The following is a 55,053-nucleotide window of genomic DNA, read 5'->3' on the forward strand; positions in this document are numbered from 1 at the left end:
CGCCGAGGGGAGTAATCCCCCCAACCAGGGCCCCGGTCGAAAGGCCGGGGCCTTTCATCTTGCCAGCGAGCAATGGCCCTCAGCACAACTCTTCTGTCACGAAGCTGCGCTCGGCCTTGCCGAACCAGGCCGTCTGCGTCTCGCCTGTGTTCCATTCATAAACCAGGCCAATGACCCTGCCATCGTCCTTGTGGCGAAGCCGGGCGATTGGCCGGGCCTCGATGCGGTTGGTGCGGCATGAGCCGCCGCGATGGTCACTGGTCTGCACGTTCATAATACTTGTCTCGACTGTCACAGAACTTCGCTGGCTGGCGATCGGAACCCTTTTCGCAAGGTCGCTTCACGGTTGATTTGCGCGCGCTTTCATCACAACCTGACACAACGGTGGGGGAGCGGCCATGCCGTTACCCTTTTTGGTATCGCTGTTTGAGGACTGCACATTTTCTCGTGCGGGAGGGGTAATGGTTTGGACTATTGTTCCGGAAATGGCCCATTTGGATGCCCGGCTGCGGGCAATTGCACCGATGGGCTATTCACTCGTCATCCATGTGCGCAGTTTGACGCCAGAGCATTATGTCTCCACCTATCCGGAGCGTTGGGTCGAGATTTACACTGAGCGGCAATATGCGATGTTTGATCCGGTCAATCTCTGGGCCAGGACGCATTCAGGTCGCATCAGATGGAGTGAAGTGCCGGTCGAAAAGCTCTCGCCTGCTGGAACTCTGATCATGGATCACGCGCGCGAGTATGGCCTCAACTATGGTTGCGGCGTTTCTCGCAGTCGCATTGAAGAATATGGCACGCTCAGCTGCCTGTTTTGCGCCCGCGAGGATCGGGAACTGACCGACGGTGAGCTGGACGAGGTTGAGGGCATATTCAAACAGCTGCTCGCCTCTATCGAGGCGGCAAGACCGCTTTCAGAGATGGAGCGTGCTATCCTTTCTGATCTGGCGAACGGTTTGCCCTATAAGGAAGTCGCGCATCGGCAGGGCGTCAGCACCGAGACCATAAAGAAGCGCCTGGAGCGGATAAGGGACCTGCTCGGGGCGCGGAACTCGGTACAGGCAGTGGCAATCGCCACCAAGCGCGGTCTGATCCTGAACCAGCCAGCGTCCGGGCCTGAATAGCCCGTGCCAGCGTGGGTCAGCGGACATCGTCGGAGTCGTCACTGAGCGATGCGAGGAGAGCATCGATTTCCGCCCAAACCAGCGGCTCCAGCTGACCCCGCACCAATGACCACCGGCTGTCGACCCCCAGAGGGTCCTGATCGGCAAGCAGCCGATCAAAGATGGCGGCGGGCACTGCGACGCTGGTCCTGACGGTCCAGCTTGCCTGACTTGCCCGCCTGTCACTGGAAGGGATGGCATATGTTGCTGAGAGCCCCCACTTCTTGACGGCCTTCCGCAGGGCGGCCCGGATCACTTGTCGGGGGGCAATGCCGCAGGCAACCAGCCCTTGTTCCTGGCGCTTCAACGCGTTCACGCGCACGTCGACTTGGATCGAAGCTTTGGAGTCATCTCTTGAGGCTTGATCCTCCGATGCGATGCTGGCGCTCGGCTGCGCCGGCGCACGGGCCTCGGCCGCGCTGGCTGGTTCGTCTCTGTCTCCCGTCTGTGCCGGGTTCGTCGTGTTTTGTTGGGACAGACTGAACGAATAGGCCTGATCCGGCCGTGTCACGAGGGGGATGCGTTTGCGGACCATGTCACTCTCAGCCGCTGATGATGGTGTTCAAGATGTCGGTGGCTTCTTCCAGCGCCTCGACGAGCGGGCGGGCATGGGGCTTCATCAGCGGGTTGGGATCATTCTGCCGCGCAAGAGCGATGGCATGAAGCAGACCAAGCCGATCCATCTCCTTGAAGGCGTTTCGGTGCATCATCACGGTCTCGATGACCGGGAAGCAGTTGACCGCCTGTGCGATCAGTTCCGCATCGGCCTTGGTCGGTTTCGCGGGGACCATGTTCAGAACCACATGATGCTGGGGTAGGGCGCTCGGGTCGTCCACACGGGTCCGCAGATGGGCGAACCAGTCTGCGGTCTGGATGCCGACCTTGAAGTCGGTCGTCGAGAGCATCACCGGGGTCACGATGTGATCAGCCAGCACCGCGACGCTGTCCGACCAGTCCGCGCCGACACCGGCGGTGTCGATGAAGATCAGATCCGCCAGATCCTCGGCATAGACCCGGTCGATCTCCTGCTCGATGGCGACAATGCTGAGCGCCCTGGTGCGAGACAGCAGGGGCGAACTGTACCCGGCACCCTCCGCCCGTTCATACCAGGCACCGAGTGCATCGGTCCCGTCGGTGTCCATGAGAGTGACCCGGCGACCGGCAGCGATCGCGGCGCTGATCAGGGCGCGGCTCAGCGTGGTTTTGCCCGACCCGCCTTTGCGGGCCATCGCGGCGATTACGCGCAAGGAGTCATTTGGCATGGCACACCTGCAATAATGGTTACTCGTAAACATAAGAGCTTTCTTGTCGTAGGGCGCTGACCGGGATGCGTCAAGCGGGACGCAAGGCGCAGATCGCAGGAAGCGGCACGCATTGTGCGGCTTCCAGAGGACGTGGCGCAGGCAACGTGATGCAGATCCCATTCCCCTTCCGGCACTTCCCACTCCGCAGGATGCAGGACGCAAAGAGCGCGATGCAGGTGCCAGAAGACATGCTCCAGAGCGCAGATAACGGGAGGCATTTCGCATGGGACGGGATGCAAATCGCAAGGCGCGTGATGCAATCCGCAGACAACAGGAAACCGCCCCTTTGGGCCGATTTTTCATAATGAGTACAAGCCCGTAGGCCCGACTCCGCTTGTGCTGGGAGTCGGCGGGCTTGTACGATCTTGGCAAGAAATAGGAGCGTTAACTTCAAAATGTCCCCGGCCCGCCGACTGACCGAAGTGGAGCGTCTGAGGATCGCCAAAGAGCGGTCTGAAGGCGTGCCCGCGGCCGATCTGGCACAACAGTTCGGGGTCAGCCTGAAGGCGGTCTACAACGCTGTGAACCATGCTCACGGACGGCGCGCCTCGAACGGCAGTCGGCCTCAGGTGGTCGGATTGAGGCTCAGCTCGGCCGAGCTGCGCCGGTTTGATGCGGCGCTCTCGGCACGTGGCATCGGGCATCGTTCTGATGCTCTGCGCTGCATGATACTGGCCGCCAGCGACCTGCTCGCGCCCGATGTGCACATGACGGAGGAACTGCGCGGTCTTGGCGCGGCGATGAACCGGGTCGGCAACAACATCAACCAGATCGCCCGCCGCCTGAACGAGGGGCGTGTCCGTGGCGAGCAGGCGGTCCTGACCGGGTCGGAGAAGGCCGAGATCCGGGCTCTGGCCGGGCTGGTCTTCACCATCGCGGATCAGGTCCAGGAGATGAGCCGCAACCGGCGGGCGTCCCTCAAGCTGGAGGTGGACAAGGCGCTCGCGCCCTTGATCCGGGAGGCACGCGATGGCGCGGGCTGATGCCGTGAGGGCGGTCAATCCGGCGCTTTTTGATCGCGGCTGGAGCAAGGTTTCTGGCTCTGCCTCCGGGGGCTTTGGCAAACGGGCACAGATGATCCGCGCGGCGCGCGGCCATTCCCCAGCGATCTTCAAGGCGATCCGGCAGGGCGGCTGCCATACCGGGGCGCAGCTGCGCGCCCAGCTGTCCTACCTCACCACCAAATCCAGCTTCATCCTCGATTCCCGTGGTACGCATGATGGCAAAAAGCTGCTCTCGCCGGGTGAGATCGAGCGCGTGGCGCGGCGCTTCGAGAACCAGTGGAACGAGCGGCATGCACCAAAGCTCGGCCATACCGCGCATCTCCTGATGGCTTTCCCCATCGGAACCCGCTCCTCTGAGGCACAGGAGATCACGCGCGAGATCTGCGAGCGCTTCTTCGAAGGGGACGGCGCGCAGTTCGATTACATCGCGGCGATCCACGAAGATCGCGCTCATCCGCATGCCCATATCGTGCTGAACCGCCGCAGCAAGGACGGCGAGATGTTCTTCCTCAGGCAAGATCATCACTTCAACTATGACGCTTTCCGCGAAGCCATGGTCGAGGCAGCAGAGCGCCACGGCTTGCGCCTCGAGGCCACGCGGCGGCTGGACCGGGGTGTGCTCACCCGCGCCGCCAGCGATGTCGAGATCCGCAAAGCCATGGAAGAGGGCAGGGCACCAGTTGAGCGCCTGCGCACCGGGGCTGACCTTGACCACGCCATTGCCGAGGTGGCGCGCAATGCCGCCATTTACCGCGGTCTCGCTGCAGAGGCCTCGCGTTCGAACTTCCACGATGTTGCGGAGGCCCTGTCCCGGGCCGGGGATGTGCTTGCCCGGGGTGATCGTATCCAGTCAGACGGAGTGTTGTATATGAGTGATGAAGTTCATGATTTTGACCAACTGATCGATCGGTTTTCGCAGAACATCCGCCAGATCGAAGGGCTGATCGAACGCGCCCCTGCGTCCGAGCGCCCGGTGATCGAGCGTAAACTGACCGATGTGTTGCGCGAGGTCTCGCATCTGCAGCCCTTGGGCGACCGCTCCGACACATTGCATGAGCCGACATCCCGGGACGGGATCTATGCCGCGCCGAACCTGGTGGAGGCCCACAGGGACCAGCTAGAGGATCCGGGTCTCAAGTCCCGTGTCACCGAAGCGGTGCGGGGAACGGGCATCGACAGCGATGCGGTTCTGGCCCGGATGCGCGAGGGGGCGGGCAATGCAGCCCTAGAGCAGCAATGGCTGGCGCAGGATTTGCGGGCCATAGCGAAGGAAGAGCAGCTTGATCTACGTGACACCGCGCAGCGCGACCAGGCGATGGACCGTCTTGAGGCCGTTCATGGCAAGCTCGGGGATGTGCTGACCGAGGCGCGCGTTCTCCGAGCCGTGGAGGATGTGGAGAGGGAAGGGCCGGAAAGGGAAGAAGGGCTGAGGCGGCCGGAAGTTTCCGGCCACCGCGTTTCTGCTGACAACGTGGCCGAGCGCAGCGAGCCGGACATCTTCAGCCCCACTGAGCGTCAGGAATTCCGGGCGCTGGTCAAACAGTTCCAGCGGACGGATTTCAGCTATCCCTATTCCGATGATCCGCGGGCGCGGCGTGATGGCGAAAAGCAGGTGGCCGAAGCGAAAGAGGCCTTCGATCGCTTTGCCGAGCGCTCGCCCCAACATGCCGAAATTGCGACCATGGCCTGGGAGAAGGCCACCGATGTCATTCAGCCTCCAGCCAACGGCATTCGGGCCGCACATCGTACCCTCCATGCCGGCGATATGGATCTCGCGCAGCGTGATCCGTCGATCCGCCTCGGTCCGATCACAGAGGAGGTGCGCGAGATGGCGCGCTTGCGGGCCGAGACCCCCCAGGAGCAGATCCGCGATGCCGTCAGCCGGGAGATCAACCAGCTCCATGCCGCAGGCGCCTCCCGCGAGCGGATCATCGAGAGGCTGGCCGAGGTTGAGGACGACACCCGTCAGGCCCACGCGGAACGCCGCAATCTGGATGCGACAGCGCCCCAACTGGCCTCCGCCTTGCGACAGGCCGCCGACGGCAAGGTCGATCTGGCCTCGGATGCGGCGCGACACCGCTTCGTCGAGCAGGTCAATGATCGCCTGACCCCAACCGAAATCGATGATCTGCACCGCGGCGATGCGAAGGTGCTGGACCGGATCACCCCCAATGCGCTCGAACAGCTGCAGCTGGCGCGGGCCTATCTCGAGGCCATGGAAGTTCATGCCAATGATCCGGCAATGGACCGGGTGCTCGAGCGGATCGTGGAAGAGCGCCACGGCGAGGATCTGCGGCATTCCCTCTCCCATGGTGAGAAGGGGATCACCCATGGATAAGGGTCGCATGCTTCTTGGCGCCGTAGTTCTGACCCTCCTCGGGCTTGCCATCGGCTATGTACTGGCGACGATCTATTTTGCCGTCCAATTTGGATACTCGACGAGCAACTTTGATCTCACCCTGCTGGCGCGGAACTGGCTGGGGCTGAGAACCTCGGCTCCGCAGGATTTCCTCTGGGTGAACGGCATCATCCTCGGGACGGGTCTCGCGGCCCTCCTCCTGACCGCCACCATGCTCGGCGATGCATTGACCCGCTTTGGCACCACCCATTGGCAAAGCCGGGCCGAGATGAAGCGCAACGGTTTCTTTGCCGGGCCGGGGGCCGGGTTCCTGCTCGGCAAGATGGGTTCACCGAAATCGAAGAAGCCCTTCATTGTCTCGCGCACCTTTCCGCATGCCCTGGTGGTGGCCCCGACAGGCCGAGGCAAAGGGGTGGGCTTTGTGATCCCAAACCTTCTGACCTATCGCGGCTCGGCCGTGGTCCTCGACGTCAAGGGCGAGAACTTCCGGGAGACCTCGCGTTTCAGGGCCTCCACCGGCGACAAGGTGTTTCGCTTTGCGCCGACCGACTGGGAGCGTCCGACCCATCGCTACAACCCGCTGGCGCGTATCGCGGCGCTGAAGAACCCCGATCGCCAGCAGATGGAGTTGAAGCTGACAGCCAAGCTGTTCCTGCAGACCGACAACGAAAAGCTCAGCGGTCTGCTTGCAGGCGGGATTGATCTCTTCGTTGCGGCCGGTCTTTTGGCCTTCGAGCGCGGCAACCCGACCATCGGCGAGATCTACCGCATCACGGCGTCGGGCGGGAACAAGCAGCTTGAGTTCCTGAAGCGGGCGGAGGAGGTGAAGAACCCTTCAGCCAAGCTGATTTTTGAGCGGATGGCCTCGACCAACAATGACACGCTGACCTCCTACCTCTCTCTTCTGATGACCTCCGGGCTCGATACCTGGGACAACCGGGCGATCGACGCGGCAACGGCGACCTCGGACTTTTCCTTCCGGGACATCCGTCGGCAGCCGTATGCGATCTACCTGGTTGTGGAATCCGAGATGGTCCGGCCACTGGCCCCCCTGATCCGGCTGTTCTTCTCGGATCTGATTGCCTCGCTGCAGGCCGCGGAGCCGGGGAAGGATGAGCCCTGGCCGGTGATGATCATGCTCGATGAATTCGACCGGCTCGGGAAGATGCCGATCGTGGCCGAGAGCATCAAGACGCTGCGCTCCTATGGCGGCAACCTCGCTATCGTCACCCAGACCATCCCGGCATTGGACGAGATCTATGGCGAGAACACGCGCCGCTCCCTTCAAGGCGGGGCGGGGGTAAAGCTATATTTGACCCCTTCCGACCAGAAGACCATCGAAGAGCTGAGCCAGGCCGTCGGCAAGACGACCAAGCGGGTGGTCACCCGGTCCCGTTCGGTGGGGCGTAACCCGTTCGAGGGGCGCAGCGTGACCGAGCGTACAGAGGAAACACCGCTCCTCAATGAGGATGAGGCGCGGCGGCTGGATCTGGACGAGGTGATCCTCGTCGTCGATGCCCAGATGCCGATCCGGGCGCGGCGCATCAAATACTATGAGGATCCGACCCTGAAAGTGATCCATGCCGCGCAAGCAGGCGATCTTCTATACCCGGATGCCGAGAAGCGGCAATACGATGCACGGTTGAATGAGGCCGAGGCGGCGGTTGCGAAACTTGCGCAGCAGCTGCAGGCCGTGCAGCAGGGGGCGGCGCGAGGGCAGGGACCCGCTACCCCACACGACCCGAAGCCGGTCTTGCGAGCGCCAGCCCGGCGTGGAACCCTAGCTCTCGCGCCAGAGCCGATCAGTTTGGACCTTTCCGCGCTTGGACAGACTGAGGAAAGCCGCCTTGCGGTTCAGAAAGCTATCGTCACGACCGCAGAGATCATCGCTGGACATGGAGGCTTGGGAGCCGGTGACTAAACCTGAGCGGGTTCAGAGCATACCATTACTGACGGGGCCGAAGCGTCAGCAGTTTCAGTCCATAGCCGCCTGTCGTCCCCGCCCGATGCTGCGTGGCCGCATTTCCTAAAGCAGACGGTCGACGCGTGGCGCAGAAAATCGCCAGTCGGAGCGTCGGCGTTGCGGGACAGAGCTGTCGTTTGCATCCGCTGGACCTCAAAAGCCTGCCGAACTGACCTCCCACCTTACCCCACCGTACAGCGCCCACCTCCAGTGTTGACATTGTCGACCCCGACACTATTATCTGTCATTGCCTTATGACCGGTGCTCCCTGACTTGGCCTTAGTCGCCTCGTTACAGCCCGGTCTTCTAATTTCTGGACATCACTGCATCAACATTGAAGTACCTTAAGCAGCACAAGTCGATCAGTGAATGCATCGACATCATGTTGATGCGAGGTATGGAAATACCCGACCGGGGCCATGCCGAGCGCTCCCTGCACCGCATCGGGTACTACCGGCTCAGCGCATTTGGGTATCCGTACCGTGACTTTTGCCCGATCCCGACGCCTGAAGGCGAGGTTGAGCAGAAGATTCGATGCGATAAGTTCAAAGAGGGTACGACGTTAGATCATGCGATCAGCTTTTACCTCTTCGATAAAGCACTCCGCATAGAGCTCCTCGATGCGATCGAACGCATCGAGATCGCAGTCAGAACCGCGATGATTGAGGTCCTTGGGGAGTTGGGCCCACATGCCCATCGCGACAGGCGCTCATATAAAGACCGTTTCAGCGAAGAAGATGCTGAAGGTAATACGCCGCTCGGCCTATTTATCAATGGCCTAGATCAGCACTTCAGGAGCTCAAAAGAAGACTTCGCGAAGCATTTCAGGTTGAAATACTTCGGCCCGCCGCCGATCTGGATCGAAGCAGGGACATGGACCTGGGGCAATCTAACCCACATCATCGCTCACCTATCCGACAAAAATAAAATGGCAATTGCGGCACACGTCCACCCGGACCTCCCCATGAAGACTTTTGCGTCATGGATCACAGCGCTCAACGACGTCCGGAACAGCTGCGCACATCACGCCCGGACGTGGAACAAGCCCTTGGTTAACAGCCCGGGTGTCCCACCAAAAACGATATTTGGACAGTTGGACCACCTCCGCCAGCCCAGGATGGGGGACGACGCGCCGACGAAAAAGGTCTACAGCGCGATGGTCATCATGATCTTCATGCTGCGACAGTATTACCCGCGCACTGAGTGGCACGTCCGTCTGCGCGACATGATCTTGACCCAGGACCTCCCTTACGAGATCCGCCCCCACACCGCGGGTTTCCCGCAGGGCTGGGAGCACGAGGCCATATGGAACTGATCCTCGGCCTTCACTCATTCGCAATCGCTGCTCGATGTTATGAAAGGCCGGTTCGGGCTCCGAAGAACACGCATGCTAAGACACAGTAGTCGGTCGGTTTGGCGCCCGCAGCCGCCCAAGTGCCCACTGCAGCCGAGCGCGGCCCTTACCAGCCGGTCGACCTCGACAAATGCTGCTCTGCCGCATGCTCCGAAGCTGCCCTTCGTCTTGCGCCGCAGCAATCACCTGGCCAAGATGGTAGCGATGCGGGACGAAGCCGACATTCGCATATGCATAACTTGACAAGCTATTTTAGGGGTGGACCGCCCGAACCTACCAAGCTGGTGGTCTGAATAGTTCGGCATCTTGATCCCATTCTTCTATGGTATTCAAGGTGGATTTCCAAGTTGAAAGCTGCAAGTTGGCAAATGTAAGCATATCAGCTATGGTTCTGAATGGCCGCTCCGAGCAGAGGTTTCGACCCAGTTCGGCCAAAACTTGATCAAGGTAGTCGTGAGCGTTATCTACCAATGCACCGCAATAGGTCGGACTTGACCCGGTATGGGTTATTATGTTTCTGGCTCGGTAAATTCGATGCATCTGCCAACGAACAAGCATTTCATGCCTGCCTAGGTCCTCTAGCAAGTGCTTTGGGGAGAAAAATCGCTTCCCGATACTATATCCGCGAAACAAAAGAACGGGATTTTTCTTCAGTATGCGACATGCCTCCTGGTGATCTGCAGAATTCATCCTTTTCAATATGAATGCAATTCTCCAATCGGGAATAGTGGCTTTCTCTTTGCAAAACTCAACGAAGTCTTTGGAGTTTACCTCCACCCTCCTTGCCCATGCATCAAGGATTCGGGCAGGATAGCCGAGAGAAATTAAAGGCAACAATGATTCCGCTACATCCTCAACAATTGAGGTTCTTTTCATATTCCTCCCAACTATCTCCATTGCAGTCCAAATATTGAGGATTTGCGCCTCTTCGCTGGGAGTCGATATCGCCTGACCGTGAAGTGTGATGGCTCTAAGAAATTTAGATAGCTCCCTTCGATCCGAATACTTCAAGTTGCCCAGAAAAGAATCCAAGTTTCCAAGGGTTCTTTTGGTCTGCCCCTCATCGATGAATGTCATTCTATTTCTTAAAGAGTGAACTCGGTAGCACTTGTTTGTTTGAGGATTTAAGGCCCTTGCGTTTGTTTCAAAAGATACGCTTGACTTGTGGTCAAATATCGCTACGAGATCGAAAAGATTCTGGATTTTCCGCATTGACCTATGAACTGCAGCATGGGGGTCAGCTGCATTAATCCCATCAATGACTACAAGCTTCTTTGTGCTGCTTTCTTCAAGAATTTCATCCGCTCTGCCCGGCCTAGGTATTACCTTGAATTCCTCAGGCATGTGTTCATGAAACTGAATATCGAAGGCGTTATAGTGATCAATATTGACGTTATCTGACTTGATATCCACCCCTAGAAGAACTTTATAAGTCGACGATCGCAACGCGGTTTCGCTAAGAAAATCGATAGCCTTATCTGCAGTAGTTTTGGGGTTTTTGGGATTAAAGTTTCTTTTGGATACAGCATGAATAAAACTACTGGAAATTCCAAGATTTATTTTAGTTGTAACGATATTGGAGATAAGATAATCTATTTTTTCTTTGGATGGGTTTGGTAGCCTTAATTGATGGTCCAAGGCGGATTCGAGCGCGATAGCGTATGAAATGGGATTGAGACGAGCGGCAACTGTTCCAACTCTTGACTCAAGGTCAGAAGCTTCTTCTATATTATTGGGGAGTATGATTTGAGTTGAAATTCCAATCAAATCCTTCGCCACTGAATCCGAGTTCAGCCGATGGCGCAACTCCTCCAATACGAGAGAAATCTCCCCCTTTCCCTTTCCTGTGTCGCGAACAGTCTTAATAAGTCCTAACAGCTCCCTAGCAATGAATGGAGAGTTCAACGCCGGAGCTTTGTAGCTATCCAATGAGTAGTGGAACGTAAGTTCAACGAGTCTAAATTTTACAAACCTATCCAGCTCCGCATCTGCCGATACGGGCGCGTCAACCACGGCGGGGACAGTGTTATTCATCTAATTTCCACTATTCTGGCACCGTTATGGCGGCTTTAAAGCCCTTTCATGTGATTATGATTTTTTCTTACTCAGAGGCAATTAGAAACATCAGGTGTGGGTTTGATTCTATGCCGCGCCCGCATTGGGCTTAGATACCATTCGCTTGCCCGAGCGTCTGCTATGGGCTCCGAGCAACATGCTGCGGCACAGAAACGGGCAGGCTCGCTGCTCTCAGCTGCATCGCTCCCCACGGAAAGCGATCGTGGCCCTTACCAGCCGGTCGAGCCACACCGTTGCTGCATGGCGGCGTTCTCCAGAGATGCCATTCGTAAACTTCACCGTGCCTCTAGCCCTCGGGTCATCGTGCCGCCCTTTGCCCGATAGCACTCTTCAAATTCAGGCATATGTTCGCAAGATTCCACGCCATCTAGATTACCCGTGGCATGGCGGGCTGCATCGTCTCATGCAACTCACGTCCACGGCGACCGATGATTGCGGCGACCGCGTCGGGGGCTAACCCGGCGATCGACTCGCCATTCAAATGACCCGCCCGGAAAAGCGCAAGAATCTCGCCTCGTGTCAGAGGGAAGCCAAGGGCACTCAGCGGCACCGCTTCGGCTGGAAGGCCGAGATCAAGCCGGGTGAGCAACAGCACTGCTGCTTCCTGATCCTCGGCCCGTTCAAGTACGATCGCGGCAATGCGCAGCGCAGACTCCAGCAGGAAACGAGAGCCGTCAGCGTAGCCGCGAATGTCGCCGTGCCCTACCCTGAGGAATGCATTAGACGAGTATCGGGCCTCGATATTGTTGGTCGGTTCACCAGCGATCCAGTCGCTCACGATGAGCGCTCGCTTGCACCGGGCATAGAATGCAACATCGCTTTCAGCGCGATGCTGCAACGCGCGGCCCACTCCATGTCCGAAGCGGCCAAGGGCGGCCTGCTGCCACTGCGGCTCACCCCTGCGGGTTTGCGGTGTGTAGTCCTCGTCGCGCTCCGGCAGGCATTCGACGAGTACAAGGAGGGCTTCCAGCGTGGCGTCGGCCGGGTCAACGCGACGCAACAGCTCAACGAGGCGCATCGCCGACTCGAGCGTGAGGGGCGACTCTCCGCAGGCTCTCCCAAGCATCGTCAATCGGAGATTGTCGCCGTCTACCTCGATCAGGCCATCGGCGATCATACGGTCCAACAGCCGCTCCAGTGTCGGGACCATACGATCACGCCACGCCGGATTCTGGAGGGCGGCGAGATAACCGCCATATGTATTTGCGATCAGGTCGACAACCGCTCCGCGCGGAACATCTCTGACCTGCGTTAGCAAACGGATCACCCAGGTGCCCGACTGGTTCGGGTTGAACGATGACCGGATAACCTCTGGTTGACCCTGCACATATTGCCGGACAAGTTGATTGCGCTCCATGGGAGTATCGGCGAGCAGGATAGCCTTCCCCTCAACTTCAAACCCCAAGCGACCAGCACGGCCTGCCATGTTCTTGTATTGAGCCACCGTGTACGGCTGCCGCTCGCGGCCAGGAAAATCGGTCTCGGCAATGATGACAGTAGATGCAGGCGTGTTCACTCCCGCTGCAACCGTGCTGGTTGCGACGAGCACTCTGATCTGGCCGTCTTGCCGGCGGAAGCCTCGCTCCACTGCGACACGCTCATCTCGAGTGAGATCGCCGTTGTGGAATGCGATGCCGCCCGCCAGAGCACGTCGAAGGCTCTCGGACATGTGGGAAAGGTCACCTTCGGGCAGCGCATCGATCACGTCTTGCGCTGCCGGAAGCCCAAGCTCGGCAGCGAGGTAGTTTGCGCAGCCGCTCGCCGGGCCACGCGCGTTGCGGAAGACGATGACTTTCTCACCTGCATCGATGAGATGGCGCACCAGCGGTACGATCAGGTCTTGCGACGATTGATTTTGGCCACGCTGGCGGACCGCAAAGCGATCGAGGAATTGGATAGTTTCAGGACCGTTCGGCCCCAAGCGAGTCAATGCACCAGTTCGATCAAGCACGCCTTCCACCAATGGGACCGGCCGATGATCAGTTTGCAGAAGGCCGCAGCCGAGCCAGCGGTCGAAATGGTTGGCCTGACCTATAACCGCACTCAATGTGATGAGCTGCGGAGCAACGCCGCGTTGGCGCGCGCTCACAAGGTTCGTGAGCAATAGTTCAACCACCATGCCGCGACCTGGCTCAGTGATGAACTGCGCCTCGTCGAGCACGACCAGGCCAATCTGATTGAGCATGTACGCGGAGGCGACCGACATGCTGAGGAACTTCTCGTAGGTGAAGAACGCGATGTCGTATTTGCCGCGCAGGACGGTACCGACCTGATCCTGCCAATCGCCGGAGCAACGAGCAATCCGGAGCCCCAGGCGATCCCCGTAGATGGCAGAGAAGTCTTCAAATTTCTCGTTCACGAGCGCCTTGTAGGGCAGCAGGAACACTGCTTTGCGGCCATCCGCGATGGCCTTGAGCGCAGCCAACTCACCGATGAAAGTCTTTCCTGCACTAGTCGGCGCGACGACCATGAGCGAGTTGCCGTCCAGCACCCCTTGTTCGTTGACCGCTTCAATCTGAAGTTCGTTGAGCCCTTGAGGAAAGCGCTCATGCCATGCGTCGACAGCTTCTTGCGGAATACCCGCTTCCGCCAGTTCGCGAATGTCGCCGGTGGTCTGAAAATTGACCCGTTCGGGAAAGGCTTCACGATAGCGGGCACCGATCTGGCCGGGAGGAAGAACGAGATCGCCTTCGGTCTGGCCGAACATGGTTGGCGACTGGATATAGCCAAATCGCCCAGCATTCGCCGTGACAAGGCGGGTAACGCGATCGACGAGCTCAAGCACCCCGAGAGGGGCGTCTGCAGCCACCAAAACGTCAATTACGGCCTTGGTGAAGAGGCCGTGCCGCGATTGGGGATCCTCTAGCGCCTCTTGGTCGGCTGCTGATGCGGCGAATAGGATACGTCCCTGACCTGCCACGTCGACAAGCGGGAAAGCCACTGCGTCACGGGGGACCAGGCCGGCATCGATCACGCGCGCCGGAGCACCGCCACTGAAGCAGCAATCCAGCAGCAGGATGACTGCACGCGCTCTGGTCTCTCGAAAACGCTGAGCGAGCTCGTCCATACCGAGCGTCGTGTTCGGCAGATCGGCTACGTTCGTATCATGCAGAACCAGACGATGGTCTTGCGTGCCGTGTCCGGCGAACCCGAGGATCACCACATCGTCTTCATCCGCGGCACCGAGCGTCGTGTCGAGAACATCGCGCAGCGCGGCCAGTGTCGCGGCATCGTCCGTTATCAGGGGCCCGTGGAGATCGGCAATGCTGTCCGACAGCACCGCCCACAAAGCGGTGGCATCGCGCGAGGCTCCCGTCAGATCACCGATGAAGGGATCCGAATGCCGATCGATGCCGATGAACGCCCCCCGGATCATTGATCAGCCTCGCATCACCTGAAACGACGCGAAACCAGGTTGCTCGGTTTTGTCCAGCGCAACAGCGGCGAATGTCTCCCGCGAGGCGACTTGCTTGTTGCCAACCTTCTCAAACCATACGCACCAAACCGCGGTGCCTTCGATCGACCAATACTCGCCGACCTGCTCAACCGTCATGATCGGTCCGCCCGATTTCAGCTGAACCGTATCGCCCGGCGCAAACACCATGTTTCCCCGCCTCTCGCTCGAATCTTGCATATCGACTCAAAGTTAGGCTGCATTGCTGCATTTTGCGAGATGGCCGGCCAAACGGGCCATGATTTTATACTCTTTTTACCAATCAACACTTTCAATCGTCCAAGTAAAGCCAAGTATCGAGTAGAGGATCTGCAGCAAGCTGGCCCGGTCAGCCGTTCCGGTGCGATGGAAGGACGACCCTCTTTTGCATAGAGCCGGTCGAATTCGGCATTAAGCAAGCGCAGCGCATCGTTGACGACGGCCCGGATCTTGCGCAGCGGATGTCCGCTTTCTCGGTCTTGCTGCGGTCGCGGTGCTGCACCACCCTCAGTCTGCTCTCCGCCCTCCCGCTCATACGCAGAAGACTGATCGCCAAGATCCACAGCCTTGACTTTCGTCGCGGGCTCCACATGTAGTAACGTAACCACAAGCGGAGGCCGCGATGACGATTCATACGATCAGCAGCCGTGAACTGAACCAGGATCTGGCACGGGCAAAACGTGCGGCGCTTGACGGTCCCGTGTTCATCACGGATAGAGGCCGGCCAGCCCATGTCCTGATGAGCTTTGCGCAGTATCAGCAGATGAGCGGCCAGCGCCGCAACATCCTCGATGCGCTTGCGGTGCCAGGACTGTCTGACATCGAGTTCGAGCCGACAAAGGCTGAGATCATGTCCCGACCGGCCGATCTGTCCTGATGTTCCTGCTCGATACCAATGTGATTTCCGAGTTGCGTAAGGCGGGGGATGGCAGATCCGATGCCAATGTCACCGCCTGGCTGGGTAGTCAGGATGCCGGGGCACTGTTCATTTCGGCAATTGCGGCGATGGAACTGGATATCGGCGTGCGCCGCATCGAGCTGCGCGACCCGACGCAGGGAGCCATGCTGCGGGCATGGTTCGCAGAACGGGTCCAGCCGGAGTTCCAAGACCGGATTTTGCCGGTAGATACAAGCGTGGCACTGCGATGCGCGGGTCTCCATGTTCCTGATCCGAGATCAGAACGGGACGCGCTGATAGCGGCGACGGGGCTAGTGCATGGTTTCACGGTCGTGACCCGCAACACCGGTGATTTCAAGGACACAGGGGTGGTCTTGCTTAATCCTTGGGTCAAAGCGTGACTGACAGCCGGAAGGCGCTGTTACAGGCCTTTGAGCCAGGCGAAAATTGCCATGGCACCTTTTGAGGGGACGTCTTCTCCCGGTTCTCGGGCGAAAAGCAACCGGTATAGGGGTTGGCAGGTCCGTAGCTTATCCCGTTCTCAACGAAGAAGCCCAATCGCCCGAGCAGCCACGCCCGGTGCCAGCACGAGCCCGCCAGCAGCAGACGCAGCCAGCGTGGCGGTTGGCGGCCCGAATAGCCAGCGAGATACATCTGGTTCAGAAGACCGCTGCGAAGGCGGGTTGCAGTGCAACCCTTACCCATCTTTCCCGACCGGCACGACTGCAAAGCGATCAGCCGTGAGTGAGGTCTCATAGACGGTCTGCCCGTCTTTGGCGTAATTGCTCTCGCCGATCCGCCCCCTCACATGGACGAGGTCGCCGGGTTTCAGGTTCTCCTTCAGCCAGGCGAAACCTGCGGTGCTGCGTTCGAAGAGGGTGACGGTGTTCCAATCCGTGCGCTCGCGCAACTCGCCGCTGTCCTTGTCCTTCCAGCTGTCGGTTGCGGCGATGCTGACCTTCAGGACCTTGCCGCCCCCAAGCTCGGTTCTGCGACCGACATAGCCCTGAATCTGGAATTCCGCGAAGGTGTACAACATATTATCTCTCCTCGTTACGATACTAAACTTGAACGGTAGGTTCCCTGCGGTCGACTACTTCCCGAGCCGCCGCGCTCTCTCCGCGACCCGAACGATCTGACCGCCGGCGGCCAGAGCTGCGGATTTCACGGCGGGGGCGTTCTGGGCGATCTGGCGGCCGACCATTTCGCCGGTGCTGAGATTTCCCATTCGCTCGCGCGCCTGCACGCCGCGCGTGTTCATCATCCCGCGGGTCATGGCCACAGTCCCGGCTGCAACCGCTGGCCCAGCCACCACCATGAAGTTCCCCGACAGCCCGCGCACGATCAGAGGCGTTGCAGCAACGAAGCCCTTCGCCAGGAAAATCATCACGAAGAAGGGTATGAGCGAGCCGATGTTGGTGGCGGATTCCGGGTCTCCGACCTGTGCAAGGAGGGCGTTCGCCATTCCGACCACGGTCGAGAACATCGCGGCTATCACCACCGGATAAAAGGCATAGCTGACGGTCGTGGAAACCCAGCGATGGAAGAAGTCCTTGGTCGCATCGAACAGCGACAGGGCGATCATCACCGGCGCCAGGCCCAGCATCAGCGAGAGCATCATCTTGGCAAAGATCAGCACGATCCCGGTCATGAAGCCGAGGATGCTGAGAAGGATGAGGCCGATGCCGCCCAGGATCGCGCCCGTCATCCAACCCAGATTGTTGCCGATCGCATTCAGATAGGCCGAGAACCGTTCGATCAGATTGTCGAACTCACCGGCAAAGTGCGTCGCGCCGGCCCCTCCACCCCCAACCGATGCGACCAGCGCCCCTGCGATATAGTCCAGACCGCCGATCACCGCATTCGCGACCGCATTGAAGCGGGTCCAGTTGAAGGCGAAGAACCCGATCAGGGTTAGCTTCAGCAAGTACCAGAAGAAGGTCGCACCATCCATGCTGCGGTACTGGAAGGTCATGTTGATGCAGAGGCCGATGAGGGAGAGCGTGACCATCAGCAGGGTGATCGTGCCGATATTGCTTGCTACCGCCCCAAACTGCGATTCCGCAGCCGAGGCGAGGAAGCTATCGGCTGAGCCAACCATCCAGCTGACGACGCTCATTACCAGTTGCCCTGCGCTTCGCAGACAGTTTGAACTGCACGGCGCAAGTCATTGGCCTGGCGACGCAATACCCGTTGGGTTTGCGTGTGCTCAGCCTGCGGAAGGTCCGCGAAGCGCTCGGTATATTCAGCGTCTGCAGCAGACCAATCCGGGAAACGTGTTTCGCAGGAACAATCGCCATTTGCCACGATGGTTTCCCACGAGCGCAATTCATAGAGGGCCATCACGGTCAGCGCCTTGTAGGCTTCGCGGGGAGGGACATTTTCAACCCATGCCGGGCGCTCGGGCCTGTCGTTGCAGATCCGGTACCGTTGCGGCTCAAGCGTAGGTGTCAGATCGTTGGTGACGGGCGTTTGGCCGATGGCCGGAAGGGCGGCGGCGCAAACAGCAGCGGCGAGAACAAGAACACGCAAGGGGTTTCCTTTCATCATTCGGCGGCAAGGCGTGAGGGGGCCTCTTCAGAAGCGATGCCGGGCAGGTAGAATTCGGTGATGCCTCTGGCCCCTTCATGGCGGCCGGCCTGTATGATGACGTCGATCGAGCCTTCGATGTAGGTGATCATGTCGGCATAGGTCATCGGAAGGTCCGTCTTCAGGGCGGCAATGGCAAGACGACGGACGGCGAGCTGCGGTGTCTCGGCGTGAAGCGTGGTCAGCGATCCGCCGTGGCCGGTGTTGATCGCCTCGAGGAAGGTCATGGCCTCCTTGCCGCGCACCTCGCCCAGAACGATCCGATCCGGACGCATGCGCAGGGTCGAGGTCAGGAGAGCATCGGCGCTGCGGGCGTCAGATTCCCTGTCCGAGATCAGCGTCACGACATTCGGCTGCTCGGGTCTGAGTTCGGCCGCCTCCTCGATGGTCAGGATGCGCTCTTCATCCGGGATGAGAGAGATGATCTTGCGGGCGGCGACGGTCTTGCCGGTGGAAGTGCCGCCGGAGACGATCATGTTCAGCTTGTTCTCGACGCAAAAGCGCAGCGCAGCTTCGATCTCGCCGGATGCCACAACCTTCCGCAGCGCGAGATTGCGTTCCTTTCGCAGCCCCTCAAGGCTGCGTTCGCGCCCGTAGAGGAAGCCAAGCCTGATCTGCTCGAGGGGAAGTGTCGAGAAGAAGCGCAGCGAGATCGAAAATCCACCCTCGACCGCCGGCGGCTGGATCACCTGCGCCCTGATCGGTCGATGCCCCCAAAGGATGCTGACCGACACTATGGGCTTTCGGTTACTGAGCGTGGTGTTCGCCGCCGAGGCAATCTGATTGCCCAGGTCGCGGATCTCGATCTGGGTGAGTGGCTGACCCAGATCCCGCATGAAGTGATCGCCCTGGAACTCGCCCCAGACACGGCCATCCGGGTTGATGCAAATCTCGATCACATCGGAACGGCGGATTGAATCCCCCAGCCGTGCCAGCGAGGCCTCGAGGTAACTTGCCGCCATCAGAGGATCTCCAGATCGCGGTCGACCATGACCGTGATGCGGGTGCCCTGCGGCACACGGACCACCGGGCGGATCGAGAGATAGTCCTGCATCACGCTGCGGCTGGCATCGCGCAGGTCCGTCGCCACATCGCTTGCCGCATCCGAGGTCCTGTCGTCATCGATGCTTGCCGCGGCGGCCGCGGGGATCGCGCCGATCAGGGAAATGAGTGCGGCAGAGCCAAACCGCGTGCCGAAGCGGCTGTCGACATCGCCGGTGACACCAGAGCGGCCGAGTTCATCACCGCCAAAGGCGCTGATCTGGACGGTCTGGTTGTCGGGAAGAATGATCCGATCCCAGCCGACCATCACCCGGGATTGCGCGAGCGAGACCTCAGAGCGGTAGCGCCCGATCAACTGGGCACCGCGCGGGATCAGTATGCGGGTGCCGTCAAAGGAATGTACATCTTCTGAGACGACCGCCCGGATCACGCCGGGCAGGGTGCTGTCCATGGCGGTTTCCAGCACAGCCTGGATCATCGTGCCCTGCACCACAGTGTGGCCCGGGTTCACGATGATCTCGGCTCGGGTCATGGGCGCAGCGGCTGCACCACCCCGTACGAAGGCCTCGTCGGCGCTCAGCCTCGCAGCTTCAACCTCGGATTCCCCGTCCGCTCCCCCACCCACACCGGACCAGGCAAGCATAGGGGAGGTAATGCGGGCCTCGCGCGCGGCTGCCTCGGCAGCCCGCCGGCGCTCGAGTTCGGCAAGCCTTGCATCTTCTTCGCCGGTACCGGGAGCTCCAAGCCGAGCGATCTCGAGATCCATGCGAATGCGCTCCAGCTCGCGGTCCCGTTCGACCAGCTGCCTCTCAAGAACGCTGCGGGCTTCCGCATTTGACGCGTCCAGAGCCGCCAGCTGTGCTGTCAGATCCGCGATTGCCGCCTGCGCCGCTGGATCGCCAGTGTCGACGGGACGCGCGCGCAATTCGGCCAGTTCGGCTTGCACTCTTGCAAGGGTTTCTCGCAGTTCGAGTTCTGCGGCACTTGGCCCTTCAGGAACCGGCGCGGGTGCCGGAGCAGGTTCTGAAACCGGCGTTACCGGGAATTCTCCGAAGCCCGACCCTGCGCTCTGGAACTCTTCAGCAGCAGCCGTTGGCAAGCTGGGCTCTGGCTTTGGCTGTAGGAGCAACCACCCCAGTCCACCGATCACCAGAATTGCGGCGCTGCTGAGCAGGGCCGCAAAGAGAGAGGGGCGTGCGGGCGCTTTGCGCTTTCCCGTCGAGGCCTCTATGGCTTTGAGGCGGGCAGAGAGATCGTCGGGATCGCCGCTCATGACGATGCCCCGCCCTCAGCGCCTGACATGTCCTGGATGCAGATGACCTCCTCGCCGAGGCGCAACACCCATTGGCGGTGAACCCCGGAGACCCGGATCACACTTTCTTCCTGCGTGACGGAATTCACAGTTCTCTCGCGGCCGCCGGTCCAGCGGAAGATCGCGGGGATCGGCGCGTTCCGTCGGAAGCGGAAATAGGTAAACGTGCCATCATCCCAGACCGCCGAGGGCGTAAACTCGCTCTGGCTGCTCACGGCGTAATTGCTGTTTGGGGTGCCCGCGGCAACGGCGTTGACCGCCGGCGTGGCGGCATCCGGATAACGGAACTGCACGACATAATGTGGCGTCTCGCGCGCCTCGACGACATGGAAATAGTAGGAGCGCCGGTTTGTATAAACGGTGATATTGGTGGCGACATTTGACGCCACGGGCTTGATGGCAAAGGCCCGGCCGCCGGGCACGCCGTCGAACTGGAAACCCGCCGTATCGCCCGCGATGATCGAGCGGATGGTTTCTCCTTCGCCGAACTCGATCGAGGTGACACGGGTCAGATTGGTGACCACACGGTAGACCTGTCCCTCGGTCCAGATGGCAACCCGCACCCGGCTGTCATGCGATCCGGGGCGCGGTGTGGTCTCGGCGAAGGCTGGCGTGGCGGCCGTAAGCAAAGCCAAAGCGAGAAGCCGGGCGGGGAGGAGATGGCGGGGCAGGGCAAGCTTCATTCCGACCGGTCCGATCTGATGGCATATTGAGTGACGGTGAAGCCGAAGGGGTTTTGCCAGACATCGTCGATACTGCGGGCGCGCTCCGGGCGGAACTCGAACATCAGCGTTGCGGTAAAGAGCCCGACCTGGCCGCCTTGCGGGCTGGTCAGACGCTTGCGCAGTCGGATCTGGGCGCGGTTCTCGCCGATCAGGGTGATGCTGGCGATCTCGACGGCCATCTGCGAGGTCGCCCCATAGCGCGTTGGCGGATAGTTTTCCTGGCCGCTGGTCCACATGGCCCGCATGCTGGCTTCGGCTGCGCTGGCTGATTGCGCCAGAACTCGGTTCACGCGCAGATCATTGTCGAGCTGGTTATAGGTCTCGCGGTCAAGGATGTAGCGATAGATCTGGGATTCGATCACCGCCGGACGCTCGGAGAGCCGCACCGCCTGGACGGACGCATTCGGCAGTGCAAGGCCGCTCTCCGGGTCATAGGGCACCACCACGGGCAGGGGAGGCTCGACAAGGATCGCGACGGCAGCCGCCGCGAGGCAGCCCAGAACCCCAAAACCGGCCCCGGACAGACCGATCACCCGCCATTGGCGCTCCCGGCGCAGCGCGCCGTAAACCAGCTCTTCCTCGACGACTTCCCGCACGGCCATATTCGAATCCGCCGTCATTCGAGGCTCGGCATAGTGAAGTCCATGTAGCGCCGCTCTTCGGCAATAGTCGCGGCATCGACCACGCCCGCGTTGCCCGCGCCGATGGTCTGGATCGCCTCCAACTCCCACATCCGGGTCATGGCGATGGCGAGTTCTGCCGTGACGCGGGTGTTATGGTCCATGGAGGCCTTGAGATCATCCATATCGGGGATCATCGCGACGAGGCGCTCGACCCGCGCCAGAGACTGCGCCGCCTCTTCATGGCTGTTTTGCGCAGCCGCCGAGAGCACCGCGCCTGTGGTCGCCCGTGTCGCGATGCCTTCGGCTCCTGGGCTCCCGCTGGTGGCGATCTCACGCAGCGAGTTCTCGTCGAAACCCGCGCTTGCCAGCGCCTGCTGCATCTGGGTGCGCATCGGACCCGCGGTGACCCCGAGGAGGTTGCTCCAGTCTCCTTGCTGGATGCCACGGATCAGGCCGGGGATGTCCTCGAACTTGGCCTCAAGCAGTTGGTCCAGCTCGCCGCCCATGATGAGGCCGAGGATCTCTCGGGGGCCCGTGAGGGACGCGTACATGCTCTGCAGCTGGTCGAATTGCTGCTGAAGCATGTCCAGCTGCTCGAGCGCGTTCTCGAAGATGTCGCTCTGGATCCCAAAATCCTCCAGCATCTGCTGGAGCTGACGGATTTCCTGGGCGATGTTCTGGGTATCGACCGTGGGCACGCCCTGGGCCGAGGCGCCCGTGGCGAGACCGAGGCAAAGCGCCGTGCAGATCAGAAACCGTCTCATCGCAAATCCTCCAATCGGAAATTCATGAACCGCCGCTCGGCTGCCTGTGCAGCGGCCAGTGCGATCTGTTCATCACTCAGGGGTTGGGTCTGCGCCGCTTTCAGTCGGGTGCGGATGGCAACGATCCGGGCCAGTTCGGCGCGCGCGTAGGTGTTCAGGGCGATGGACGCCTGCAGGTCTTCTGTCGTTCTGATAATACTAATTATGTCATGCAAGCGCTTCGCAGCGGCTTGAACCGACACCATGGAATAGTCGCCATAGACGCCGGATCCATGCGCCGAGAGGCTGAAACTCGCATTGGCCAACAGCACCGGATCGATGGTGCCAAGCGCATCCGGGCCGCCCACCATGGCCAGATAGCGGTTGTACTGCGCCGGGATGACTACGACGTAATTCTGGGTCTCGGCGAAAGGTGGCACGCCGCTGTATTGCTGCACGCGGCCGGGCCCGGCGTTATAGGCGGCCAGCGCATGGATGATGTTGCCATCGAACATGCCGAGCATCTGCGCGAGATAGCGTGCGCCGCCGGTCACCTGCAGATAGGGATCCTCATAATAGGCCGGGTAGATGCCGAGATCACCGGCCGTGCCCGGCATGATCTGGGTCAGGCCGAAGGCGCCAACGTCGGATTGCGCACCGATCTGGAAGCGGCTTTCCTGCCAGATCAGCGCTTGCAAGAGGCAGCGCCATTGCACCGGCGTCAGCCCGGCGCGCGACACCCCGGAAAGCGAATAGGTGTCGCGGGCCCCGCGGATGATCAGTTCTTCGACCGTTTCGCGGGCGTCACCGAACAGGCGGGTGGCGGCGGGGTTGCCGTCTTCGGTCGCAAAGAGCGCCGATGCAGCCGTCTCTCCCCCATTCCCGGCCTCCAGCGCGGCCACACTCGCACCAACGGACACACTGGCGCCGACAGTCATCGCGCCAAGGATGCTCTCCAATGAGGCCAATTGCTGGCGCTCGATCTCGGCCAGTTCCTCCTCCCGGCTCAGCCGGTCGCGCTGCAACGCGATATCCAGATCTCGCTGTGCAATCGTCGCCGCCGTCCTGGCAAAGCCCTGAGCGTCAAAGGTCGGCACACCTTGCGCCCCCAAGGGCTGCGCCAGCGAAATGCCGACCAGGAACTGTGGCAGGATAGGTGCCAGAACCCGGGCCACGGCTTCAGTCCGCCGCGCCAATCAGGGTGAAGGCGCAGGGATCGGACGCCCGCGAGACCTCGCCGCCCATGGTCGAGACCGTGACGTCGGAGGGACGCTCGGCGAAACTGAAGCAATTAACCCGTGGGGCCTGCCCGCCTGCACAAGCGGCAAGGAGCAGGAGACTGCCGAGGACGGGAAGATGGATAAGCCGGGCACAATTTACACGAGACATCACACTACACCTTCCAGAAATCAGGGCGGTCGCGGTAATCCGCCCCCACGAGTTGCTCGCCCTTCTCCATTCCGCCAAGGACGGTCACGAGAGGGCCGAGGGCTGAGAGATCGGCATCGATGACAACCGAGCCACGGTCGTCGCGCACCAGCGCGAGGCGCGAAGCGGTCCCCACACCGAGGAGGACATCCAGTTCCTTCTCGCTGAGACCGAGCATCGCGTAATCGGCTGCGCTGGCGCGGATGTTTGGCAGCAGGATCTGCGTCGGCACCGCCTCGACGATTGTCTTGCCGGTGCGGGTGCGCTCGAGCTGGCTCGCATACTGGGTCATCATCACAACGACCGCATTCTGTTTGCGGGCTGTCACCAACCAGTTGCTCAGGCGATCCGCGAAGTACGCATTGTCGAGCGCTTTCCAGGCTTCGTCGATCAGGATGACCGTCGGGCGTCGATCCTCGATCACCCGTTCGACCCGGCGGAAAAGATAGGAGAGCACGGCCATCCGCTCGCGCTCGCTCTCGGAATCGAGGATGCCGGTCAGATCGAAACCCGAGACCTCGCCGCCGAGCGAAAAGCTGTCTTGCGGATTGGCCCCGAAGATCCAGCCGTAGCGGCCAGTCTCGGTCCATTCCTGCATCCGCTCGAAGAGATCGCCGTCATCATCGGTCGAGACCAGCAGCGAAGCGAAATCCGACCAGTTGCGTAAGGATGCATGATCGGCACCCGCGTTCTGGCGCACGACCTCCTGCAGGCGGTTGGTCTGAACCGGGGTCAGCGGCCGGTCGCGGCGCTCAAGCAGCGTCGCCAGCCAATCGGCAAGCCAAGCCTGACCTCGATTGTCGATCTCGGTCTGAAGTGGGTTCAGCCCGGTGGGTTTGCCCGCGCGTACGGTGGCATAGCTGCCGCCGAGAGCGCGGACCGCCATTTCCATCCCGGCGCGGTAGTCGAAGATGAAGAGCCGTGCCCCGGCCCGGCGGGCCATGGTCATCAGAAACGCAGCCAGCACCGATTTGCCGGAACCGGGACGTCCGAGGATCAGGGTGTGCCCGCCGGTCGGCTCTTTCAGAGGCGAGCCCTGTTCATGGAAACTGAACCGGAAACCGCTGCGCTCCGGGGTTGGAAACAGCGTGATCGGCACGCCCCAGGGCAGTTCCTCACCGGTCTTGCCGAGCGGGGTGCGATGGAAGGTCGCCAGATCTGCGAAGTTGTGGTTGGTGATCGCCGCCTTGCGGCTCCGCGCTCCCGTATTCCCCGGGTGTTGCGCCATGTAATGCGCGCGCGACCCGAAGCCCTCCGAGATCAGGTTGATACCGGAACTGGCGGAAATGTTACGGATTTCCGCACAGATGTCGTCGAGATGGGCGCGGGTCCGGGCATAGACCGCCACACTCATATGATGCTCGCCGAAGATCAGCCGCTTTGATTCAAGATCATCCTGCGCCAACTCCAGCTCCTGGGCCAGACTGACCGCGCCGTCATTGGCTGCCTGCATCAGCCGAAGCTGGCGTTTGATCCGACCGGCCATGATGTTCGAATTGATCGGCACGAAGGAATGGGTGACGACCATATCGATGGGCAGGTTCAACTCATCCAGCATCAGGCTGTCGGTCTTGGCGGGGTAGTTCTTCACCGCGAAGATCGTCCCGAACTTCTCGCCCACGGCCCCATCGCTCAGGTGAATCTCCGCGCCGCGGAAGGTCACACGGGTATTGGCGATATCTTCGGCCAGGATGCCGAGGCGCGATGCCGGGAAGAGCGGATGTTCCTCGCCAGTGTTCAGGCTGCCGAGGAAACCGAGCAACTCGCCACTCTCGGCCGTGAGCAGGCGCGGCTTCAGATCGGAAAAGCTGGAGAGCATGAATCCCACCACCTCATCCAGCTTGCGCAGGCGCCGCACGGTGTCGGCGGCCAGTCGCGCGCGGGACGCCGCCGCGATGAAGGGGATCCGGCTGCCCGGATCGGGGCGCTTCAGGATCGAAAGCGTCAGGGTCTTGTCGCGCAACCCACCCTTTGCAAGCTGCGCCTGCCAGCGCGCATCGACCGCAGCGGCGAACCCCTCGCCCGGGATCGGCGGAAGCCGCGTGTCCACCGCTTTGGAAACCTTGTGCAGATAGAAGGAAAACTCCGTCCCGACCTGCGCCACCACACCCGCAAGCAGCGCTCCGATCCGGTCAAGATGGCTGTCATCGGAGGTCGTGCTGTTCACCCCCTCCAGCCGGATGCATTGCATCAGCTCATTGCCCCGGGTACGGATCGTATTCCCGGCCACCAGGCTGACATAGGGGAGCATATGCGCGAGCCGCTTCTCCTTTACGGCCCAGGTCGGCAGCGCCGAGATTGGATCGGCAAGAAAATCGGCGCTACCCTCGGCGGCGATCGCTGCATCACGGGGCATAGCTGTCTCCCCCGTGATGCTTGCGGTTCCGCGTCGACGGGGTTTCCTGAAGCGTGATCACCAGCACGTCGAGGAAGTTCGGATCCCAATCCGCCGCCTTCCACAGAAGCGGCCAGGCAATCCCGGCCGCCACGACGATGATCCAGCTCTGGACCCAGAGGAACAGCATCGACGAGCCAAAGAGCCAGACCATGGCGTACATGATCGGCAGCCCCATCAGCTTGGGGGGCCGCAAGAGGCCGATGAAGACGCGCGACTGTTCCGCCATGACCCTCAGACCTCAGGTGGTCCAGATCGCGGCAACGATGGTTGGCGCGGCGGCAATGCCGGCGATCGCCACCAGCACCCAGAGCGCCTGGCGGAAGTCGAGGATGCCGAAGAGCCAGGACAGGAAGACCCCGATCAGTGCCAGCGTGCCGATCACGATGCCCAAGGGGCCGGTGATCGCATCAACGATGCCTTGCAGCAGTGTCTGCACCGGCGAGAGGTCGATGCTCTGAGCCAGCGCAGGGCCTGCCAGCACCACAAAGGCCATTGTCATGACCGCCGTGACGGAAGGGGATTTCATCAACTCGTTCCTTTCAGCCGCGCATAAACGGCCTGCACACGGGCCACATGGCCCTGGGTCTCAACATAAGGGGGGATGCCGCCGTGGCGGCTGACGGCCTCGGGTCCGGCGTTGTAGGCGGCCAGGGCCAGTTCCGGCGTGCCGAAAGTCTCGAGCATCAGGAGAAGATAGCGGGCCGATCCGTCGAGGTTTTGCCGCCAGTCGTTCGGATCGACCCCGAGGAAGCTGGCGGTATCGGGCATCAGCTGGCCAAGGCCGATCGCGCCGGCATGGCTAAGGGCCGCCGGGTTATACGCGCTCTCGACCTCAATATTGGCGCGGTAGAAGAGTGCCCAGTCGGTGACAGACAGCCCTGCCCGCCTCAGTGCGGCATGGCCACCATAGCGCAACGCGGTGTCTTCTATGCCTTGGAGGATCTCGGGGCTGGCAGAAGCAGACCGCGGCGTGGCGACACTGGCACCAGTGCCGCCATCATCCCGGGGTGTCGTGAAGAGGAAAAGTCGCTCCGGCGTCTCGTCGCCAAACTGGCGCATGAAGCCAGTATCGGATGACACCGAGGCCAGTTGGCCGTCCAGCGCCACCCGGAACACAAAGCCCTCTGCGCTCGCATCGCCCGGATTGAACCCGGCAAGGATAGCGAGGGCCAGAGGGAGGGAGGACGCTTCAGTCCTGCTGCGCGGGCTCTGGCAGTTGGTGGAGAGAGCGTCCCCCCTCGTCGAGCGGAATATGCGCCGTACGCATTCCGATATCCGAGAGGAAGCTGACAAGCCCTGCAACGGTCTTGAACTCGCGGGCCTTGATGTAATTGCGGCTGGTGACGACGATCTTTTCATCGCCGCCCACAGGCCCGATTGCCCGCACATACCAAGAGCCGTACCAGGCATTGAGGCGCTTCTCGGCCGCGGTCCGACAGACCACTTCGGCCGAATAGCCCTGTGCCAGCAGCTGTCGCAATCCGTCTTCTGTAACCACATTCGGGGCGTCTTCTAGCATGGTCTCCCCGCGGCTCCTCTCCATTGAATGGGTCAGGCCATGGGGAATCAAATCACCACAGCCGTATCATTACACTATTATTGATAGCAATGATTATTTGATGCCTTGACGGCAGATCATCGCTCCATAAGGGTGGATAGCCCAAGACCGTGACAAATCAAAGCAATGACGGGGCATCGTCCGAAACATGGTGAAGGTGCGCCTGCTACCCTGCGTTGTCGCGATCATGGTGAGTTGCTCCACCGCCTCGGCGTCATGCAATCCTCCCGAACGGCCATGGTTGCCGAGTGATCCTGCCGATGTACGCGCCTATGCCGATCTGATCCGGGAGGACTTCGAGGGCTACATCTCCGCAGTGCAGGAGTATTTCCGCTGCCTCGATGCGGAGCGTGCCCGGGCCTTCTCTGAGGCACAGGAGGTCAGTCAGGATTACGGGCGCTTCCAGAGCGTGATCGGCCACTGAGGTGAAAATCGGACGCGCCAACCACATGACAAGCAATGCAAGAATGTTGCATTCAATAATGGTGTATCGTAGCGATAAGGGGTAACTGAGCGAGTCGCCTCCATGTACCCTGCCCTTCGAACCACCGTTTTGACAGCCTCTCTGGTCCTGACCGCCGCAGTCTCGAGCCCTGCTCCAGTTCAGGCACAGACCTACCAGATCGACTGCGCCATCCTTCTGTGCCTCGCCGGCGGCTGGCCAGCCTCTGTCCCCTGCGCACGGGCCCGCGCCGAGTTCATTCGCCGCATCACGCCCTGGCCGGTAGAGCCGCCCCTGCAGATCTGGCGCTGCCCTATGGGCGCATCCTTCGGTGGCGGTGTGCCGCTCAGCCCGATGGAGCGCCTCTATGAAATTGCGTTCCGCGAGCCGCACGAAAGTACCCGGCCCATCCCTATCGAAGTGCCTGGGCTGATCCTCGCGCAGGCCGAGGGGCTGGCCGACGTCGACATCTCCGGGGATGCTTTTGATTTCGTACGCAGCATCCGGGTCTACCACATCCAGTTCAGCCAGCATCAGAACCGCGATGGCGACTGCATCCGCAGCGATTCCACCCGGCTCGGCTCCTATGGCACGCAAGGCGACTATGGCTGGGCCAGATCCTCGGTTGCCGCTGTCCCGGAAGCTTCCGACCTCGCGGTGCCCGAGCATTGCCGCAGCTATTCCTGGCGCTCAGTCTTCGTGGACTGGCTTGACCATGCCGGAAACTATGGATCGGAAGAGGTCCGCTATTGAAAAGCCGCCGGAGCCTTGCGGCTCCGGCGGCTCTCTGTGTCGGGGACGTTCGATCCCCTTTTTGAAGACGACGCCAGACCAAAGGTCCAACACCAAAACCTCAAAGAACACTCACCTAGCCAGAGTATTCTAGTCCATCCTTTGAGGTTGCGCAACCAATAATGTTATATTGCATGCTATGGTGATGTATTGCTGTGATCCTGGCGCGTCGTATCGGAGACGACGATCATGGAACTCACCACTGGCGCCATCCTTCGCCGCATCACCCACACAAACCTCTCCTGCGCCGCACACAAGCTTGCGACACTGATCCTCGACGGCATCGCCTGGAAGGAAGGCTACAACGGCCTGCCCCATGGAACCGCCGCCTTTACTCTGAGCGATCTCGCCGAACGGATGGAGGTCTCGCGCCAGTATCTGCACAACCTGCTGACGGAGCTGGCGGCTTCCGGACTGCGGCTTCTGCGCCATCGCGGCAAGGGCAGGTCCGCGCCCTGGCTCTTCCGGTTCGGCTGCTGCGATCAGCCGGATGCTGAGGATGACGTGTCAACCACAGCTGACATCTCGCCTTATATAAGGGATTCAAACAAAAATATATTTCATGGAACAATCATGGTGGATCGTGAAAAGCCTGAAACGGCAGCGCGCTGGCTGGCGCTGATCGGGAAGGCCAAGACCGCCCTGCCCTGCCACAAGGCGGACAGCCGGCACATCTGGGATCGCTTCCGGGAGTTTAACCGGCGGCGTGGGCACGAGGCGGTGCCGGCGGGATATCTGCTCGGGTTCATGCGGAAGTGGCGAGGCAGCGGTGGTGAATTTCGACCGAGTCCGCCTCCACAGGCTGCCAAGTCGATTTCGGCCAAGGCAAGCCAGCTGCAGCGTCTGATGGCGCCCGCCCCGTTTATCAACCGATATTTCCACGAGGCAGACTTGAAGCGCGCCATCGGCAACGATCGCTATGAGCAGCAGGTGGTTAGCCTGTCTGCCAGGTTTGGATGTTCGAGGTTCCAAGCACAGTTGGCGGTGCACGGCATGGCCGTCTCAGCAGGCACAATTCAGCGATGACAGTCCATCGCCGAGTCAACATACCATACGAGGTACTGTTTGAACCTGAATCCACAGGCGACTAACCAACTACAATGATTTGCGTAGAAGTGAGGCAGCGCCATAGGCATTGCCTATTCTCTGAGCGAGACAGATTGGTTTCCGGCACTATCCGCGCGCAGGTCAAGATCAGACGCAGATGAGAGAACGAAGCCAAGATTGTCGCCAAGGCCAAAGGGAAAAATCACCGGTTGGGCCTCTAGCGTTCCGAGTCCAACAGGACGAGCTACGGCTTCCAAAACGGCAGTTGTCATCCAACGCACGAGGTCCGATCCTTCCAACGCACAGGGTTTCTTCCGGGTTAGCGTCTTGCCGTTGTCACTTCGATCAAGCAGCGCCCAGTCTATCTGAGACTGAAGGACCATATTGGTCATCCGTCTGGTCCCCTCACGTTCGCCATAGATTTCTGCCATCCGACGATGCACTTCAGCGGTCGTGCAGTCGCCTTGAAGCGAGGTCAATCTGCCAACGATCTCGGCCACTTTGGCGAAGAAGGGATACGTCACGATAGCCATGCCCCATGTCAGGGCCGCCGGCGAGGAAGAGGGTGCCGATTGGAACAGTTCCACGCCGCGTTGAGCAAAAGGCTCCAGATCCTTTCGCGGCTCCAACCAAAGGCGGTTCAGTACGGTTCTGGTCTTCTTCCTAGCCGCAGGCCCTGAATGGGCTTCGTCCAACAGAGCATCAAGCTCGCTGATGTCAGCGAGACCGGCCCTGACTTCCAGCGCTTTTTTCGCCCACTCGAGGCGGATGAAGCGGTCAAATCCTATCTGAGGTGCTGTCGCTCGCATGTTCTTCTTTCTTCATTCTTATCTTCACAAACGGCACAACCAGTTCCTCTAACGCCATTCCTCCGTGAGCAACGATCTTGTTCCCTCGTGGCACAAACGCGCCGCGTTCATTAGCGTAAACTGGCAAGAAGTCGGACGGAAGCCCTGGACCGCTAAACTGAAATGCATCGATATCGGGCGGAACGGATGCAGCAAGGTCCGCGCTGCGATAGGCTCTGACGCGCTCACCCTTCATCTCGGAGACAACGCCCTGGCTGAGCCGTCCAATGCCGTCGGCATCAACATTGCCATGGTCCGCAGTCAGGTAGATATGATAGCCGTGCTGAGCAAGCATGAGAAACAGCTTTTCAATGAAGCCGGTATCGCACCACTCGCGAATTTGGCCGGCAATCCCGCGTTTCCCAAGCATTGCTCCGTGGACTATTTCATCGACCATATCAACGACAAGGCCCGCAACTTTGGTCGTCGGCTTTGAAAGTACGTCCTCGAGTAGAGCCAACTGGTCGGAACGTTTGAGCCCCTTCTGGAAAACGACCTCTGGCTTTCGGAGGCCGTTTTCCTGCCAGAACTTCGTCCAGAGAGACGGCTCTTGTGCCGTCGAATCCATTGAGCCTTGAAACTCCCGCGGCTTGAGGCCCGAAAAGAGCGCCTGGCGAGAGATTGACGTGAGCGTCGGCAGCCACGCAAAGCAGCCGCCCTCGTCGGCGGAAAAGTCGGGAAGCTTGGTCGACAGGTGGTCCCTGATCTGGGCCCACTGGTCCAATGCCAAACCATCAAAGACAAGAAGAGCAATTCGATCTTCGCCAAAGCCCCTGCGCATCGCGAGATAGCGCGGCACGTGATGTACCATCACCGGCGCTTTTGCGACGGGTAGGGACGGCAAGTCGGCAAAATGCTGAAGCACCCAATCCTTGAGGCGGGCATCGGCCTCTCTTTGCAAACTCTGGAGCTGCCCCTGCAGGTTATCTGCGTCCGCCGCTTTCAGTTCGTTGAAGCGGTAAATGAGTTCTCCAAGGCGGCGCGCCGCCTCTACCCAATCTCGATGTGACGCCCCCTCCGAGGGTAGACTCGCTGCGTTCCTTTTCGCTCCCTCCGACACCAAATGCGTAAGTGCCTGAGGGTCATCTATCAGACCAACCTGTATCCAATCGGGAAGGTGCTCAGGACGGACACTTGCCTCAATAGGCTGAAGGGCTCCCTCGAGGAACATGGTATCTATGATCACCCTTACGTCGGGGTGATCAAAGGGCACGTCATATGCATGGCCTTCGACCGGCTCCTGATCCCTGCCGCGGGCATCAGGTTCAACGCCATATTTTGCGACGAAACGCGCCCAAGATTCATGTATTGCGCGGAGCATAAAGGGTTTTGAGGCGAGCAGTTCACTAATCGGAAGACTTCCAAGAGATGTGTCCCGAAGAACGGTTGCGACATGGTCTGCAAATAGGCTGGGAAGGCCAGCCCCGCGGTAGTGAAGCCGCAGAGCTTCTCGCCAAAAATCCTCCGGTCGATTCAGCAGATAAGGGCTAAGCCTGAAGATGTGCGTGAGGACAAAATTCTTGGTCTCAGCCTCACCGAGCAGCTGCGTCACATGCTTCTGGTAGGCTTGGAACAGCCCTTCATGGTGTTCAGCATCAAGCTTGCGGACGACACCATAATTCAGATTAGGGAAAAGATCAGCCAAGCTCAGGCTGACTTGTCGTGCTGCCCTGATGTAGTCCCAAGGGATGGAATTGATGTCCGCGCCCCGCCACTGCAGGATGAGCGCCTTCGCGGTACCCTTCTGACCCACATCCCATGCGGATCGATAACGCTCTTCATACTCGGTTCTAAACGAAACAGAATCTTCGAACGGGAGAACCTCAAAATCGCGTTCGCGGAGCCCGAGCAGAATGGTCTCATCCAAGAGCAGGCCATCCGGATCCAAGGCGATCCAGAAGCGAGACAGATCTGCGGGAAACTCCCGCAGGATACGATCGGCCCAAATACTCATCGTGCACCAGCCACCGTTTCGCCAATTCGCAACACGAGGAGGGCATTGAGATCGGGCGAGTAGGAGGCCGCAGCATCGAGCTGCGCCATCCGAGCTTCATGTTCTTTCTGCAGCCGCTTCCGTCGATAATCGCGAACAGTCTGAAGCCCCACTCTGCCAATCGCCTGGTTTCGAGCTTCGAAAGCGTAGAGTGCGCGTTCGCGTTCTTCATCGATCCGAGCCTTGTGCTCTGTCACAAGATCGGAGAACATCCGCTCTCCTTGCGTGACCGCAGCCTCTTTCGATCTCTCGAACCAGTCGCGCGGCGCCTCGATCTGAGGCGCATTAATCGGCTCGATCTGCTCCGTCAGAAGCACATCCCAAATGCGTTTTGCCGTTGGTTGGAAGGCGCGTCCTTCATCATTGACGAAAACGGATAGGAAGCGGCGGCGGCTGAAATCGTCAGCTGCCAGACTGACTTCCCAAAGCGACCAAACGCCTTTCACACTATCAGGCAGGCCTGTTATGCGGACAGCGGGGACGGGTTGACCGGCGATGCAACGCGGAAGATCGGCAATCAAAGCCTGCGCTCTAGGATCTTCCAGCGTGACCCACTCTACTTCGGGCCGATCTCCCGCGGTACGCGCATCAAAACACACCGAAGATGACTCTGTGCCATCGGCCCACCGTATCCGCCAGGTATCGCCTTCCTTCTTGGCTTCACCCCCCCGCGCAGGGAGGCCAGTTGTGATTGCCCGCTCCAGCCAAAACTGTGCCGGATGGTCTCGCCACTTGCGCGCATCATCGGCTTCTAGTTCATGGCCGTCGGCGAGCAGATCACTATTCTTCCGGTTCTCTGCCAACGAGGATCGAAGCTGCGTCAGAACGGCATCGCATTCTGTGTCGATCGATGCCGGGTCTTGGATCCCCTGAACAAAGAGTTCGTCGAACAGTGGCTCCGCCTCGACCGAATCCATCACATCGGCAACTTTGTCCACGCCGAATTCCTCGGCGATCACAGCGAGCTTTGTTTCGAGAACTTCGCGCACCCGATGCTCGACAGTGTCTTCGAGTACGAAATTGATGGCTCGCACAATATGCGGTTGCCCAATGCGATCCACGCGCCCAATGCGCTGCTCGACCCTCATCGGGTTCCACGGCATGTCGAAGTTGATGATGACATGGCAGAATTGAAGATTGAGGCCCTCGCCGCCAGCGTCCGTCGAGATCAGGATACGCACATCCTTCGAGAATGCCCGCTGCGCGCGGCCACGCGCCTCAAGGTCCATGCTCCCATTGAGCGTTGCAACCGAAAACCCCCTGCTTTCGAGAAATTCCGCGAGCATGGCCTGGGTCGGAACAAACTCGGTGAAAACCAGAACCTTGAGTTCAGGATCGTTTTCCTCCTGCTGAATCTTGTAGATCTGCTCAAGGAGTGCTTCGGCTTTTGCGTCTGTTCCTTGCGCCTCTGTCTCACGCGCGAGGAACAAGAGTGCCTCAACGTCTTTTCGCTCGTCATCCAAGGCATCGAAGGCCACGGCGATATCGATCTGGTCATCACCCGTTAGCTCATGCCAGTCTCCGACACCTTCGGTGGAAAAGAGCTGAAGCTGTCGCTGGTCGTCGTCCAGGGCGAGGAGCCGCTTTTCCAAGGTTGCACGGATAGCTGCGGTGCTGGACGTCACCAAACGCTGCATAAGGATCATCAAGAAGCCGATGTGCCGCTGCTTCGATGCCATGGCTTGGTTATAGCCGTGGCGAACATACTCAGTGATCGCTTCGTACAACCCTTGCTGTGCTTTGTGTCGGTCAAGCCAGGCGACAGCCTGAATGCGGGTCATTCGAGGCTTGAACAGAGGCTTGCCTTCAGCATCGATCGCAAGCCTCTTCTCTGTCCGCACAACGAACGGGCGCACGCGGTCGCTCGAGACGCTGGTCTCATCGGGGAAAGAGTCCCGATCCAGCAGCTGCATCAGACGGTGGAATTGATCCGTTTTCCCTTGGTGCGGCGTTGCCGACAAAAGCAGAAGGTACGGAGCAGCTTCGGCAAGTGCCGCGCCCAACTTGTAGCGCGCAACCTGATCCGTGCTGCCTCCCATTCGGTGAGCCTCGTCGATGATCACAAGGTCCCAGTTGGCCGAAATCAGGTCTTCGAACCGTTCACGATTGTAGGTGCTGAGTTGCTCCGCGCTCCATCCGCGCCGCCCTTCGAGCGGTTTCACCGAATCCAGCGAACAGATCGCCTGATCGTGAAGCCGCCAGAGATTCTCCTCATCATCTCGGAACTGACGATATGCCGAAAGCTCTGACGGCTCGATGAACTGAAAGTTCTCACCGAAGTGCAGGCGCATCTCGGCCTGCCATTGCCGCACCAGACCCTTGGGCGCGACAACAAGGATCCGCTTGGCCATGCCGCGAAGCTTCAACTCCCGAAGGATCAGACCGGCTTCGATGGTCTTGCCGAGCCCCACCTCATCAGCAAGCAGATAACGGATCCGATCCCGGCTCATGGCGCGGTTCAGGGCGTGGAGCTGATGCGGTAAAGGAACGACGCTCGACTGGATCGGCGCCAGAAGCAGATTGTCTTCCAGCGCATCCAGAAGCTTTGCCGCGGCGGCCGTGTGCAGGATCTGGTCGACTGTCGTTCGGACAGCGTCGAGTGGCCCTAGCTCCCGAGACCTGGCACGGACAATGGCATCCTTGCCCGGGAGCCAGACGCGGTATGCGGTTTCGCCCCACATCTCCTCCCGGTCCACGACGCGGCAGGGTGCGGCATGTCGTTCATGCCAGCACCACGCGCCAATGCCAAAGTCTTGGGAGCCAAGCGTCACGCATCAGCCTCCGTACGGGTCAGCGCCTGGTCGTACCAGAGCAGAAGCTTTTCATCCTCTTGCAGCGTCTCGTCCGGCAGCTTCTCGGCTATGCCAATGATCGTCTTGTAGTCCTTCGCAGCCCAGGCCGTCTTGAAGCCAGCGCGCAAGACCTCGAGGCGCGACTCCTTGAGCTGCCGCTTGTTCGCGGTCTTGTAGGCTTCGAACTCCTTCAGCAGCGACCGTTCGCGTTTTTGTTCCAGATCCTTCGCCTTGTTGGGATCGGGCACATACCAGCGGTCCTTTGCCTTGGCCTTCAGGCGCGGGTCTTCCTTCTCAAGACCCCGGAGATCCTTGAAGTTGGTCGAGAGATAGCTGTGAATCTGGCTCGGCACGTCGCCGTTTCCGTCGAAGCGTAGGAAGTTGTCTTCCAGCAACGCGGAAAGCTCGGGCTTCTCTTCATACTTTTTCCAGCCTGCCCCTAAAAGACTGAGAAAATCCGGGTGCAATTCTTGATAGGTTGACGGTCGCTTTCGAAGGAAGTCGGTAAGCCAATCGATTGCGCTGCGCTCGTCACTAATGAAGAGTTCCATTTGAGGCGCAGCCGCAGACATGGCACGCTTTCGATCATACTCCATTGCCTGTTCAGGCAAGAATACCATGCCATCTCTCTCCGAGAATTTTTGCAACAATCCCTCTTGGAACTCTTGCGATGACAGAGGTACTGGAAAGCTGTGCCGAACGAACCAAGAAACCATCCTATCAAAGATGATACGTGGATCCCTTTCATTAATATACTCGAGTACTCCGGCCCGTAGTTTGACCGTTGGAAGGTACCCCAAGTGCGTGCGCACGAAGTCCCAAACAGAAGCCTCGCTGCCTTGCGAATTTTTAAACCGTTCTTCAAGACCGCCGTTCGGCTTATAAGCTGAAATGACCAGATCCTGTTTCACCGCAGTTGTGGTCGTAACTGCCTTGAAGCTGCCTTGCTTCTTATCCAAAGCAGAAATGTTGGCGACAACGAAGCCTGCTTCCTGGAGCGCCGTCTGAATGGCATTCCAAACAGACGCCTTGGTATTCGAAAATTCGACCGTCATCCACCGCCCGGGCTTTAGTATTCTGTGTGCCTCCTTGAAACACTCGGTCATCAGTTTCCGGTAGTCATTGAGACCCTTGCCGTGTGAGGTATTTTCTACCGCCTCATCTTCCACTCGGGTCACCACGCCAAGCCAGCTTTCCCAAAGAAAGTTCAGCTCAGAGTAGCTGATATTCGAACCAAATGGTGGGTCGAGAAATATATAATCAACCGACTGATCTGGGATAGTCAGTTTTCCAGAATGACCAGTTGACACATACTGATGTGATATTTTGGGATTATATGCCCGCGAAATCATCCGCGCCTTTTCAGCGAACGAGTTTAGCACATTCTGTTCACCTTGCAGCGAAGGAACATAGAGCGTCCCCGCAGTCCATCCTTTCATTGGACCTGTAGACTTATCGAACCATGCCGGCGCGCGAAAACGTGACATCTTCGTCAAAACTGAAAAACAGTCCATGACGGCCATTCGCAACATAGACTGCACTTCCGGTTCATACACTTCCGATTCGCTGAGGATTTTAGAAATGAGTGCCAGCGTTCTCTGCGTGAAATAGTGATGGGTGTGCGTCATGCCGATGGAGTCGTTCCGGCGAGCCTCTCGTCCATCCATCATCCGGTTGATTGGAACGTGAGTCGAAGCATCCGTTTCATTAATCTGGCGGATGACGTCGAAATCTTGATCATCCGGCTCCTTCTCAAATCGGCTTGATCCAACACTATAGTTGATCAGCACAGGAACCTGCTTGGCTTGCTTGATGTCCTCTCCAAGCCTTCTATCAAATGTGCTTGTCCAAGATCTTTCTAGCGATCTTTTCTTCATCTCGTATGAACAGTGAGGACACCGAAATTCATCCAAAACCTTCTTCTGTACGTGATCAAGCGCTACGTTCCAGTAGATGATTTCTCCCGCGCAATCTGGACAAGCAAACACATCCGACCAAACAGTATAGTTGATTCTGCCTCGAATACCGTCAGCGTGCTCAGTTTCGTACATCCAGCCAAGCTCATCCTCAGCGGAGATCACGATATCACGAACCGCTGCATCGAATTTCTCAAGAGACGCAGGGTTGTTGTAGTTGTGGGCGATAAAGGTTGCAGCCGGAGCTAGGTCCGACAGGATCGCGTGCCGTCGTCCAACTTTAGAAATGGTTTTCCAAGTGGTTTTACCGTCTTCTTGTCTGGCATCGAGAACTGAACCATCGCCGCCGACGCGATACCCCAAAGATGAGACAATAGATGCATCACTGCATAGCTGTGCCGCGACTCCTGTCATTCCAGAACCGCAGAAGCCATCAAAGATTACGTCTCCCGGCTTGGTATAGTGCAGAATGTAGCGGACAATTGCTTTGTGAGGCACCTTTGTGTGATACCCGTGAGCATTATAGATTGTGTCATTTTTGCCTTCGCTCACATCCGCAACGAAGGGCTCTTTCTCTCGAACGTCGCTGGCAAGGTATGCCGTCCCGAATGTGTTAATTACGTCTTCGAGGAATGGGTTCGGACAAGCCGTGTAATAAGGCGGATCTGATACCGCCAGAATTGCTTCATCAGATCCAACAGGAAAACCTTCTTGAGCTCGGAACTCGGGCTCTTTCAACTTCTCTGCCAAGAGCTTCAGGAAGTGCTCCCGGCGCGCGTCATCGCTCGGGAAGGTCATACCCAGGCATTCGACCGGCCCGCCGTTCTTGCCGCCACCCATCTTCAGTTGTTCAGTCATCGGTTGGTCTCATTTTAATTTCGGTTGGCGGAAGTTCACTCGACCACGAAGCGCAGCTTGGAGGTGTCCTTGCCCTTGCAGCGGTCGGTCAGGAATGCCTCGAACCGCTTGCGTAGGTCTTCGGGCGTCGCGGGCGATCCGCCCTGAAGCAAGGCCTGCCGGATGTCGCTGCCCGAAACGACGACCTTGTCGAGGCCGGACAGCGCCTCTTGCACGGCGCTGATGAACTCGGGCGTGACGGGATCAGGCAATGATTTGCTGTCGACAAAGCCGGTGACGATCTTGCGCGACCCTTCCTTCAGCAGTTCAAAGTTCGACTGGATGATCGGATCCTCGAGGTTGTCGAGAAGCGTCTGCACCCATCCGTCCAGCAGCTGATCGAGCTCGTCATCGAGCTGTTTGAGCACATTGGCAGCAGGCAGCATGTCGCCCTGCTCATTCGCCGGGCGGAAGTTGCAGTGCGGGCAAACCGGGCTGGCCGCCAGTTCGGAGTCGATCAGCGAGGCGCAGCTCTTCAACTTGTCGAGTTTCTCCTCGAAGGTGGTGAGCTGGCTTGTCGGCATCAGCGAGATATTCGCCAAAGCCCGCATGGCGACGAGCCGAGAGTCTTTGCGCAGCGCGGTCTTCGTCTTGTCTTCGGACACTCCGAGACGCGCCTTGCTGTGCAGGCTGACATACGCCGTCACATAGTCCTTTTTGAGCTTGGCCAGCGTCTGCCGGTGTTCAGATCCATTCTGTCCAGTTCGACTCGTCGACAATGCATCGAGGACCTGCTTGCGCGTGTCCTGAGCCTGCTTCACCCAAGCGTGGTCAGACGGCAGCACCATCTCGGCCTGGCCAAGATAGCTTGCCGTGTTCCCGAGTTCGCCGATCAGGCTGATCAGTCCTTCCACGGAGTTCAGAACCTCAAGGTTCTTTTTCTGGGCTGCGATATCGTCAGACCCAATGCGCAGGTTCTTGAGCTTGCCGACCGTGTTGTAGGGCGACAGGCTTTCCGAGAAGGCCTTGAGCTCGTCGAGCTTCGATCTCCAGTCGCGAATCTCTTCCTCGCGCAGGAGAGACTGGCCCCAAAAGCTCAGCCGGTTCGCCATGTCAGTGGATGCTGCAAGCACACGTTTTGTGAGCTTGCTGACTTCCTCCTGAAGCGCCTTGACCGGTTCATCCGAGCCTTGAGTTGCTTGCTGCGCTAGACCCGGCGGCAACTCCAGCATCTCGAAGAGTGACCGGAGCACGGCAACGTTGATCTCTTTCGGCGCCTCAACATGCTTGAACTGCTTCAACTCATCGAGCGGACGATCCGCGAGAAGCCCGATCTTGCCGGAGTCAATTTTGTCCCCGGTAATCGCGAGAACAATGTCTCCGGAATAGACCAGTGACCCAAGCACCGTAACCAATAGGTCGGTCTCGAGCCGGTACTTGTCAGGGCTGAAATATTCGATATCCGCATTTCCAACGAGCAACTCACTGCGGTTAAGCACTTGCCCATGACCTTTGGCCTTCAGCCGCGCGAGAACCTCCTGAGCGTATCGAGATTGAACCGGGTCGATGCGATCACCATCGAGCATTTCGAGGCCATCCAGGACGATCACAGCGTCTTTCGTACGGTTGCTGCCAGTTAGGGCACGGAGCGCGTTGCCAATGAGCTGTTTTCGGTTGGACTCCGTCACGAGCGCCGAGAATGTTGGGTATTCGGGCGAAACATCGGCGAACCGGCTGCTTAGCGCGATCCCCGCGATCACGTTGACGACGTCGCGGAAGTTGATGCGCTCATCCGGCCCCAAGCGCGCTTTGTCCCTGAGTGAAATGCCTTTGGTCCAGTCACGAAGTGCCTTGGACTTGCCTTGGAACGTGACCTCGAATGCCTCCAGCTGTTTTTCCTGCAGCCATTTGCTCATTTCGCGCAGCGCATCGCGAGCGCGGTCGAGATACACGCCTTTCGCGCCACCACTTGCCGTGGATGCCAGTTCCTGGGCGGCGGCGTAGAAGCTCAGCAATCGCTTGATGGTTTCGTCTGGTGATTTCAGACGGAAGAAGACCTCGTCGGGCTTCTGCTCATCACGGAAACGCGGGGGATCGAAGGGCTGGATGAAGTACAAATAGAAATCCCGCTCTGGCTGAGCGGTCGGCCGGTCGTTCGGCGCGCCAAAGAACAGATAGCCAATCCGTTCGACGCGACGCTCCTGCCACTCGATCTGGTATTGCCAAATCTGGTGTCCCGTCACGTAGCTCGACTCGTCCGTGCGCTCCATGAGTTGGCGAATGGCGCCGTAGTAAGCGCGATCGAGCGCATCCTCGGAAAGAGCCTCGGCCCGCTTCTCGATTTGCGCGTCGTAATCGACGTCCTTTTTCAGGTCGAGATAGTATTGCTCGGTGTCTGGCGCCTTGGAGATGAATTGACCGTTTACCGTCTTGAGGGTCTCTCGAAGCGTGGTCTGGACTGCTGTGAGTAGATCGTCGGACGGATCGCCGCCCATGTCTTCAATACCCGGCTGAAACAGGCACAGCGTGTCGCGCAGTTCCTCGGCCGTCGGTCCGACCGGCACATAGATGTCCCCGCCCGTCGTCAGGCGGTGGACCGAAAGACCGTCAATGATGCGAAGCGCCATCGGCTTATAGGCTGGGCGAGTGAACGCCTTGGAGACCCTCTCCGCAAGCACTTCTGAGACCTTTAGCACTGGCCCGATATTCGGATCTGAGCGCAAGACGGAGTTTGTTGCGACAGTGTCCCAAAACTTGTCGAAGCCGATTAGACCAGGCCGATCTGAAGGAACCTCGTCGTCAAGGATTGCCTGGATCTGATCACGCAAGGTCACCAACGCGCCCCGCTTCTCGGTGAAGACAAGGCGCTCAAACGTCCCGATGTAGTCTGGGTGTACTGGGAACAAACGCACATACTCGTCCATCCGCTCATTCATTGAGCCATAGAATTTCGAGAATGGTGCAAGGTAAGCGCGGATCTTGTCCTGCTGGTCCGCGGACTTCTTCAAGAGACGTTCCGCGACAACGAAACTGACATCTTGTCTTGCCAGCAAGACCTGAGTGAAGCGGTCCTTCACCCTCCGCAGGCTATCCGCCACATGTTGAAAGCGGCTGCTATCGAAGATCGCTTCCTGAACGCCTGCAACGAAACGGAAACGGAGATGTTTGGTAACCTCTCCGATCTCGCGGAGGAAGGACAAGTCGAGCACAAGTTCGTGGTCCTTGCGCGACCGCAGGTATTCGAGGAACTCATCGACAACGAGGAGAACACCTTGATCAGGGTGGACCTCCGCAAAAGCCGACATCATCTCCTCGAACGCAGCCTTGTTATTGATGACCTTGTCGGCAGGCGGGAACGCATATGTCACGCCGTGCTTTTCCAGGAACACCTCAAGCTGTTGGGTGATGATGTCGCGCAATGACATCTGACTCGAGATCTCAATCCGATGTACTTTGAAGCGGCCCGCAATTGTCTTTGCAGCCTCGGCCACTTTGGGGTGCTGGATCATCGGCAGATATGCCTCATCTTCAGCGACAAGTGACAGCACCGACATCAAGTGCGACTTACCAGTGCCGTAGTTCCCGACCACCAAGACGCCTTTGTGGTCCACAGCCTCATCGAAGGAGAGCTGCGGGATCATGAGCTTGGCGATGCGGTCGGCCATGTCATCCGAGATGACATAGGTGGACACAAGCTTCTTGGCTTCATCAGGACGATCTGCATCGAGAAGCTGAATAACCGATTCAATGGGCTCAAATTGAATGAGATCGCCGTAACGCATTGCCATCTCGAGATTTCCTTTCAATTTACTCTGAACGGAACCACGCCATCACAGCTGTAGTCCTGATATTCTGGATGTCCTGTCGTTGCATACGACAGCCTGTTGTCTGTGAGGGTCCCCGGCCAAGCCGCAACAACGCGTCGCGCCTGAGAATGCCGCCGGAGCAAATCGAGCGGACTTAGCTTCAACTCCTGATCGAACAGGAGTTCGAGATTGTCCATGAGGAGAAGCCCTTCCCGTGAAAACTCATCCGCTAACCCTTTCAGAAGGTCGGCTGCTTGAAGGTGTCTCCTGGGGCTCGGGATTGTCAGCAGTTCTCGTCCGAGGGCAGCTCCAATGTTGAGGACGTGCAGCTTTCGACGTCCAGCCAGCTGGCGTAGCAAGTCGCTCTTTCCGGAATTTGGTGCGCCAATCAGCAGCAATAGTTTGCTGTTCACCACGGCAATATCGTCAACAACGCGTTCAAGTGCCTCGATCATCCGCTTACGCCTCCGCTCACGGACGCCGAGACGCTCGGTATCGAGTGCCCGATTTCGGGGGCGTTCATCAGGACAATCTGTTGGTCTTGCGGGCGCCGGGCGGCGGGATCTGTATCCAATCCCAAGCGCCTCAGCGCGTAATAGAGCAGCGCGCGGCGCACCTTTATCTTCGCTCTGCCGCCACGCATCCCGTAGTCGAGGGCAATGACCTTAGCCTGCGTCTCTGACAGTTCGGGATGAGGAGCCACTTCGAGGACGAGTTCTGAATTCCAGTCGAGATCATCATCGGCCGATGTCCCGCTTTCGCGTGAGCCACGAATCTCAATCATCCGGGAGAGAAGGAAATCCTTGAAACACTCGTCGGTTAGACAAAACGCGCGGGCGTGCCAGCGAAATCCATCGAAGGCAATCGCGTGAGGCGCAATCCAACGCCACCGCGGATCTGGGCTGGAAAGGGACTGGTATCGTATCTCTATCTCTTCGGATCGCCTGATCGCTCCCACAACGGACCGAAGCGTCACGGGGTCAACACCACGGACCGGCGTCGGCGCAGAGGCAAAGGACGGAAGATTAGCGATCCAGGAGTCTTCGCGGTCAAGAATGTTTTCGGCCACGGACCGTAGCTGAGCTAGATAGCGACTGGCATCAGGTTCCAGAAATTTTGGTTGGAAAGCACTGCCTCGCACATAAGTCCGCGCACTCTTGTCGTAGACCATGTTCGCCGGAGCAAAGCCGATGTAGCGATTCAGGTCAGTGGACGCTTGGTTGACCGAGACACCGAACTGATCCATGAGGTCACTCCGGTTTACATGCCCCTCCCAGAACAAGCGGAACTCTATGAACTCGAGACGTTGCTCGACTCCCCATCGCAGTTCTGACCTGTCGCTATCCACCCTGGCCTCCCGGTATCCCAATGCGCATTGTAACTATGCGCGCCCACTTTCTGGGCCTGCGACAACCTTAGGGAGTGACACCGAGATTATCAATCGAATTTCAAGGCGTTGCCCTGGAAGTTGACCATTCAGGCGTAGGTCGTTCTGACAAAAGGGATTCCTCTGTCAGTCGTGCTATGATTCAAGCTCATCTCTACGTGGGAGATGAACTTGGCAGGCAACCTGATATCCGACGATGAGTGGACCTTCTTCGAGGGCTTCATTCGTGCCGTCCGGCACCCTAACGGGCGGAAACCTGCGGACCATCGTCTTGTTCTCGACGGGGTTTTCTGGACCGCAAGGACTGGTGCGCCATGGCGTGATCTGCCCGAAGAGTTTGGGAAGTGGTCCTGGGTCTACCGTCAGTTCCGCCGGTGGACTTTGGCGGGACTGTGGGAGGATACCCTGGATGCGCTGAACCACGCTGGGATCGCGCCAGACAAGCTCCAGATGGTTGATAGCACTGTGATCTGCGCTCATCATCATGCGGCGCGTGCAAAAGGGGGACACCGAAAGAGGCTCTTGGCCGCTCGAGAGGTGGGTTCTCGACCAAGATCCATCTGCGCGTCAACGGAGCGGGCCTCCCGATGAGGACCGAGCTAACGCCCGGGCAGGTTTCCGACTACACCGGCTACGATCTGGTGATGGCCGGCAATCTGCCACAGCCCGCCGTCCTGGTGGCCGACAGGGGCTATGACTCTGATAAAATTCGGGAAGACATCGAGAGCCGCAACGCCCTGCCCATGATACCGATGCGAAAGAATCTAAGGGTGCGCAAGGTTGTCGACATGAGCAGCTACACCCTGCGCAACATGGTCTAGCGCTGCTTCAACAAGCTGAAAAGCAACCGTCGGCTGGCAACCCACTACGACAAAGCCGCCGAAAGCTTCGTCTACGTCGCCTTTATCAGGCGACGGCTCCTCCATTTGCCAACATGACCTCGGGGGTGTTATTGAGACAATAAAATGCTCTACTCGGCTGAATGTCAATGATGTGTAGCCGACGAGTATTTGTGAACCGTCGTTGGCTCAGCATGGCCTGCCCTGCTCGTTCGGGCCAATCAATGTCGGCGTCTGCGTGGAAGACCACCCTGCCCTTCCCCAATGAACAGCCAGTTATCCCGCATTATGCAACCAATACCGGGTATGACGCCGCTCGCCTGTTCGCGTCAGGGCACCCATCTCCACGAGGTCCTGGAGGTCTCGAGTCGCTGTCGCCCGTGACGTGCCAGTGATGGAGATATAGGTCTCGGCACTGAGCCCCCCTCGGAAACCTTCCGGCCCTTCACGGAACATACGCTCGACCACTTTCGCCTGCCGCACGTTCAACCTGCCCCGCAGCCGGTCATAGAATCTTGCCTTGGAAATGAAAAACGCGACACGCTCCAGCGTTGCTTGCTGCGCCTTGAGGACTGTCTCGCCGAACCAGAGAAGCCATGGCGTCACGTCCAAAACCTTCTGATGGGTTTCAAGCTGCTCGTAATAGGCCCTTCGATCGCGTTCGATCGTATAGGCCAGCGCGATCAGGCTGGGCTGGCCGATGCTCTGCGCCAGCGACTTCTCCGCCAGAGCGCGGCCAAGACGACCGTTGCCATCCTCAAAGGGGTGAATACTTTCGAACCACAGATGCCCAAGTGCAGCCCGGGTCAGCGCCGCGACAGGTGCTGCTCCTTCCGGAGCGGATGCGTTGAACCAGGCAACAAACCTGTCCATCTCGGCAGGCACCTGAGCGGATGGCGGTGCCTCAAAATGCACGCGCTGCCGGTCGATACGGCCGGACACGATCTGCATCGCATCGCTGTGTCTGCGATAAGCACCGACGATTTCAAGATGTCGGTCATGGGACAAGAGCATCCCATGCCAGCGGCAAAGCGTATCGTGGTCCAGCGGCTCGGCGTAGCGCGAGTAGACATCGACCATCATCTCGGCGATGCCCTCTTCACGTGCTTTCACAAGCGTGCCATCGATCGCCAGCCCGAACTGGCGGCGCAGCGAGGATTGGACGCTTGAACGGTCCAGAACCTCGCCTTCGATGGCACTTGTCCGCATGGCCTCTTCGCTCAGAAGCTCGATCCGCAGGCGATCCCGATCATCGCCCGTGACATGGCGAACAGCACCGACGATCTCGCCAGATGAGATCAGGAATTTCTCCTCAAGTGGTTTGATCGCCTCGTCGTCATATCGAAAGCGCGGCCAGTCTTCCTGGGTCCAGTTCCAGCGCATGAGTTATAGAGCCTCCGTATATTGCTCACAATATAGCAATTTTATGAGTTATAGAAGGCTGATCTATGCATCATCCTACATCACCCGAGCTTCCGCGCGCGTTGAGCAGGCTCATCTGCTTTGTCTTCTGCGAACCCTGAACCGGCGGCATGTTACGAATCCTCCACTCAGTCTCGATGTTCTGAGAAGTTTTGCCACTCGTCATCGTCAGGCATGAGCCACCCCGAGCCGATCACCCATACGAACGCGGGCAAGAAAGGTTATTCGACCTCGCCCGCAATCGGCAGATCCAGCGCGATGTCGGCCTGCGGCTTCAGCAGTCCCGCATCTTCCAGCGCCTCGATGTCCGGCAGGTCGCGCAGGGTTTCCAGCCCGAACTGCACCAGAAACCCCGGCGTGGTAACCTAGGTATAGGGCGCACCGGGTTCAGGGCTACGCGGACCTCGGGCGATCAGGGCCTGGCGGTGCAGTCGTGCGATCAGATCACGGCTCACTTCGCGGCCGGTCAGTCGCGAGATCGCGCCGCGGGTCTCATCATCGACGAGCTCGGCTTCGTGCCCCTGTCGAAAACGGGTGCCGAGTTGCTGTTCGAGCTGATCTCGCAGCGCTATGAGCGCGGATCGACCCTCATCACAAGCAATCTGCCCTTCGATGAATGGACCGAGACATTCGGCTCGGAGCGCCTGACCGGCGCGCTTCTCGACCGGCTGACCCACCACGTCAGCATCCTCGAGATGAACGGCGAAAGCTACCGCCTCGCCAACAGCACTGCCCGCAAGCGGCGCTGATCAAGATCCAGGCATCTTACAACTACTGGCCCTGACGGGCCAGCGCGCCATAGCACGCGCCAGCTATGTGACAAGCGCGCGCCATGGCGCACATCCTCACCAACTAGCCTGGTTTTGCTCCGCCGCCATGGCCGACTCTTGCGCCGCCGTTGACAGCAGTCCCCGTCCTCGAGCGAACAGCCATAACCCTTAGAGATCGCCAGCTTTGATCCGCAAAGAAGACCGGAGTGACCTCGCAGACTTCGGTCGCTATGCCTTCCGCCCATGATACCCACGAGCCTCGAACTCCAGACGACCAAGTTCGGAAAGCATGGCTACCTCTGGCGATTGATTTCCGTAAGGGCGCTTTCTGTTCATCAGCATTTCGATAGTTTTTACACGCGACTGCAGATGGGTTGGGCTGACAGCCATCTTTAGCCGGCTGAGTGCTGCCTGGTCGCGATTATTCTGAAAATCTGCCAGTGCGTCGAGGATGTCCTCACCTTTGCTTCTCGGGCGATCAGAAAAGTCAGGGTTGCTATCGCGATTAAGCTCTGGATCTGCCGCAGCTGTCTCCAGCCCACTATTGATGGCACTCGTAATCTTGAGGATCAATTCGCTCCTATAATCCTGAGATCCCGAAAAATGCGCACTGCCGACAAAAAGATTTGGAAATCGAAAGTGTCTCGCAACAAGTCCAGGAAGTATCTCTTGAATGTGAATGACTCCGGACAGCAACTGATTCGTGCTCTCCGCATCGCTGTCTGGGCGCCAAGTGCCAAACCCTTCGAGTTTTTGAAAAATGGTGTCGACGACGGCATCCCCAGTGTTCCAGTACTTCATATTTAACTCATCCCTAGGGCGTTAGGCCGCCCCATCAGTTTTCCATATTAGAACTGTGAAGAACAGAAACGCGTTGCCTTAGTGTAGCCCGAGCAAGTGCGCAGCCTAGACCGCAATCGCCGCTTGGGCTGCAATAATTGCTTCGACAGCAACCTGAACCTCCGCATAGAGCTCCGCTTCGAGCTCGCCTGCATCGATCTCGACAATCAATGCATAGCGCACAGATGGCAAACCATCGGCCAAAATCTTCTTTGATTTCCACCATCCAGTGACAGGATGAACGGCGAGCAAGTTACGCCGCGCCAGATCGGAAGCCTTGCACGTCAGCTGATCTATATGCAGCGAACCGACATGGCGTCGGTTGCTACCGAAATCCCAAAGATCATCCTCATCGCCAGCAGGGCCATCCGGCTGTTCGGCCGCCTTGCTGATGCGAGCCAAAAATCGGGCTTCGTTCTCGCCAGCACGATTGAGTTGGAAACGCAGATTATGGGACGCGTAGCGATACCGAACGCCGCGCGAGGCTTCTGACGGGTTCGGAGCGATAAAGCTGCTGAGTGCTACCCGCAGAGTCACATCCGCATTGCCGAGCGCGCGCAAGGCCTCAACGGGCCAGGGAAGGGCGAACAGCTTCATCTCGTTGTGGATATCACCGCCCGTTTTTTCAGAGATCCCATAGGGTATAATCGTGTCTTCCACGATGAGCGTCAGGGCGTTCGACGCGCTGCGGCGGGCACGGGCCATGTCCGGAACGCCAAATCCATAGCGCCGAAAAAGCGGCGTATAATGACCCTTGTTCGGCTGGACCGGCAGATGTGCTCGCATCTGCTGTGTCCAACGCGCTGAAGACACATAGAGACCACGGACTGTCTCGGGCCAAAGCGCCGGATACTCCGACCAGAGCTCCGTAACATCCTTCGCTGCCAGCGCGGTCGCCGCACTGGTGTCGAAGGTGAACGTAAAGGATCGTGCAGGATAATTGTGGTGCGTCGAAAGGAGAGACAACCATCCGTGCCGCATTGGTGGCGGCATTGCACTCAGAGCCCAGTTTCCACCTTCAAGAACAACGTCGGGCTTAATGGGCCAATGTGACGACCACGATGCAGTTCGCGAAGCAGGCGATAGATCTCCGAATGGTGCGAGCGCATGGGCCAGTTCACCATCTGGTAATACGGTCTTCTCGGTAAAGGCGCCGACAGACAGAACGTTCCACGCCTGGGCCGGGGACTCAATCTCATTGTCCTCGTGATCGCATCGGTCGAGGTAGTTTCCTGCTCCAAAAGTAAAGTTGTCGGTATTTCCTGCGGAAACAAGTACCAGGCGCTGTTGTCTGATTTCGCCAGAGACACCGGCGGCGAGCTGATCTACTTCTGTTGACCACGAGGTCGGGGCTCCGTCGTGCGGCGTATCCTCACCCGTCGTCGTCGTCATGGTGAACGTACGGCGTCGGGGGCCAATCTGTTCGACCGTATTGATCCCCTGCTTGGTCACCACGCCCAGAAGATGATGCGGGTTCACACCCGCATCTGGCAGCAGTTTGACAGATTCCAGGCGGTTCCTAACCACAACAGGATTCATCTGATGGAGTTTTTGCGTCAGATCACCGAAGAGCGCGAGCCCCGCCATTTCCGTGCCATGGCCCTTCACATCCTCCAATCCCCAGGCAGGATACGCGGCATGTCGATCATCCACGCTGAGCGCCGGCTGAATGAGAGGATGCGACCGACTGACACCGGTATCCAGAAGCGTGACGTAACCAGCATTGAGCTGGTCAGCATAGGTCGTCCGACCTGAAAGCTCATCGACCCACTGTGCCTGTTCAGCCACCGGCAAACCGTCGAAGAAATCTGCGGTGATTGTCGGAGCGGCAAGTGCGCGTACACCACCCAACCGCCGCACAGCCTGAGCGAGTTGGGTGCGGTCAGCCTGGACGACAACCACTGTATCTTCGGGAAACTCCAGCCGATCTGCCCCCACAACCACACCATAGTTTGGCGCAGCCGCGACGAAGGCTTCGGTCATTAGAGGTTCGAGCCAAACCTCCCAGATGGTCGCAACATCCGCCGCAGGAAATTTGCCTGATGGGCTGCGCCAGAGGGCACGCAATCCCGCTTCGGTGATGGCCGCGATACTTTGAACCAGGTCCGCATTCTTTGGGCGGCCCGGGATGATTTCACCATCCTTCTCGCGATCAGGCGTATCTTCTTTCTGAAACTGCTCGACCTTACTACGCAGCTTTTCGATACCCGCGGCTGTTGCAAACACCGTCGCTCGCTCTTCGTCGCCACCGGGAACAGGGGCATCTTCAATGCGAAGAAGTATCAGGCCACTGGCGTCCAAGCTTTCCTTTTTCAGACGTTCATCGACACGGGAGCGGACTTCCAGATAGACGCCAGGAAGCTCAGCGGCCGGAATGTCCGGCAGCGCGTCGATGGCCTGAAGTAACGCTTGGGCGTGAGCCGCACGATTGGGGACATCACTTGGTCTTTTGGAACCGCCCCCGCCCTTTGCTTGGAACGGGCGAGTTTGTCCGAGATTGCGAAGGTGGAAGTGCCGAAGGTCTCGCGCCATTATCAACGGTCCCTAGTTCTTGGAGCGACCTTCGGCGTTCGAGGGCATCAAGCAAATCCTGTGTCGCAATCTTGTCAGTATCGTTCAGCACCGCACGCCGGGCGGCATCTTCCGCCGCCGCCACAACATCAGCCGTTGAGAGGCCTGTGGCAACATCTGTCACCCGCTTCCACCCCATGCGGGCGAGTGAGAATCCGATCAAACGGCGTTCGAGTGCCTGCCGAATCGCAGGGCCATCGGGCATCACAAATGGCAACACCAAATCGAAGCGACGCAGTACCGCTCGGTCGAGAATTCCTGGCAGATTTGTCGTGGCGATGACGATCGAAGGCCCTGTATCCTCATCCAGGAATTGCAAGAATGAGTTCAGAACCCGCCGGGCTTCGCCGACATCGTTCTCACCGCCACGAGCCGCCGCCAAAGCGTCGATCTCGTCGAAGAGATAGATCCCGCGCGTTGTTTTGACGGCATCGAAGATCATCTTCAGCTTCTGCGCTGTTTCGCCCATGAACTTCGTGATCAGCCCGTGGAGCATGACCGAAAAGAGGGGGTACTGCAGCTCGCCGGCAAGCGCTGAAGCACTCAGGGTCTTACCGGTTCCGGGAGGGCCGGAGAGGAGAATACGCCGCCGTGGCTTCAACCCTTTTGCCTCGAGTTTTTCGCGCATTCGCGTCTCGACGACGAGATGCGCGAGTTCACTCTCGATCCTGTCCGGCAGGATTACATCGACGAGGCGCTCAGTCGGATATGACGCGGCAAGGAACCCCGCCAGATCACCGCGCGGTGTTGCGATAGGCGTTACAGCAGGGGCTCGATTCGCGGGCGGCTTTTGCCCAGCTTCAGCCCATTGTCGCAACTGTTCAGCCAGCCGGGTATGTCCCTTCTGCTCTTCGGCCGCAGAGAGTTGCATCGCCAGATCGTAAAAACGATCGGCGTCTCCCTCCGCGTGGCTCTTAACGAGGCCGATGATTTGCTGGGCGGATGCCACGCTTAAGCTACTCTTTCTTCGAGATTTTTTATCGACGTTTGTTACGTTGAGATTCTATACATAAATCACTCAGCGGACCAGAAAAATCGGCATGTAGCCCGACGCATGGCGGGGCTCAAGCCCCTCTTCGTGCAGCACATACTGGCAACATGCGGATCATGATCAGGAGGGGGAGCGCGGTCACTCAACTTGAAGCGGTTCCCCTAACATAACCGCATCTTCTAACTTCTGCGGATCCGCAGGATTGAACAAGCACCCCAAGCTTAAGAAGACACGGACCCAGGGCACGGGCGATGCGGAGTCAGGCGGCACCGTGATTGCGGACCTCAGGCTTACCGTAAAGTCCGATATTGGCGTCGCCCCAGACTTTCAGCGCCATCAGGATCGGCTCCATACTGCGGCCAAGCTCTGACAGGCTGTATTCCACCTTCGGCGGCACCTGAGCATAGATCTTGCGGGTGATCAGCCCGTCCTCTTCCAGTTCCCGCAGCTGGTTGGTCAGCATCCGGGGTGTGACATTCTCGATCTGCCGGCGGATTTCGTTGAAGCGCATGGTGCCCGACTGCAGATGGAACAGGATGATCGCCTTCCACTTGCCGTCGATCAGCGCAATCGCTGCCTCGACCGAACAGCCGGGCGTGCAGTCAAAGCGGGAATGGCGGACCTTGGCCATCACGGTATCCTTTTTGATACTATAGGCGATATTTGTGCATATTGCGCTGAACGTATCACGGGCGCAGCTTCCGGGCCAGACAGTGGCACAAGGAGGCCCCCATGAAAGCCATCGGATACCAGACACCTGGCCCGGCATCGGTTCTGACCGAAATCGACCTGCTGCGCCCGCGCGCCACAGGTCATGACCTGCTGGTGCGGGTCAGTGCGATTTCGGTGAACCCGGTAGACACCAAGGTCCGCGCAGGAGCCACACCGGAACCGGGTCAATGGAAGATCCTTGGTTGGGATGCGGTCGGCGTCGTCGAAGAGGTCGGCGAGTCAGTCACGCGATTTCGCCCCGGCGACCGGGTATTCTATGCCGGTTCCATCACCCGCCCCGGCACCAATGCCGAATTCCATCTGGTCGATGAGCGGATCACCGGTCATGCGCCGACCAGCCTGAGCGACACCGAGTCAGCCGCCCTGCCGCTGACCGCGATCACCGCATGGGAGATGTTGTTCGACCGGCTTGACATCCGCCGCCCGGTGCCGGGGGCCGCCAATGTAGTGCTGATCATCGGCGGTGCGGGCGGTGTCGGATCCATCGGCATCCAGCTTGTCCGGGCGCTGACCGATCTGACGGTGATTACCACCGCCTCCCGCCCCGAGACGCGCGACTGGGTGCGGGACTTGGGCGCGCATCACGTGATCGACCACAGCCAACCGCTGGCCGCGCAGGTCGGGGCGCTCGGGATCGGCGCGCCGGGGCTGGTCTTCTCGACCACCAACACTGATCAGCATCTCGCCGGGATCAACGATCTGATCGCGCCGCAGGGCCGCTTCGGATTGATCGACGATCCGGCGGCGCTCGACATCCTGCCCTTCAAACGCAAGGCCGTCTCGGTGCATTGGGAGTTGATGTTCACCCGACCCATCTTCCAGACAGCCGATATGGGAGAACAGGGCGAGCTGCTGGATGAGGTGGCGAAGCTGGCAGATGCTGGCCGGATCCACAGCACGGTGACCGAGGTCCTGACTCCTATCAACGCCGCCAATCTGGCAAGGGCGCATACCCTGATCGAGACCGGCAAGGCGCGCGGGAAAATCGTGCTCGAAGGGTGGTAGGGCCAACCGTGAGCCGGTCGAACAGGGCTGTCGATTTGATGTTGCGCTGACAATGTATCCAGCAGTGAAAACCGGCATGGCTTTCACTGCCTGGCCATTTTTCAGCACAGGTTGAAAGCCTCGATCCCACTGAAACCATCCACGTTGCTGGACAGATGAGCACGCCTATCCCGAGACCTTCAGCAATCCCCTGGCGGCAGGAACGGACAGATCCCCCTGACTTACTGTGTGTCTTCCTCCGTAGCCTCGCGCTCCTCTCCGAAGACCAGCATGTCAGAAATACCACCGCCGTCCTTTTGCAGCAGGCCCGCATCCTCGAGCGCCTCCATGTCCGGCAGATCCCGCAAGGTGTCCAACCCGAAATGCTCCAGGAACCCCGCAGTCGTCACATATGTATAGGGCGCACCCGGCTCGGGACTGCGCGGACCACGGGCAATGAACCCGTTGCGGTGCAGGCGGCCGATCACATCCCGGCTTACCTCTCGCCCCATCATCCGGGAAATCTCGCCGCGGGTCACCGGCTGCAGATAAGCAATCGCCGTCAGCACCAGCCCCTCAGTCGGAGAGAGCGGTCTCGTTTCAACAGGGTTGCCACGCACGGCCCGGATTGCATCTGAGAACCCGGTGCGCGTGCGGAACTGCCAACCGCCAGCGACCCGGGCGATCTCGTAAGGCCGGTCGTTCAACTCGCTGGAGATGTCCTCGATCAGCAGATCGATGCTGCACTCGCGCCCAACAATCCCGGCCAGTGTATCCCGCCCGACGGGTTCGGCTGAGGCGAAGAGGACGGCTTCGATCCGACCCATCCATGTTCGCCAGCGCAGTGCCTGCGGCAAATCCGCGAGTTCCGTGTCGAAAGCAATCCCTTCCGAGCGCGCCATGGTCAGAGCCCGAACAACCGGAAGCCGGAACGGCCGCTCAGCTCGCGCACCGCACCCTCCGACATCAACCGCTCGAACAATCGCCTGCTCGCCCAGCGGGACATCTTCGCCGAACTCCAGGAGCCAGATACCGCATCATCACCGCGCAGCAGAGCCAGCACCTCGCCGGCGCCCTTGGCCCGAAGTTTCGGCTCGATCTGATCCAGGCGCTGCGCGATCACGGCCATCCCGGCTGCCAGCCGACAAGCCTCGGCCGCACCACTCGCCGTCGCAAGAAAGATCGCGCGCTCGAAACCATCACCGCCTGGCCGGGACCGCCCCTGTCCAGGACCCGAACGCATGAAAGAAGCATGGATCTGGGTTGCTAGAACCGGGACCGGCAAAGACCATCGCATCCGCATCGAAAGCGCAAGATCAGCTGCCCACCAGGCCAGAGCTTCTGCGTCCGCCTGCCGCGCCATGATCGCTGTCGCTACCCTGGCAGCTGTGACCGGGGCTGGCGCCTGGAAGCCCAAAAGTTCCGTGAGTACCTCGGGAAGATCACCGAGCGCTTCCGTCCATCTGACGCCGAGCAGCCCGGCGGTGCTGCGCAACCGCTCATCGTCAAAGGACCCAGAACGCCGACACACCCGCCGCCAGGCCAGCAGTACATTTCCTGCCGGTCCGGGCTCGCTTCCGGACGGTTGCAGGCACCAGCCGTCCCGCAGCGCATTTTCGTCTTCCCGCCGCCCCAGCAACCGAACCGTTTCCGCTGCGGCTTTGAGCGCCAGACGATGCCGCCATGCCCCGCTCCATGGGGCCTCGCTGCGCACCAGATTATCCAGTGCGGACAAGGCGCTACCTGCCATGTAGGAGGCCTCGACATCCGTCGAGACAGCACCCTTCGGCACCGCCCAGGCCGGAACCTGGAAGGCGTCGAAATGATGTCCCCATGCAGGTTCAATCTTCTTGTTCATAGCCCCGTAGGCTAGCGCCGATGTGCGCTTTGTGCCAGTATTATTGCAAATTACCGCACCGCATGTCTGCGCACAAAGATGTCCAATAAGATTGCATTATCGGTCGTTCTGTTCTTCTATAGAGAGATGCTCTTCAGAACCTCCCAAATGTGTCGGATGGCCAGAATTCGTGAGATTCAAGCACTTCGTCGAAGAGCATGCCGGGGTTCATGAGATTCTGGCGCGGTATTCATGAGACTGGACGCGCCGGT

47 protein-coding genes and 3 pseudogenes are annotated in these 55,053 nt (G+C 59.3%); 14 read left to right on the plus strand and 36 right to left on the minus strand.

Going from position 1 to position 55,053, the window contains the following annotated elements; all coding sequences use genetic code 11:
• Positions 1–79 precede the first annotated feature (79 nt).
• Positions 80–274: a hypothetical protein gene (locus tag JC607_RS19075; RefSeq protein ID WP_035745669.1), complete on the minus strand. Its 195-nt coding sequence runs from the start codon at positions 272–274 to the stop codon at positions 80–82.
• Between the two features lie 187 nt (positions 275–461).
• Between JC607_RS19075 and JC607_RS19080 the strand changes: the two genes are divergently transcribed.
• Entirely contained in the window at positions 462–1,127 is a 666-nt protein-coding gene (locus JC607_RS19080) for a LuxR family transcriptional regulator (RefSeq protein WP_198838478.1), read from the plus strand.
• Between the two features lie 16 nt (positions 1,128–1,143).
• Here JC607_RS19080 and JC607_RS19085 read toward each other — a convergent pair whose 3' ends face one another.
• Entirely contained in the window at positions 1,144–1,701 is a 558-nt protein-coding gene (locus JC607_RS19085) for a hypothetical protein (protein WP_035745665.1), read from the minus strand.
• A 7-nt stretch (positions 1,702–1,708) separates the two neighbouring features.
• Positions 1,709–2,428, minus strand: coding sequence for a division plane positioning ATPase MipZ (locus tag JC607_RS19090; protein WP_198838479.1), 720 nt, complete (start codon positions 2,426–2,428; stop codon positions 1,709–1,711).
• A 437-nt stretch (positions 2,429–2,865) separates the two neighbouring features.
• Here JC607_RS19090 and mobC point away from each other — a divergent pair, with 437 nt between their 5' ends.
• From mobC to JC607_RS19110, 4 genes are all read left to right on the plus strand, one after another.
• The gene (mobC, locus tag JC607_RS19095; protein ID WP_198838480.1) at positions 2,866–3,453 is read left to right on the plus strand and encodes a plasmid mobilization relaxosome protein MobC; all 588 of its coding nucleotides are present in this window, start codon (positions 2,866–2,868) and stop codon (positions 3,451–3,453) included.
• A complete protein-coding gene (locus tag JC607_RS19100) occupies positions 3,440–5,812 on the plus strand; it encodes a relaxase/mobilization nuclease domain-containing protein (protein WP_198838481.1) in 2,373 nt (790 codons plus the stop codon). Before mobC ends, JC607_RS19100 begins: the two co-directional genes overlap by 14 nt.
• Positions 5,805–7,754 (plus strand): type IV secretory system conjugative DNA transfer family protein, encoded by a 1,950-nt coding sequence (locus JC607_RS19105; RefSeq protein WP_198838513.1) that lies wholly within the window; start codon positions 5,805–5,807, stop codon positions 7,752–7,754. Before JC607_RS19100 ends, JC607_RS19105 begins: the two co-directional genes overlap by 8 nt.
• Before the next feature lie 439 nt (positions 7,755–8,193).
• Positions 8,194–9,111 (plus strand): Abi family protein, encoded by a 918-nt coding sequence (locus JC607_RS19110; RefSeq protein ID WP_198838482.1) that lies wholly within the window; start codon positions 8,194–8,196, stop codon positions 9,109–9,111.
• 312 nt (positions 9,112–9,423) lie between these two features.
• On the opposite strand, the gene JC607_RS19115 is transcribed toward JC607_RS19110, so the two are convergent.
• The 4 genes and pseudogenes from JC607_RS19115 to JC607_RS19130 form a co-directional block, all read right to left on the minus strand.
• Positions 9,424–11,184, minus strand: a complete 1,761-nt coding sequence (locus tag JC607_RS19115; RefSeq protein WP_198838483.1) for a hypothetical protein — start codon at positions 11,182–11,184, stop codon at positions 9,424–9,426.
• Between the two features lie 409 nt (positions 11,185–11,593).
• The gene (locus JC607_RS19120) at positions 11,594–14,602 is read right to left on the minus strand and encodes a DEAD/DEAH box helicase (protein ID WP_198838484.1); all 3,009 of its coding nucleotides are present in this window, start codon (positions 14,600–14,602) and stop codon (positions 11,594–11,596) included.
• Positions 14,603–14,605: 3 nt separating this feature from the next.
• Positions 14,606–14,830, minus strand: coding sequence for a YodC family protein (locus JC607_RS19125; RefSeq protein ID WP_198838485.1), 225 nt, complete (start codon positions 14,828–14,830; stop codon positions 14,606–14,608).
• A 111-nt stretch (positions 14,831–14,941) separates the two neighbouring features.
• Positions 14,942–15,123: pseudogene (locus tag JC607_RS19130) on the minus strand (IS5/IS1182 family transposase); the annotation flags it as partial.
• 158 nt (positions 15,124–15,281) lie between these two features.
• Between JC607_RS19130 and JC607_RS19135 the strand changes: the two are divergent.
• Complete coding sequence (locus tag JC607_RS19135) at positions 15,282–15,536, plus strand: type II toxin-antitoxin system Phd/YefM family antitoxin (protein WP_035745633.1); 255 nt, start codon at positions 15,282–15,284, stop codon at positions 15,534–15,536.
• Positions 15,536–15,958 carry a type II toxin-antitoxin system VapC family toxin gene (locus JC607_RS19140; RefSeq protein WP_198838486.1) on the plus strand — a complete coding sequence of 141 codons (423 nt, stop codon included), beginning with the start codon at positions 15,536–15,538 and terminating at the stop codon, positions 15,956–15,958. The genes JC607_RS19135 and JC607_RS19140 overlap by 1 nt, the downstream gene beginning before the upstream one ends.
• A gap of 296 nt (positions 15,959–16,254) precedes the next feature.
• Here the strand turns inward: JC607_RS19140 and JC607_RS19145 are convergent, their stop codons facing one another.
• From JC607_RS19145 to JC607_RS19210, 14 genes are all read right to left on the minus strand, one after another.
• Positions 16,255–16,596 (minus strand): single-stranded DNA-binding protein, encoded by a 342-nt coding sequence (locus JC607_RS19145; RefSeq protein ID WP_020952590.1) that lies wholly within the window; start codon positions 16,594–16,596, stop codon positions 16,255–16,257.
• Positions 16,597–16,650: 54 nt separating this feature from the next.
• Positions 16,651–17,676 carry a type IV secretion system protein gene (locus tag JC607_RS19150; RefSeq protein ID WP_198838487.1) on the minus strand — a complete coding sequence of 342 codons (1,026 nt, stop codon included), beginning with the start codon at positions 17,674–17,676 and terminating at the stop codon, positions 16,651–16,653.
• Positions 17,676–18,089 (minus strand): hypothetical protein, encoded by a 414-nt coding sequence (locus JC607_RS19155; RefSeq protein ID WP_198838488.1) that lies wholly within the window; start codon positions 18,087–18,089, stop codon positions 17,676–17,678. The genes JC607_RS19150 and JC607_RS19155 overlap by 1 nt, the downstream gene beginning before the upstream one ends.
• 14 nt (positions 18,090–18,103) lie before the next feature.
• The gene (locus tag JC607_RS19160; protein ID WP_198838489.1) at positions 18,104–19,108 is read right to left on the minus strand and encodes an ATPase, T2SS/T4P/T4SS family; all 1,005 of its coding nucleotides are present in this window, start codon (positions 19,106–19,108) and stop codon (positions 18,104–18,106) included.
• Positions 19,108–20,094: a TrbI/VirB10 family protein gene (locus JC607_RS19165; RefSeq protein WP_370584878.1), complete on the minus strand. Its 987-nt coding sequence runs from the start codon at positions 20,092–20,094 to the stop codon at positions 19,108–19,110. The genes JC607_RS19160 and JC607_RS19165 overlap by 1 nt, the downstream gene beginning before the upstream one ends.
• 323 nt (positions 20,095–20,417) lie before the next feature.
• Positions 20,418–21,143, minus strand: a complete 726-nt coding sequence (locus JC607_RS19170; RefSeq protein ID WP_198838491.1) for a TrbG/VirB9 family P-type conjugative transfer protein — start codon at positions 21,141–21,143, stop codon at positions 20,418–20,420.
• Positions 21,140–21,787: a VirB8/TrbF family protein gene (locus tag JC607_RS19175; RefSeq protein WP_198838514.1), complete on the minus strand. Its 648-nt coding sequence runs from the start codon at positions 21,785–21,787 to the stop codon at positions 21,140–21,142. Before JC607_RS19175 ends, JC607_RS19170 begins: the two co-directional genes overlap by 4 nt.
• Positions 21,788–21,801: 14 nt before the next feature.
• Positions 21,802–22,572: a type IV secretion system protein gene (locus JC607_RS19180; RefSeq protein WP_198838492.1), complete on the minus strand. Its 771-nt coding sequence runs from the start codon at positions 22,570–22,572 to the stop codon at positions 21,802–21,804.
• Positions 22,569–23,726 carry a lytic transglycosylase domain-containing protein gene (locus tag JC607_RS19185; RefSeq protein WP_370584879.1) on the minus strand — a complete coding sequence of 386 codons (1,158 nt, stop codon included), beginning with the start codon at positions 23,724–23,726 and terminating at the stop codon, positions 22,569–22,571. Before JC607_RS19185 ends, JC607_RS19180 begins: the two co-directional genes overlap by 4 nt.
• 218 nt (positions 23,727–23,944) lie before the next feature.
• A complete protein-coding gene (locus JC607_RS19190) occupies positions 23,945–26,335 on the minus strand; it encodes a type IV secretion system protein B4 (protein ID WP_198838493.1) in 2,391 nt (796 codons plus the stop codon).
• Positions 26,325–26,603, minus strand: coding sequence for a type IV secretion system protein VirB3 (locus JC607_RS19195; protein ID WP_198838494.1), 279 nt, complete (start codon positions 26,601–26,603; stop codon positions 26,325–26,327). Before JC607_RS19195 ends, JC607_RS19190 begins: the two co-directional genes overlap by 11 nt.
• 12 nt (positions 26,604–26,615) lie before the next feature.
• The gene (locus tag JC607_RS19200; protein ID WP_035715012.1) at positions 26,616–26,903 is read right to left on the minus strand and encodes a TrbC/VirB2 family protein; all 288 of its coding nucleotides are present in this window, start codon (positions 26,901–26,903) and stop codon (positions 26,616–26,618) included.
• Positions 26,903–27,493, minus strand: coding sequence for a lytic transglycosylase domain-containing protein (locus tag JC607_RS19205; RefSeq protein ID WP_370584880.1), 591 nt, complete (start codon positions 27,491–27,493; stop codon positions 26,903–26,905). The genes JC607_RS19200 and JC607_RS19205 overlap by 1 nt, the downstream gene beginning before the upstream one ends.
• 73 nt (positions 27,494–27,566) lie before the next feature.
• Positions 27,567–27,896 (minus strand): hypothetical protein, encoded by a 330-nt coding sequence (locus JC607_RS19210; protein WP_198838495.1) that lies wholly within the window; start codon positions 27,894–27,896, stop codon positions 27,567–27,569.
• Positions 27,897–28,122: 226 nt separating this feature from the next.
• Between JC607_RS19210 and JC607_RS19215 the strand changes: the two genes are divergently transcribed.
• The 3 genes from JC607_RS19215 to JC607_RS19225 all read left to right on the plus strand — a co-directional run bounded on the left by JC607_RS19215 (position 28,123) and on the right by JC607_RS19225 (position 30,195).
• Entirely contained in the window at positions 28,123–28,359 is a 237-nt protein-coding gene (locus JC607_RS19215) for a hypothetical protein (protein WP_198838517.1), read from the plus strand.
• Between the two features lie 333 nt (positions 28,360–28,692).
• The gene (locus tag JC607_RS19220; protein ID WP_370584881.1) at positions 28,693–29,130 is read left to right on the plus strand and encodes a hypothetical protein; all 438 of its coding nucleotides are present in this window, start codon (positions 28,693–28,695) and stop codon (positions 29,128–29,130) included.
• A 228-nt stretch (positions 29,131–29,358) separates the two neighbouring features.
• Complete coding sequence (locus JC607_RS19225; RefSeq protein ID WP_198838497.1) at positions 29,359–30,195, plus strand: hypothetical protein; 837 nt, start codon at positions 29,359–29,361, stop codon at positions 30,193–30,195.
• A 113-nt stretch (positions 30,196–30,308) separates the two neighbouring features.
• On the opposite strand, the gene JC607_RS19230 is transcribed toward JC607_RS19225, so the two are convergent.
• The 7 genes from JC607_RS19230 to JC607_RS19260 are packed head-to-tail and all read right to left on the minus strand — an operon-like array spanning position 30,309 to position 43,756.
• Positions 30,309–31,025 carry a hypothetical protein gene (locus JC607_RS19230; protein WP_198838498.1) on the minus strand — a complete coding sequence of 239 codons (717 nt, stop codon included), beginning with the start codon at positions 31,023–31,025 and terminating at the stop codon, positions 30,309–30,311.
• Positions 30,994–33,018, minus strand: coding sequence for a BREX-3 system phosphatase PglZ (gene pglZ, locus JC607_RS19235; RefSeq protein WP_198838499.1), 2,025 nt, complete (start codon positions 33,016–33,018; stop codon positions 30,994–30,996). Before pglZ ends, JC607_RS19230 begins: the two co-directional genes overlap by 32 nt.
• Positions 33,015–35,828 carry a helicase-related protein gene (locus JC607_RS19240; protein ID WP_198838500.1) on the minus strand — a complete coding sequence of 938 codons (2,814 nt, stop codon included), beginning with the start codon at positions 35,826–35,828 and terminating at the stop codon, positions 33,015–33,017. Before JC607_RS19240 ends, pglZ begins: the two co-directional genes overlap by 4 nt.
• Positions 35,825–38,623 carry a DNA methyltransferase gene (locus JC607_RS19245; RefSeq protein WP_198838501.1) on the minus strand — a complete coding sequence of 933 codons (2,799 nt, stop codon included), beginning with the start codon at positions 38,621–38,623 and terminating at the stop codon, positions 35,825–35,827. Before JC607_RS19245 ends, JC607_RS19240 begins: the two co-directional genes overlap by 4 nt.
• 35 nt (positions 38,624–38,658) lie before the next feature.
• Complete coding sequence (locus JC607_RS19250; protein WP_198838502.1) at positions 38,659–42,390, minus strand: DUF6079 family protein; 3,732 nt, start codon at positions 42,388–42,390, stop codon at positions 38,659–38,661.
• A 14-nt stretch (positions 42,391–42,404) separates the two neighbouring features.
• Positions 42,405–42,863: a BREX-3 system P-loop-containing protein BrxF gene (gene brxF / locus JC607_RS19255; protein ID WP_198838503.1), complete on the minus strand. Its 459-nt coding sequence runs from the start codon at positions 42,861–42,863 to the stop codon at positions 42,405–42,407.
• Entirely contained in the window at positions 42,860–43,756 is an 897-nt protein-coding gene (locus JC607_RS19260; RefSeq protein ID WP_198838504.1) for a WYL domain-containing protein, read from the minus strand. Before JC607_RS19260 ends, brxF begins: the two co-directional genes overlap by 4 nt.
• A gap of 204 nt (positions 43,757–43,960) precedes the next feature.
• Between JC607_RS19260 and JC607_RS26160 the strand changes: the two genes are divergently transcribed.
• Complete coding sequence (locus tag JC607_RS26160) at positions 43,961–44,386, plus strand: IS5 family transposase (RefSeq protein WP_370584882.1); 426 nt, start codon at positions 43,961–43,963, stop codon at positions 44,384–44,386.
• Positions 44,356–44,616, plus strand: a complete 261-nt coding sequence (locus JC607_RS26165) for a transposase (protein WP_370584883.1) — start codon at positions 44,356–44,358, stop codon at positions 44,614–44,616. The genes JC607_RS26160 and JC607_RS26165 overlap by 31 nt, the downstream gene beginning before the upstream one ends.
• Positions 44,617–44,910: 294 nt before the next feature.
• Here JC607_RS26165 and JC607_RS19270 read toward each other — a convergent pair whose 3' ends face one another.
• Both JC607_RS19270 and JC607_RS25500 read right to left on the minus strand, forming a co-directional pair.
• Positions 44,911–46,017, minus strand: a complete 1,107-nt coding sequence (locus tag JC607_RS19270) for a Fic family protein (RefSeq protein ID WP_198838505.1) — start codon at positions 46,015–46,017, stop codon at positions 44,911–44,913.
• A 260-nt stretch (positions 46,018–46,277) separates the two neighbouring features.
• Positions 46,278–46,520 (minus strand): annotated as a pseudogene (locus JC607_RS25500) (SMC-Scp complex subunit ScpB); the annotation flags it as partial.
• A gap of 27 nt (positions 46,521–46,547) precedes the next feature.
• Here JC607_RS25500 and istB point away from each other — a divergent pair.
• Positions 46,548–46,805, plus strand: a pseudogene (gene istB / locus JC607_RS19275) (IS21-like element ISPve1 family helper ATPase IstB); the annotation flags it as partial.
• A 249-nt stretch (positions 46,806–47,054) separates the two neighbouring features.
• On the opposite strand, the gene JC607_RS19280 reads toward istB, so the two are convergent.
• From JC607_RS19280 to JC607_RS19295, 4 genes are all read right to left on the minus strand, one after another.
• A complete protein-coding gene (locus JC607_RS19280) occupies positions 47,055–47,627 on the minus strand; it encodes a hypothetical protein (RefSeq protein WP_198838506.1) in 573 nt (190 codons plus the stop codon).
• Positions 47,628–47,732: 105 nt separating this feature from the next.
• Entirely contained in the window at positions 47,733–50,198 is a 2,466-nt protein-coding gene (locus tag JC607_RS19285) for a S8 family serine peptidase (RefSeq protein WP_198838507.1), read from the minus strand.
• Positions 50,104–51,186 carry an ATP-binding protein gene (locus JC607_RS19290; protein WP_198838508.1) on the minus strand — a complete coding sequence of 361 codons (1,083 nt, stop codon included), beginning with the start codon at positions 51,184–51,186 and terminating at the stop codon, positions 50,104–50,106. The genes JC607_RS19285 and JC607_RS19290 overlap by 95 nt, the downstream gene beginning before the upstream one ends.
• Positions 51,187–51,487: 301 nt before the next feature.
• The gene (locus tag JC607_RS19295) at positions 51,488–51,859 is read right to left on the minus strand and encodes a helix-turn-helix domain-containing protein (protein WP_198838509.1); all 372 of its coding nucleotides are present in this window, start codon (positions 51,857–51,859) and stop codon (positions 51,488–51,490) included.
• A gap of 101 nt (positions 51,860–51,960) precedes the next feature.
• Between JC607_RS19295 and JC607_RS19300 the strand changes: the two genes are divergently transcribed.
• On the plus strand, positions 51,961–52,965 hold the full coding sequence (locus JC607_RS19300) for a zinc-binding alcohol dehydrogenase family protein (RefSeq protein ID WP_198838510.1): 1,005 nt from the start codon (positions 51,961–51,963) through the stop codon (positions 52,963–52,965).
• A gap of 221 nt (positions 52,966–53,186) precedes the next feature.
• Here JC607_RS19300 and JC607_RS19305 read toward each other — a convergent pair whose 3' ends face one another.
• A complete protein-coding gene (locus tag JC607_RS19305; protein WP_198838511.1) occupies positions 53,187–53,846 on the minus strand; it encodes an SMC-Scp complex subunit ScpB in 660 nt (219 codons plus the stop codon).
• 2 nt (positions 53,847–53,848) lie between these two features.
• A complete protein-coding gene (locus JC607_RS19310) occupies positions 53,849–54,802 on the minus strand; it encodes a DUF1403 family protein (protein ID WP_198838512.1) in 954 nt (317 codons plus the stop codon).
• Positions 54,803–55,053: the final 251 nt, after the last annotated feature.

This window comes from Paracoccus sp. IB05 (assembly GCF_016405985.1).
Taxonomy (GTDB): domain Bacteria; phylum Pseudomonadota; class Alphaproteobacteria; order Rhodobacterales; family Rhodobacteraceae; genus Pseudogemmobacter.

What these genes read in the sequence shown, in the direction of transcription:
- JC607_RS19075 (WP_035745669.1), bottom strand. Translation starts at nt 274, where the DNA reads ATGAACGTGCAGACCAGTGACCATCGCGGCGGCTCATGCCGCACCAAC.
- JC607_RS19080 (WP_198838478.1), top strand. Translation starts at nt 462, where the DNA reads ATGGTTTGGACTATTGTTCCGGAAATGGCCCATTTGGATGCCCGGCTG.
- JC607_RS19085 (WP_035745665.1), bottom strand. Translation starts at nt 1,701, where the DNA reads ATGGTCCGCAAACGCATCCCCCTCGTGACACGGCCGGATCAGGCCTAT.
- JC607_RS19090 (WP_198838479.1), bottom strand. Translation starts at nt 2,428, where the DNA reads ATGCCAAATGACTCCTTGCGCGTAATCGCCGCGATGGCCCGCAAAGGC.
- mobC (WP_198838480.1), top strand. Translation starts at nt 2,866, where the DNA reads ATGTCCCCGGCCCGCCGACTGACCGAAGTGGAGCGTCTGAGGATCGCC.
- JC607_RS19100 (WP_198838481.1), top strand. Translation starts at nt 3,440, where the DNA reads ATGGCGCGGGCTGATGCCGTGAGGGCGGTCAATCCGGCGCTTTTTGAT.
- JC607_RS19105 (WP_198838513.1), top strand. Translation starts at nt 5,805, where the DNA reads ATGGATAAGGGTCGCATGCTTCTTGGCGCCGTAGTTCTGACCCTCCTC.
- JC607_RS19110 (WP_198838482.1), top strand. Translation starts at nt 8,194, where the DNA reads ATGGAAATACCCGACCGGGGCCATGCCGAGCGCTCCCTGCACCGCATC.
- JC607_RS19115 (WP_198838483.1), bottom strand. Translation starts at nt 11,184, where the DNA reads ATGAATAACACTGTCCCCGCCGTGGTTGACGCGCCCGTATCGGCAGAT.
- JC607_RS19120 (WP_198838484.1), bottom strand. Translation starts at nt 14,602, where the DNA reads ATGATCCGGGGGGCGTTCATCGGCATCGATCGGCATTCGGATCCCTTC.
- JC607_RS19125 (WP_198838485.1), bottom strand. Translation starts at nt 14,830, where the DNA reads ATGGTGTTTGCGCCGGGCGATACGGTTCAGCTGAAATCGGGCGGACCG.
- JC607_RS19135 (WP_035745633.1), top strand. Translation starts at nt 15,282, where the DNA reads ATGACGATTCATACGATCAGCAGCCGTGAACTGAACCAGGATCTGGCA.
- JC607_RS19140 (WP_198838486.1), top strand. Translation starts at nt 15,536, where the DNA reads ATGTTCCTGCTCGATACCAATGTGATTTCCGAGTTGCGTAAGGCGGGG.
- JC607_RS19145 (WP_020952590.1), bottom strand. Translation starts at nt 16,596, where the DNA reads ATGTTGTACACCTTCGCGGAATTCCAGATTCAGGGCTATGTCGGTCGC.
- JC607_RS19150 (WP_198838487.1), bottom strand. Translation starts at nt 17,676, where the DNA reads ATGAGCGTCGTCAGCTGGATGGTTGGCTCAGCCGATAGCTTCCTCGCC.
- JC607_RS19160 (WP_198838489.1), bottom strand. Translation starts at nt 19,108, where the DNA reads ATGGCGGCAAGTTACCTCGAGGCCTCGCTGGCACGGCTGGGGGATTCA.
- JC607_RS19170 (WP_198838491.1), bottom strand. Translation starts at nt 21,143, where the DNA reads ATGAAGCTTGCCCTGCCCCGCCATCTCCTCCCCGCCCGGCTTCTCGCT.
- JC607_RS19175 (WP_198838514.1), bottom strand. Translation starts at nt 21,787, where the DNA reads ATGGCCGTGCGGGAAGTCGTCGAGGAAGAGCTGGTTTACGGCGCGCTG.
- JC607_RS19180 (WP_198838492.1), bottom strand. Translation starts at nt 22,572, where the DNA reads ATGAGACGGTTTCTGATCTGCACGGCGCTTTGCCTCGGTCTCGCCACG.
- JC607_RS19190 (WP_198838493.1), bottom strand. Translation starts at nt 26,335, where the DNA reads ATGCCCCGTGATGCAGCGATCGCCGCCGAGGGTAGCGCCGATTTTCTT.
- JC607_RS19195 (WP_198838494.1), bottom strand. Translation starts at nt 26,603, where the DNA reads ATGGCGGAACAGTCGCGCGTCTTCATCGGCCTCTTGCGGCCCCCCAAG.
- JC607_RS19200 (WP_035715012.1), bottom strand. Translation starts at nt 26,903, where the DNA reads ATGAAATCCCCTTCCGTCACGGCGGTCATGACAATGGCCTTTGTGGTG.
- JC607_RS19210 (WP_198838495.1), bottom strand. Translation starts at nt 27,896, where the DNA reads ATGCTAGAAGACGCCCCGAATGTGGTTACAGAAGACGGATTGCGACAG.
- JC607_RS19215 (WP_198838517.1), top strand. Translation starts at nt 28,123, where the DNA reads ATGGTGAGTTGCTCCACCGCCTCGGCGTCATGCAATCCTCCCGAACGG.
- JC607_RS19220 (WP_370584881.1), top strand. Translation starts at nt 28,693, where the DNA reads ATGGGCGCATCCTTCGGTGGCGGTGTGCCGCTCAGCCCGATGGAGCGC.
- JC607_RS19225 (WP_198838497.1), top strand. Translation starts at nt 29,359, where the DNA reads ATGGAACTCACCACTGGCGCCATCCTTCGCCGCATCACCCACACAAAC.
- JC607_RS19230 (WP_198838498.1), bottom strand. Translation starts at nt 31,025, where the DNA reads ATGCGAGCGACAGCACCTCAGATAGGATTTGACCGCTTCATCCGCCTC.
- pglZ (WP_198838499.1), bottom strand. Translation starts at nt 33,018, where the DNA reads ATGAGTATTTGGGCCGATCGTATCCTGCGGGAGTTTCCCGCAGATCTG.
- JC607_RS19245 (WP_198838501.1), bottom strand. Translation starts at nt 38,623, where the DNA reads ATGACTGAACAACTGAAGATGGGTGGCGGCAAGAACGGCGGGCCGGTC.
- JC607_RS19250 (WP_198838502.1), bottom strand. Translation starts at nt 42,390, where the DNA reads ATGGCAATGCGTTACGGCGATCTCATTCAATTTGAGCCCATTGAATCG.
- brxF (WP_198838503.1), bottom strand. Translation starts at nt 42,863, where the DNA reads ATGATCGAGGCACTTGAACGCGTTGTTGACGATATTGCCGTGGTGAAC.
- JC607_RS26160 (WP_370584882.1), top strand. Translation starts at nt 43,961, where the DNA reads ATGAACTTGGCAGGCAACCTGATATCCGACGATGAGTGGACCTTCTTC.
- JC607_RS19270 (WP_198838505.1), bottom strand. Translation starts at nt 46,017, where the DNA reads ATGCGCTGGAACTGGACCCAGGAAGACTGGCCGCGCTTTCGATATGAC.
- JC607_RS19280 (WP_198838506.1), bottom strand. Translation starts at nt 47,627, where the DNA reads ATGAAGTACTGGAACACTGGGGATGCCGTCGTCGACACCATTTTTCAA.
- JC607_RS19285 (WP_198838507.1), bottom strand. Translation starts at nt 50,198, where the DNA reads ATGGCGCGAGACCTTCGGCACTTCCACCTTCGCAATCTCGGACAAACT.
- JC607_RS19295 (WP_198838509.1), bottom strand. Translation starts at nt 51,859, where the DNA reads ATGGCCAAGGTCCGCCATTCCCGCTTTGACTGCACGCCCGGCTGTTCG.
- JC607_RS19300 (WP_198838510.1), top strand. Translation starts at nt 51,961, where the DNA reads ATGAAAGCCATCGGATACCAGACACCTGGCCCGGCATCGGTTCTGACC.
- JC607_RS19305 (WP_198838511.1), bottom strand. Translation starts at nt 53,846, where the DNA reads ATGGCGCGCTCGGAAGGGATTGCTTTCGACACGGAACTCGCGGATTTG.
- JC607_RS19310 (WP_198838512.1), bottom strand. Translation starts at nt 54,802, where the DNA reads ATGAACAAGAAGATTGAACCTGCATGGGGACATCATTTCGACGCCTTC.